The sequence below is a fragment of the Pseudomonas sp. ADAK13 genome, from assembly GCF_012935715.1.
Taxonomy (GTDB): Bacteria; Pseudomonadota; Gammaproteobacteria; order Pseudomonadales; family Pseudomonadaceae; genus Aquipseudomonas.
Genome location: NZ_CP052860.1, coordinates 511,420 through 566,253 on the forward strand (window position 1 = coordinate 511,420; position 54,834 = coordinate 566,253).

Here is a 54,834-nt window from a genome sequence, read left to right on the forward strand (position 1 = left end):
GGCGTACTGTTCGCCCTCCATGACAACAACCTGCAACGCACCACCGACGTCGCCACCAAGTTCCCCGAGCGCAAAGACAGCCCGGCCAACGAATTCACCTGGGCCGAGCTTAAAACCCTGGACGCCGGCAGCTGGTTCAACGCCGCCTACCCGGACCGCGCCCGCCCTGGCTTCGTCGGCCTGAAAATCCTGAGCCTGGACGAAATCATCAAGATCGCCGAAGGCAACCCGCAGCACAAACCCGGCCTGTACATCGAAACCAAAGAGCCGAAGCAATTCCCGGGTATCGAAGCCGACCTGAAGAACAAGCTGCTGGATAAAGGCTGGCTGAGCTCCACCGGCTCCAATCAGGCCCAGAAAAACATCGGCGTCGGCCAGGGCAAGGGCCGCGTAGTGCTGCAAACCTTTGAGAAGGACAGCCTGAAAGAGCTGCAAAAAGAGATGCCCAACACCCCGAAAATCCTGCTGCTGTGGGTGGGTGAAGGCAGCATCGAACCGAAATCCAAGGTGACCTTCGCCGAGTCCGGCGAGCCGACCAAAGCTGCCTACTACGCCAAGCAGGAGCCCAAGGACGCCGCCGAGTTCGAAAAATGGATCGACGAGGCCAAGAGCCTGGGCGCCATCGGTACCGGCCCTTCGGCACAGCTGACCAACCTGGGCGACCAGAGCTACTCCGACCTGGTCAAACCCGAGATGAACCAGTTGACCCACGACAAGGGCCTGCTGGTGCACGTGTACACCGTGGATGAGCCGGTGGACTTCGACAAGGTGATGAAGGCCGGCGTCGATGGCATCTTCACCAACCGCGCCGCCGAACTGCTGAAGTACTACAAGCGCTGGCCGTCCTCGAGCGTGGCCGACCTGCTGCAGGACAACGGTTACTGAGTGAGTTCCGAATGGTCAGGTCGCCTGTGGCTGGGGCCTGACTACGGGCTGATCCAGGGCATACCGGGGCGCACCGCGCCCCATGCGCACTATGCCCATCAGTTGATGTTCTCCCCGGGCGGGCCGATCACGGCCAGCCTCGATGGCCGTGTCACCACGGCCCATCGCCTGTTTATCCTTTCAAGAATGCCCCACGCCATCCTCCGCACCGAGGGTGAGGTGTTGATGGTGTATGCCGAGCCCGGCGCGTTTGATCTCGACCTTTTGCAGGCCGCCCTCGCCGATAGCCAACTGTCCCTTGAGGCACTCGACCGCACGCTGCGGCAGTTGCCGCGACGCGCACTGGAAGACACCCGTGTGGAGCGCGCGCTGCTGGCGCTGGATCAGCAACTGAGCGGCAAGGTCTCGGCCCAGGCTCTCGCGCAGGCAGCGCACGTTTCGTTGAGCCAGTTGGAGCGCTTGTTCACCCATCAGTTGGGATTGCCGGTGCGCCGCCTGGTGCTGTGGCGGCGCTTGCGGGTGGCGCTGGGGCTGGCGCTCGGCGGCAACACCTTGACCGAGGCGGCCCATGGCGCCGGGTTCGCCGATTCGGCGCATTTTTCCCGGACCATGAAGCAGCTATTTGGCGTCACGGCCGGGGCGTCGTTGCGTAACCTGCACGTGCGAATCCTGGAATAGACCGGCCGGAACCGGCGGCTCCTTGCTCAATCGCACGGCCCTGAACGGATCGCGCAACTGCGCCACATAATCCCGAGGAAAGTCCGGCCGGCTGCCAATCCCCAAATCGCCCTGCCCCATTCGATAGTCCTGGCGGTAAAACGCCGTCCCCAACAGCCAGTCCCACAGATTGAAAAACAGCCCGAAATTTACATCCCCCGCCCGGCCATATTTCATGTGGTGAAACCGATGCACCGGCGCCCAGGCGAACACCCAGCGCAGCGGCCCCAGGCGCATGTCGACGTTGGAATGCTGCAACAACAGCTGAATGGCAATCGCCAGCGCCAGCAGCAGCGCCACATCCGTGGGAATGCCCAGCAGGATCAACGGCAGCAGCCCGGCCGTGGCTTCCAGCATCTGGTGCAGCGGGTGCTTCATCAAGCCATTGAAACCGTACAGCCGCTGCACGCTGTGATGCACCGCATGCAGGCGCCACAACGCCCCGACCCGGTGACTGGCGTAATGCATCAGGGTGATGCCTGCATCGGCGATGAAAATCGCCAGCAGCAATTGCTCCCACAGCGGCCATGCCCGCGGCCATAGACCGTCGATGGCCAACAGTGCGGTCAACCCCGGCAGGATCAACAAGCCCAATGCATTGAGGCCTTCATTGACCAATGCATGAAGAATGTCCCGCCTGCGATCGCCCTGGTTTCGATTCCATTGGGGCTCGTAAGGCAACCACGCCTCAGCGATAAACGACACCGCCACCGCCGTTACAAACACCAGCCCCAGCCAGTGCAGCGCACCCACCTCTACCAGCCACAACGCCCAACCGATAAATCCCGCCCAGAACACGGGCGCATAGACCCAGGTCATCAACCGTTTCATCTGTGTCTCCCATAAGTGAGACGCCAGCATGAAACCCCGCACTCCTCGCCGATTGAACAAACGGCGCAATTTTAAGGGTGAGTTAAGTTGCGCTGGTTAACCTGATCCCACTTAAACAGCTCACCCCAAAGGATCACACCATGAAAAACCTGACCGCTCTGTTCGCTGCCGCCGCCCTGACCATGACCGCCGGTTTCGCCCAGGCCGATGTTCGCCCGGACCACATTCCGAGCCTGCTCAAGTCCGGTGCCGTGATGGATTTTGAAAAACTCAACGCCAAGGCCCTGGCCCAGCACAAAGGCGCCACCATCGCTGACACCGAGTTGGAAAACGAAGCCGGTCGCCTGGTCTACGAGACCGAACTGCGTGACACCAGCAATGTGAAGTGGGACGTGAAGCTGGACGCCAAGACCGGCGAAGTCCTGGAAAACAAACAAGACACCTGAGTTGAACCACAAAAACGCCGCGCCGCCTTCGGGCCGCGCGGCTTTTTTATGCGCGCTCGTCGCCCAGAAGAGTAAATAGTCTAATTCCCTTGCACGAAGTTGTACCTTCAACCTTCAAGGCCGCTAGAATCCCAGTTATCAGCCAAGGCACAACGCCAGCAGCATCAGGATCGAGACCGTTCGCCATGGGGCAAAGAGCCGCAGACATTGCCACCATTGGCCGAATCAGTGCTGTCCCCGCCATTCTCCAGGTGGTCAGCGAAATGACCGGCCTGCGGTTTGCCGCCGTGGCCCGGGTGACCGATGATTCATGGACGGCCTGCGCCGTGCTCGACCGCCTGGACTTCGGCCTGCCCGTCGGCGGCGAACTGGACCTGACCACCACCCTGTGCCACGAAATCCGGGGCTCCCATGTCTCGATCGTGATCGACAAAGCCAGCGAAGACCCGCTGTACCGCGACCACCACACACCGCGCATCTACCACTTTGAAAGCTACATCTCGGTGCCGGTGTTCCGCACCGACGGGCGTTTTTTCGGCACCATCTGCGCCCTGGACCCGAACCCGGCACAGCTGCGCAGCAGCACCATCCAGTCGACCATGGAGTCGTTTGCCCGGGTGCTGTCGCTGCAAATCGAAGCCGAAGAAAGCCTGCAGCAAACCGAGGCCGACTTGCAGCAAGAACGGGAAACCGCCGAACTGCGGGAACAGTTCATCGCCGTGCTCGGCCATGACCTGCGCAACCCGCTGTTCGCAATCAACGTGGGCGCCGAGCGCCTGTTGCGCAAACACCCGGACCCGGCCACCGACACCCTCGTGCGGCACATGCTCGCCAGCGGCCGCCGCGCTTCGCAGTTGGTGGAAGATGTACTGGATTTTGCCCGAGGGCGCATGGGCAGCGGCATCCCGGTGCACATCGGTGAATGCTCCGGGCTGGAAGACACCTTGCAGCACGTGGTGGACGAGGTGCAGCACGTTCACCCGACACGCCAGATTCACGCGCGCATCGGCAACCTCAAGGGAGTGCAAGGCGACCGCGAACGGCTGGCGCAATTGCTCTCCAACCTGGTGGGCAATGCCATCAGCCACGGCAACCCCGAAGGGCCGGTTGAGGTCAGTGCGCAAGTCAACGACGGTACGTTCGAGCTGACGGTGAAAAACCGCGGGGTGATCAGCGATCAAGCCATGCCGCTGCTGTTCCAGCCCTACTCCCGACCGACCGGCGCCCTACCCCAGGCCGGGCTGGGCCTGGGCTTGTACATCGTCAAACAGATTGCCGACGCCCATGGCGGGCGGCTGGAGGTGTCGTCCCACGAACAGGACGGCACGGTGTTCAGCTTCAGTTTGCCCACAGGCAATTGACGCCCACCTCAAATTGTCACAAAACCGTCAAATCCAGTTGCCATGATGCGCTCAAGTGAACCTGTGAAATCTCCTACAGGCACTTTCCCTGCGAGCGTCCATGAACCACAGCATCGACCACAGCCACCAGGACTCCGACCTGTTTGGCTTGCTTTACGGTTTTCGTTTTCGCCCCGGTGAAAAGGGCGAACAGATCGACTCAGCCACCGCCCTGGCGGCCTTGCAGCAACCCGGTGACCCGGAAGAATTCCTCTGGCTGCACCTGAACCTGGCCCACGCTGCCTGCGAGCGCTGGATGCAGGGGCACCTGAACCTGCCAGAAGAATTCTTCGAAGCCTTGCACGAAGGCTCACGCTCCACCCGCATCGAACACGTGGACTCGGCCTTGCTGGCGGTGGTCAACGACGTGGTGTTCAACTTCAGCAGCATGGTGTCTTCAGACATTTCCACGTTGTGGGTCTGCGCCCGCAGCCGGCTGCTGGTCAGTGCGCGTCTGCAACCGCTGCACTCGGTGGACAAGCTGCGGTCGTCGGTGAAGGCCGGTGAGCACTTTCGCTCGCCGCTGGAACTGCTGGTGCATTTGCTGCGGGACCAGGGCGAGGTGCTGACGCAGATCGTGCGCAAGACCAGCCTCAGCGTCGACCAGATCGAAGACCAGTTGCTGTCGTCACGCCTGTCCACCAACCGGGCCGAACTGGGCGCCGCACGCCGGGTGCTGGTGCGCCTGCAACGGCTGCTGGCGCTGGAGCCCGGCTCGTTGCTGCGGTTGCTCAATCGCCCGCCGCAATGGTTGCAGAAGGAAGACGTGAAGGAGTTGCGCAAATCCACCGAGGAATTTGCGCTGATCATCAACGACCTGATGGCCCTGGGTGAACGGATCAAGCTGCTGCAGGAAGAGATCGCCGCCAACCTCAACGAGCAGAGCAACCGCACGCTGTTCACCCTGACCGTGGTCACGGTGCTGGCGCTGCCGATCAATATCATTGCCGGTTTTTTTGGCATGAACGTCGGGGGCGTACCGCTTTCTACGGACCCCGAGGGCTTCTGGATCCTGGTGGCGCTGGTGGCCACGTTCACCCTGATTGCCGGGCGTTGGGCGTTCCGCAAGCGCAAGGATTATTGAAATTCAGGGGGGCTGCAGACCAGTGGCAGCCCCTTTCACTTAAACACTGACTTACCGCAGCATCTCTGTAACATTTTGCAATGATCATGACCCACATCCTCCCCACACTGGATGCTCCGGCATGGCCACCCCTTCCCTGACCGCCTCCGCACACGCTTCCACCACCGACCCCAAACCGCGCCTGGACAAAAAACCGGGCCTGGTGACGGTGATTATTTTCTTCGCCGTGCTCGCCATGGGCCTGTTGTTCACCGCCTACAGCCTGATGCACGACATGCACGAACTGGGCACGGTGGTCACCACCTGGACGCCGTTCCTGCTGTTGGGTGTGGCGCTGTTGATCGCCCTGGGCTTTGAGTTCGTCAACGGCTTCCACGACACCGCCAACGCCGTGGCCACGGTGATCTACACCAACTCGCTGCCGCCGCATTTCGCGGTGGTGTGGTCGGGCTTTTTCAACTTCCTCGGTGTGCTGCTGTCCAGCGGCGCGGTGGCGTTCGGCATCATCGCCCTGCTGCCGGTTGAGCTGATTTTGCAGGTCGGCTCCTCCGCCGGCTTTGCGATGATCTTCGCGCTATTGATCGCCGCGATCCTGTGGAACCTCGGCACCTGGTGGCTGGGCTTGCCGGCGTCGTCGTCCCACACGCTGATCGGCTCGATCATCGGCGTGGGCGTGGCCAACGCGCTGATGCACGGCCGCGACGGTACCAGCGGTGTGGATTGGGGCCAGGCGATCAAGATCGGTTATGCGCTGCTGCTGTCGCCGCTGATCGGCTTCGCCTTCGCCGCGCTGCTGTTGCTGGCGCTGCGGGCCTTCGTGAAAAACCGTTCGCTGTACAAGGCACCCAAAGGCGACACCCCGCCGCCATGGTGGATTCGCGGCATGCTGATCGCCACCTGCACCGGCGTGTCGTTTGCCCACGGTTCCAACGACGGCCAGAAAGGCATGGGCCTGATCATGTTGATCCTGGTGGGCACCCTGCCGATGGCCTACGCGTTGAACCGCACCATGCCGGCGGGTGAGTCGTTGCAGTTCGCTGCCGTGGCCGAAGTGACCCAGGCCGCCCTGGTGAAAAGTGCCCCGCAACTGGCACCTGCCGACTCCCGCGCCACCTTGTCGACCTATGTGCGCACCAAGGAAGCCACGCCGGAACTGGTGCCCGCCCTCGCCGCCATCACTGGGCATATCGGTGAAGAAGTGAAGGGCTACGGCTCCCTCGCGGCCGTACCGGTGGAAGCCGTGGGCAACGTGCGTAACGACATGTACCTGACCAGCGAAACCATCCGCCTGATGGACAAGGGCAAGGTCGGCAACTTCGACGCCGACACCCAGAACAAGCTGCAACTGTTCAAGCAACAGATCGACAGCGCCACGCGGTTTATTCCGCTGTGGGTCAAGATCGCGGTGGCCATCGCCCTGGGGCTGGGGACCATGGTCGGCTGGAAGCGCATCGTGGTGACGGTGGGCGAGAAGATCGGCAAGACCCACCTGACCTACGCCCAGGGCGCCTCGGCCGAGATGGTGACGATGCTGACCATCGGCGCGGCGGACATCTACGGCTTGCCGGTGTCCACCACCCATGTGCTGTCCTCGGGTGTGGCCGGGACCATGGTGGCGAATGGGGGTGGCTTGCAGATGAAGACCATCCGCAACTTGCTGATGGCCTGGGTGCTGACCTTGCCGGCGGCGATTCTGTTGTCGGGCAGCCTGTATTGGCTGTTTACCCAGTTGTTCTAGTGCCCTGTAGGAGCCGGCTTGCCGGCGATGGCGGTCTTGAGTGCTATACAAGACTCAAGGGCCTCATCGCCGGCAAGCCGGCTCCTACAATTAATCAGCGAACAACCCGCCCATCACCTTCAACCGCTTCTTGTACACCCGCCGCGCCTCCAGCGCTTCCTCCAGCGTCACCGCCACGAACCCCGCCCGCTGGTTCGGCTGCATCTGCCCGATCAGATCCAGGTCGGCACTGATCACCGTGCCAATCATCGCGTAGCCGCCACCCGACACCGCATCCCGATGCAGCACGATCGGCTCCAGCCCGGCCGGTACCTGGATCGAGCCGATGGGGTAGCAACTGTCGACGATGTTCGATGGGTCAGAGCCGGCACCAAACGGCTGTTCCCGTGGCTGAAAGCTCAAGGCGCTGCCGCCCTTGAAGCGATAGCCGATGCGGTCCGCTTCCGAACCGACCGTCCAGGGTTCGGCAAAAAAGCTGCTTTTTGCGCCGGGTGTCAGTCGCTCGTAATACAGCCCCGGTACCACCCGCAGGGTCACGTCGCCGCCTACCGATTGGCGCAACGCCATGGGCAAACTGTTCCCCGCCCGGCCTTTGCCACTGGCCTCGCCGACCGGCAGTTCATCACCTTCTACCAGTCGCCGCCCCTGAAACCCGCCCAAGGCGCCGAGGGTGTAAGTGGAACGACTGCCGAGTACCAGCGGCACATCGATGCCACCGGCCACCGCCAGGTAAGTCCGCGCACCGGCCTTGGGGAATTCGAAGCGCAGCACTTGCCCGGCACGCACTTGAAACGCGGTGTCCTGATGCACCACCACACCGTCCAGGCGCGGCGACATCAGCGCCCCGCACAGCGCCACCAATGCATCCTGTTGAAACTCCAGCTCCGGCCCGATCAACGTGCATTCCAACCCGGCAGCACCGGCCGGGTTGCCCACCAGATGGTTGGCCGCGCTCAAGGCGTATTGGTCCAGCGCGCCGGACGGCGGGATGCCCAGGTGGTAATAACCTTCGCGGCCAAGGTCCTGCACCGAGGTGGCGAGGCCGGGTTTGAGTACCTTGATCATGCCAGCGCCTCCTGCAGGGTTTTCGGGTAGCCAATAGGGTCGGCAAGAAAGGCATCGAGGGAAAATTCCACCGGGCGGATGCGCAGGTCAAAACGCCCAGCGTCCACTTCAGCCACGGCCAGGTCATAGGCGTCGCGGTCCATGGGTTTGAACTGCACGATGTCGCCGGGGCGGAAGAACACCATGTGCTCTTTCAGGTAAGCCAGTTGCTGTTGCGGGTCGTAGATCGGTGCCGGGGTGACGCCGAACATCTGGTAACCGCCGGCGCCGCGTACCGAGTAGATACAGCCGAAGCAGCCGCCGTGGCCGAGGGTCAATTTTGGCGTATCGGTGCGCGGGCGCAGGTACTTGGGCACCTGCAACTGCCGCTCGCGCTCGACCATCTGGAACATGAACGGCAGGCCCGCCACAAACCCCACCATCGAGACAAACCACGGCGCGCCACTGTGGGCGGCGATAAACGCCTCCACATCCGCCAGGCCATTGATCCGTGCGGCGTACTCCAGGTCGGTGCCGGTCGGGTCCTGATGGCGGTCGCGAAAACGCATCAGGGTTTCATGGGTCCAGGGGTCGTTGTACAGCACCGGGATTTCGATGATGCGGGTGTGCAAGGTGCGTTCGGCCACCGCCAGCGCTTCGGCGCTTTGCACGGCGTCGAGCAGCACGTGAGGCGCGATGCGGTCCGGGTCGAAGCGAATCTGGAACGAGGCATTCGCCAGGCAAACGTCCAGTACACCGTCCAGGGCCAGGCGCTCCACGGCGCGGGTGACGGCCATGCCCTTGAAGAAGGCCTCCAGGGACATGCTCTCGCTGACCTCGGCAAACAGGTGTTCATCACCGCCAAAGCTGTAGCGGATCGGGGAAGATTCGGCCATGTCTGTTCCTCTTGGAATCATTGTAGAAAGGCAGGCAAAAAATCATGAGTGTTGGCAGAAGTAGTCATTGTGGCGAGGGGGCTTGTCCCCCGTTGGGCTGCGTAGCAGCCCCAAAACCTGACCTTGAATGCTGCCTGGGGAAACTCCGTGGGCTTATAGGGGCTGCTGCGCAGCCCAACGCGGGGCAAGCCCGCTCACCACAACAATCCCCGCCTTATCCAAGGCTTCACGGGTGGCTTCCACCAGTTCAAGGGCGCCGGGGGTGTCGCTGTGCAGGCAGATGGAATCGAATTCGATAAACAGGTCTTCCCCTTCGACGGTACGCACCAGCCCGGTCTGACACGCCCGCAGCACCCGCGCCGCCACCGTCGCCGGATCCAGCGCGCGCACATTGCGGGTAAACACGATGGAGCCCGTGAGATCGTACTCACGGTCGGCGTAAAACTCCCGCACCACCGGCTGGCCCAGTTCCTTGGCAATACGCCAGATCACCGAGTTGGGCATGCAATACAGCAACAAGGTGGGCTCCAGCCGTTGCAGGTTTTCCACCAGCAAGCGTGCCGCTTCTTCGTCCCGGGCCAGGTGCATGTAGAGCGCGCCGTGGGGTTTGATGTGTTGCAGCGTCAGGCCCTGCGCCCGGGCGATTTCCCGCAAGGCGCCAAGCTGATAGAGCATGTCGTCCACCAGTTCCTGGGCCGGGGCGTTGATGTGGCGACGGCCGAAACCCACCAGGTCACGAAAGCCCGGGTGCGCCCCAATCGCCACGCCCAGTTGCTTGGCGCGCTCGACCGTGCGACGCATGGTGCCCGGGTCGCCGGCGTGGAAGCCGGTGGCGATGTTGGCCGAGCTGATGTACGCCATCAGTTCACTGTCGACGCCGTCGCCGATGGTCCAGGGGCCAAAGCCTTCGCCCATGTCCGAATTGAAATCCACTGCCTGCATCGGGGTCGCTCCGTTGAAGTTCATGCCATGGAAATTAGGCCGCGGCTTGACCCCTTGGGAAGATCTATTATCAGATGGCCCATCTTCTGAAAATCAGATACCCGCCATGTCCCTGACCCTGCGCCAAATCCGCTACTTCGTCGCCACCGCCGAAATCGGCCAGATCTCCCAGGCGGCGATTCACCTGAACATCTCGCAGTCCGCGGTGACCACTGCGATCAAGGAGCTGGAAGCGATGCTCGGCGCCCAGCTGTTTGTGCGCTCGGCCCAAGGCATGAGCCTGACCGACGCCGGGCGGCATTTTCTCAACCGGGCCTACGTGATTGTGCGCAGCGTCGACGATGCCCTGAACAGCCCGCTGCCGGACTACCGCGCCAGCGGCGTGTTGCGGGTGGCGGCCAGCTACACCGTGCTCGGCTACTTCCTGCCGCACCATTTGCAGCGCATGGAACACTGGCACCCGGACGTGACCATCGAGGTGTTCGAACAGGAACGCCAGGCGATCGAACACGGCCTGCTCAACGGCCAGTTCGACATGGCCGTGGTGCTCACCGCCAACCTCACCCACCCGGATATCGTCTCGGAAATCCTCTTCAACTCCGAACGCCGCCTGTGGCTGCCCAGCCATCACCCGTTGTGCGAGCGCCCCGCCGTCAGCCTCGCGGACGTGGCCAGGGAGCCGTACATTTTCCTCACCGTCGACGAAGCCGAACAAAGCGCCATGCGCTATTGGGAGCAGGCCGGGCAAACACCCAAGGTGCGGTTGCGCACCAGCTCGGTGGAGGCGGTGCGCAGCATGGTTGCCAATGGCAGCGGCGTGGCGATTTTGTCGGACCTGGTGCATCGCCCGTGGTCACTGGAAGGCAAGCGCATCGAAACCGTGAGCGTAACGGACAAGGTCACCCCCATGAGCGTCGGCCTGGCCTGGCACCGCGAGCGTGACTTCACTCCGGCGATGCAGGCATTCCGTGATTACTTCCACGATGCGTTCCTTGCGCCGCAGCAGTTGTCAGCCCGGCGTTAAACGCGCACTGCAAGGTGGCAGCCAGCCAGTCCATGAACACCCGCACCCGCAGCGGCAAATGCCGTTGGCCGGCGTACAGCAGGGACACGTCCAGCGCGGGGGCCGGATAGTCCGGCAGCACCGAAACCAACTCGCCGCTGGCCAATAGATCGAGAATGCCCAGGGCTGGCACTTGGGTCAGGCCGAAACCACCCATGCACGCCGCCCTGTAAGCGTCGGTGCTGTTGACCGTGACGCGCCCGGCCATGGGGACCCGGTGCACCTTGTTGCCTTGCACGTACTCAAACCCTGGCGAACGCGAGCCCAGCGGGCGTACGTAATGCACCAGATGATGGTCGGCCAAATCGTCCAGCGTCTGAGGGACGCCGTAGCGTTCCAGGTAGGTGCGACTCGCGCAGTTGATCATCGGCATGCTGAACAGCAACCGGGCCACCACCGACTGGTCCGGCTGCGCCCCCACCCGCAATACGCAGTCAAAGCCCTCGGCCAACAGGTCAACCTGGCGGTCGGTGCTGCTGATCTCCATCTCGATCAGCGGGTGCTGGTCCATGAATTCCGGCAGGCGCGGCAGGATCAATTCGCGGGCCATCACGTTGGGCATGTCCACCCGGATTCGCCCCGCCAACTGCGCTTCATCCTGGCGAAACAAGCCTTCCAGTTCCTCCATGTGGGACAGCAAGTCTTTGCTGCGCTCGTACAACACGCGGCCGTCCTGGGTGGCCTGCACCTTGCGCGTGGTGCGCTGCAACAGGCGCGCGCCCAACAGTTCTTCCAGCGCCTGCACATGCTCGGAAACCGTAGAGCGCGGCAGGCCCAGGCTCTCGCCCGCCCGGGTGAAACTCGACAGTTCGGTGACGCGCACGAAGGTGCGCAGCAGCTCAAGTTTGTTCATGGATTGTTCGCCTTATCCGGCCAGTGATTCCGGTATAGCGCTGTTTATCACGTTATGGGCGGACAAATACACTCAATCCCACGAACATTCACACGCTCCGAGGACTACACCATGACCCGTAAAATTGCATTGATCACCGGCGCCAGCCGCGGCCTGGGCAAAAGCGCTGCGCTGCACCTGGCGGCACAGGGCGTCGACATCATCGGCACCTACAACCGCGCGGCGGACGAAGCCCAAGCCGTGGTCGCCCAAGTCGAAGCACTGGGCGGCAAGGCGGCCATGCTGCAACTGGACGTCAGCCAGAGTTCTACCTTTGAGGCGTTCACAGCCCAGGTCGGCGCGGTATTGAACGACGTGTTCGGTCAGGCGCACTTCAACTTCCTGATCAACAATGCAGGGATCGGCGCCCACGCCAGCTTCGCTGAAACCACCGAAGCGCAGTTCGACCAACTGGTGGCGATCCACTTCAAGGGTCCGTTTTTCCTGACCCAGAAACTGCTGCCGCTGATCAGCGACGGTGGCCGCATCATCAACATCTCCAGTGGCCTGGCGCGCTTCAGCCTGCCGGGTTACTCGGCCTACGCCTCGATGAAAGGCGCGGTGGAAGTACTGACCCGCTACCAGGCCAAGGAACTGGGCGCCCGCGGGATTACCGTCAACACCCTGGCCCCCGGCGCGATTGCCACTGATTTCAGCGGCGGCGTGGTGCGGGACAACCCGGACGTGAACGCCATGGTCGCCAACAACACCGCCCTGGGTCGCGCGGGCTTGCCGGATGACATTGGCGGGGCGATCTCCACCCTGCTGGCCGACGGCAGCAACTGGATCACCGGGCAACGGGTCGAAGCCTCCGGCGGGATGTTTCTGTAACCCGGTCTGATTCTCCGCTAGCATCAATGCTTTCGGATACCTGACAGGCAATCACCCATGAGTTTTGATCCAGGACTGGCCGGCGGCATGGGCGTACTGGCCGCGGTGGTCGACAGCGGCAGTTTTGCCCGCGCCGCCGACAGCCTGGAGATGACGCCTTCGGGGGTCAGCCGGGCGATTTCCCGGTTGGAAAAACGCTTGGGCATCCGCCTGTTCGACCGCACGACCCGCTCGGTGCAATTGACCGACGAGGGCCGGCGCTTCTACCAGGAAATCGCCCCGCTGCTGGCCGGCCTGGAAGAGGCCGCCAGCTCGGCGGCCGACAGCGCCCTGACGGTACGCGGACGGCTGCGGGTGAATATCGACCCGTACTTCTCGCGGCTGGTGCTGGGGCCGGTGCTCGGTGAATTCATGGGCCAATACCCGCAGCTGCAGTTGGACCTGCACACGCGGGATCAGCTCGGGGACCTGGTGGCGGATGGCTTTGACCTGGCCATCCGTTTTGGCATTCCGCAATCCTCCTCGTTGATCGCCCGCAAGCTGATGGAGGTGCGGGTGCTGACGTTGGCCTCGCCGGCTTATCTTCAGCGCCATGGTCGCCCGGCCCATCCACTGGACCTGGAAGACGGCCAGCACGTGTGCATCGACTTTCGCGACTCCCAGACCGGCCGGCCATTTGGCTGGGAATTCCACCGCCCCGGCGAGCAAGTCAACGTCGCCACTCGCGGGCGGCTGGTGGTCAACGATGCCGGGACCTTATACAGCGTGTGCGAACACGGGCATGCGGTGGCGCAGATGCTCGACCTTGGGCTGACGCCGGCGCTGGAGTCCGGCGCGCTGGTGGAGCTGTTTCCCGACTGGCCCGACGAGCGCTTCCCGTTGTATGCCTTCTACCCGTCGCGGCATTTGCCGGCGGCCAAGGTGCGGGCATTCCTCGATTTTGTGGCCTCGCTACACCCCCTGTAGGAGCTGGCTTGCCGGCGATGACGTATCCAAAATCGCCATCGCTGGCAAGCCAGACTCCTACGCGGTGCGCATCCGTTTCTGCAGGATCCGCTCCCTCACCGCGTCATACGCCCAGTGATACACATAGGTGTACGGCAGGAAAAACAGCAACACGCCGATGTCGAGGATAAACGCCTGCATCAGGCTGATGTTCAGCCACCAGGCAATCAACGGTACGCAGATCGCCACCAGGCCGCCTTCAAACATCAACGCATGCAGCACGCGGGTCCAGGCCCCGCCGGACAGTTGCAGGCGCGCCTTGAGACGGTCGAACAGACCATTGAAAATCACGTTCCAGGCCAGCGCCATAAGGCTGATGGCCAAGGTCACCATGCCCATCTCCAGGGCTGGTTTATCCATGATCCACGCCAGCAATGGCGTACAGATCATTAAGGCCAGGCCTTCAAAACCAATGGCTTGCCAAACGCGTTCAGTAATCGACTTGGTGGGTGTCATGACCCGTTCTCCGTGAGTGACGATGGTTGCCATCATTACCCTTTAATCCGATACTTCATAACCAATAACCATCGATCAAGGCGATAGTCATGGCATCCCATGAAGTGCTTCAGGCGTTTGTGCAGGCGGCGACCCAGGGTTCGTTTTCCGCAGCGGCGCGCAAGCTGGGCAAGAGCCAGTCCACCGTCAGCGCGGCAGTGGCGAGCCTGGAGATTGACCTGGACGTGGTGCTGTTTGATCGCAGCAGCCGCAAGCCGACGCTGACCCCGGCCGGGCATGTACTGCTGCAACGTGCCGAGCAGGTGCTGGAAGCCAGTAGCCGCCTGGAGTTGGCGGCCAGCCAGTTGTCCCAGGGGCTGGAGCCCAAATTGAGTATCGCGATGTCCGATACCTATCAATCGGACCGTTTCGAAACCGCCCTCAGCGCCTTCGAGCAGCGCTACCCGGACCTGGAACTGGAATGCCTGATCGCCGAATGCGAAGACTTGATCGCGCTGGTGCAAAGCGGCCGGGCGCAGATTGCGTTTATCGAAATGCAGGAGGTCTACCCGCCGGACCTCACCAGCACCGCCGTGGAAGAGCGCACGGAAATCGCCCTGTTTGTCGCGCCCAAACATCCGCTGGCGAACCTTGCGGACATCGACCAGCAAACCCTGGAACAACACCGCGAACTGCGCCTGGCGAGCATCATCAACCCGAATGAAACCCGTGGCCTGGGCCGTGTGTGGTCGGCGCCCAGTTACCTGATGCTGATGGAAATGGCGCAGCTGGGTTTCGGCTGGGCGCCTCTGCCGCGCTGGCTGGTAGAGCGGTTTGGCGGTGACCACCTGTGTGAAATCAAGGCCCGGGGTTGGCCGCGTTCGGTGGCCGTGGATGCGTTGTGGTCACGCCAGCATCCGCCCGGCCCGGCAGGCAGTTGGCTGCTGGGCAAGATGCTGGAATAACGGCTCAGGCCGCTTCAATCTGCGGCGGGCGGTTGTTCTGGAAGTATTCATGCAGCGCCCGCAACGCCGGCAACTCCAGGGCCTGGGCGGCAAAGCACAACCCCACCCGGCGTGTCGGTGCCGGCAGGTGCCACGGGCGAATCACTACCCCGGCGCGCTCCGCCGCCAGCGACTGCGGCAACATCGCTACACCCACTCCCGCCGCCACCATGTGCAAGGCCTGGGTCAACGAACCGGCGTGCCCGGCCACCGCCTGGGGCGAACGCCCGTACAGGGCCATCAGCCGTTGATGGGAATCATGCTGCGGGCAGGTGATCCAGTCTTCGATGGGCGCCCAGGCCTGTTCTTTTCCACCCGCCGCCATCGGGTGCGCAGCCGGCAGCGCCATGACGTAAGACTCTTCCCAAAGCGGCAGGAACAATTCGTCCTCACAGCACATTTCCTCCACGGCCAGGCGACCTTCTCCTTCGCAGCCTTCCTGCAAGGTCAGCAGCAAACCCGGCAAGCCCTGGTGCGCCATGCGCAGGAAGGTTTCGACCTGGCTGTCGGCAATGTCGCCCTCCACCCCCAGTTCCAGGGCGATGCGGTTTTCGCGCCCGCGAAACAGCCGGCTCAACGCATCGGCCTCGGCCACCATGCGCCGCGCCTGCGGGTACAGCACCCGCGCTTCATCACTGACCTCGACCCCACGGGGCTGGCGCAGGAACAGCGCCACGCCCAACTCTTCTTCCAGTTGCTTGATGGTCACCGACAACGTCGGCTGGCTGATGAACAGGCGCTGGGCGGCGGCGGTGATATTGCGCTCTTCGAACACCGCGAGAAACGCCTTGAGATGACGCACATCCATAGTTATTACCGATGACAGACAGAGGAATAAGGCATTTTTCAGCCACCCAAGGGCTAAATATACTGCGCCCCAAGTTCAGTTATTTGTTTTTCTTATCTCAGGAGTTCCACCATGAGCAAGCCCTTGATCATCATCACCGGCGCCAGTTCGGGCATTGGCGAAGCGACTGCGCGCTTGCTGTCGGCCGCCGGCTACCCGCTGCTGCTGCTGGCACGCCGCATCGACCGGCTGAATGCCCTGGACCTGCCGAACACCCTGAGTCGCGGTATCGACATCACCGACCGCGCCGCGCTGGTGGCGGCGGTGAAAGAAGCCGAAGCCCAGTTCGGCCCGGCCGACGCGCTGATCAACAATGCCGGCGTGATGCTGCTGGGCGCCGTCAGCGAACAGGACCCGGCGCAGTGGGAGCAGATGCTCGACGTCAACGTGAAAGGCCTGCTGAACGGTATTCATGCGGTGGCCGGCAGCATGGTCGAGCGCAAGGGTGGCACTATCATCAACGTCAGCTCGGTGGCCGGGCGCAAGACCTTCCCGAACCACGTTGCGTATGTCGGCACCAAGTTTGCCGTGCACGGAATTTCGGAAAACCTGCGGGAAGAATTGTCGCCGCACAATGTGCGCGTGATCACCATTGCGCCGGGCGCGGTGGAAACCGAACTGCTGAGCCACACCACCGATGAAGCTATCAAGACCGGCTACCAGGCGTGGAAACAGGACATGGGCGGCACCGTGCTGAGCGCCGACGACGTGGCCTCGGCGATTGCCTACGCATACCAGCAGCCGCAGCATGTGTGCATTCGCGAAATCGTGTTGGCGGCGACGCGTCAGCAGCCGTAAGAAGCCAAGGCAGACAACACACATCCACTGTGGGAGCTGGCTTGCCTGCGATAGCGGTGTATCAGCAACAGATGTATGACTGACCCACCGCTATCGCAGGCAAGCCAGCTCCTACAGTGGATCGCATTTCAGTCTCACAGGCTATTTGAATTCGGCCAGGCGCCGCTCGATAAACCGTTGTTCGGGCGCTTGCTGGGTCAATGCCAGCGCCCGTTCAAACGCCCGCTGCGCGTCCTCCATCCGCCCCAGCCGCCGACAAAATTCGCCCCGCGCCGAGTGCGCCAGGTGATAGTCGACCAACTCCCCCCGCGCCAGAATCCCGTCCACCAACTCCAGTCCCGCCAACGCCCCATCGCGCATCGCAACGGCCACCGCGCGATTCAGCTCGATCACCGGCGACGGCACCGCCCTTAGCAGCACGTCATAAAGCCCGACGATCTGCGGCCAGTCGGTCTCATCAGCGCTCGCCGCTTCAGCATGCACCGCCGCAATCGCCGCCTGCAGGCTGTAGGGCCCGAAGCGTCGTGTGGTCAGGGATTTCTCCACCAGAGCGCATCCTTCAGCGATCAGCGAAGCGTCCCACAGCGAACGGTCCTGCTCATCCAGCAACACCAACTCACCACCCGCCGAGGTGCGTGCCGGGCGCCGGGATTCGTGGAGCAGCATCAGCGCCAGCAAGCCCATCACTTCCGGCTCCGGCAACAATTCCATCAGCAAGCGGCCCAGTCGAATCGCTTCGCGGGTCAGGTCTTCCCGGGTCAAATCGGCGCCCATGGACGCCGAATACCCTTCGTTGAACACCAGGTAAATCACCCGCAGCACACTCTCCAGGCGCTCGGGTAATTCCGCCAGGGATGGCACTTGATAGGGGATTTTCGCCTCGCGAATCTTGCCCTTGGCCCGCACGATGCGCTGGGCGATGGTGGCCGGTGTGGCGAGAAACGCCCGGGCGATTTCCTCGGTGGTGAGGTCGCAGATCTCACGCATGGTCAGCGCCGCCTGGGCATCGGCCGCCAGCGCCGGGTGGCAGCAGGTGAAGATCAGGCGCAGGCGGTCATCTTCCACGTCTTCGGCGCTCCAGTCAGCGTCTTCCAGTTCATCGGCCTGAGCCAGCAACTGGTTCTGGTGCGCGGCAAAACGGGCCTGGCGGCGCAGTCGGTCGATGGCCTTGAAGCGTCCGGTCGAGACCAGCCAGGCCCGAGGATTGTCGGGCACACCGTCCTGCTCCCAGCGTTCCACCGCGACGAAAAACGCCTCGTGCAAGGCTTCCTCAGCCAGGTCGAAATCGCCGAGCAGGCGAATCAGGGTCGCCAGGATGCGCCGCGATTCGCTGCGATAAACCGCTTCGACCCGGGCCTGCACCGTCAATCGCGCATGCCTTCGGTCACAAGCGTCACCAGGCGGTCCAGGCTCTGGCCCCAGCCTTCGTGAAAGCCCATGGCTTCGTGAGCCTGCCTGGTTTCAGCGCTCCAGTGCATGGCGCGGGCGGTGTAGAGGGTTTTCCCGTCGACGTCTTCAAAGGTGACTTCGGCGGTCATGAACGGCTGGCCCGAAGGGATCCAGCCGGGGGTGAAGGCATCGGTAAACACCAGCCGACTGGGGGCGGTAATTTCGAGGAATACGCCTTGGGTCGGGTACTCGCTGCCGTCGGGCGCGCGCATCAGCGTGCGAAATTGCCCACCGACCCACAGGTCCATTTCGCACTCGGGGGTGGTCATGCCGTGTGGGCCCCACCACTGTTGCAACAAGGCGGGTTCGGTCCAGGCGCGGAACACCCGGCTGCGCGGGGCATCGATCAAGCGACTGATGGACAGTTCAAATTCGGCGGGTTTGGGTTGATGAGTCATGGGTAAACCTCCTGAGTTTTATTGTTGTGATCAGAGATTCAATTCACGCACCGGGCGTACTTCCACACTGCCGACCCGGGCCGCCGGAATGCCGCCGGCCACCTGGATCGCTTCATTCAGGTCCTTGGCTTCGATCAGGTAAAACCCGGCGAGCTGCTCCTTGGTTTCGGCAAACGGCCCGTCGGTGATCGACAGCTTGCCATTGCGCATGCGCACGGTGGTGGCGGTGGTTACGGACTCCAGCGGTTCGGCGGCCAGCAACCGCCCGCTGGCCTGCACGGCGGCACCATAGGCAAAACATTCCGGGTCCTTGGGGCTGTCGGGCGAATCATGCAGCACCTGCTCGTTGCTATAGATCAGGCAGAGGTATTTCATGGGATTCTCCGTTTTCGGACAACTGACTATAGTTCGCGGCGTTCAAGGTTTCAGGTCGAACAGACCGGCGCCGGTTTCCATGTCGAAGGGTGCCGACCAATGTTCATGCACCACTTTCCACTCGCTCCCAATGCGCTGGTAACCAGCGCTGACGCGCATCCAGCAGGTCTTGAGCACACCGTCGGGCCCGGTGCCGCCACAGTGCGCCAGCCAGTGGGCAAAGGCGCTGTTATCGGCGGCGACGATATGCAGCTCGTGGAAGTCAAAGACCCCGGGGCCCGGGCAGAACTCCATGCACGCCTTCCAGTGCGCCTGGTAGGCGGCCTTACCCTTGAACTGCAGGGCGTTAACGGCGTCGAACGCGACGATATCGTCGGCGTAAAAGCTGACAATCTTCTCGACGTCCTTGGCGATGACCGCCTGTTTCCATTGTTCGATCAAGCTGATGATTGCAGTGCTCATGGCGATACTCCTTGCGGGAAAAATCACTGAAGACACCCTTAGTCGACTGGGCCATCGGCCAATCGACAGTCCCGCGAAAAATAATTGCGAATACCGCAAACCCGCTAGAATCCGCGCTTCTTTGTAGGATTTCGGATGCTACGCCGATGGAAACCCGCCTCGTTCCCTATGAGACGTTGACTGCCCTGCAACAACAGCAACTCAACGCCCTGGAAGTGCATCCCGAACAACTGGCGTTTTCCGGCGATATCTACTGTGCGCTGAACACCCTGCTGGCCAATCCGAGCCCCGGCGTGGCGGGCTTTGCGCTGCTGGCAGACGAGATCACCGTGGCGTTCCTGCTGCTCAAACGCCCGCCCTGCCTGCCCCATTGGGCGGATGAACACAGCGCCACGCTGCATGCACTGCAAGTCGACCGCCATCAACAGGGCCGGGGGTTTGGCAAAGCCTGCCTGCAGGCCCTGCCAGCGGCTGCGCGCCTGGTCTGGCCGCAGATCAAGGCCCTGGAGCTGTCGGTGGACACGGACAATGTGGCGGCGATGGGGCTGTATTTGCAGCAAGGGTGGGTGGACAGCGGTGAGGCGTACAAGGGGCGGATTGGGTATGAGCGCCGGTTGGCGTGGGTGTTTGATGCCGAGGCACCTTGACAATGCCACAATGTAACGTATACATAACTTATCAATATAAATGTAATGGTTACGCGACATGGACTCTTCTGTCATCACCCAGAGAATCGGCAGCCAAGTGCGCACCATGCGGCTCAACCGAGGCTATAAACAAGCAGAATTGGCGCGTTTGGCGGGCGTAACTCGGCAAAAAATGATTGAAATCGAGCAAGGCAGCCCAACGGTCTCCATGAATGCCTACGCTCGAGTGATTGCCGCCTTGGGCAGTGAAATAAAATTGGTACCTGCCACCATGCCAACGCTGGAAGAAGTGGAGGACTTGTTCAATGAATAGCCCGAAGCTTCATGTTCATACGCCTCAAGGCGCCAGCGGCAGCGTATTCACCAGTGCAGGCGACTATCTTTTCCGCTACGGCGATAACGCACTACCCCCCAGCGCACTCAGCCTGGTAATGCCTGTTCGCGCAGATGAATACCGCCGACGAGAGCTACATCCGATATTCCAGATGAACCTGCCAGAAGGGTTTGTGCTGGAGCAGCTTCGCAATCGCCTTGCCAAGACAGTGAAGGTAGACCCGATGTTGCTGCTGGCATTGTCTGGTAGCAGTGCGCCTATCGGTCGCGTCTTCATTTCCTCGGACCAAGTCAATGAGCTGATTCAGCGCAACGGCGCTCCGTCGACGGGAGAAAACCTGGACGAAATTCTCGCCTGGGACGGGGCGGAAGATCTTTTTGCTGAGCTGGTAGATCGCTACATCCTGCGAGCAGGAATTTCCGGTGTTCAGCCCAAGGTGCTGGTGCCGGAAAAGCCACAAACCCCAGAGCAGAAATTCACTTCAAAAACCAATGATCTGATCATCAAAAGTGGGCGCGACGAATTTCCGGGATTGGCCATCAACGAATACCTGTGCATGTCCATTGCCAGAGATGCAGGCATACCCGTGCCGCCGTTTTACCTGTCGCAGAATCATAAGCTTTTCATCATGCGGCGCTTTGATCGGGATGAGCAGGCCAACCCCTTGGGCTTCGAAGACATGACCACGCTGATGGGCCTGTCTGCAGAACAGAAATACGGCAAGAGCTACAACATGATCGCCAAAGCCGTACGCGTTTACTGTTCGATTGAGCATGAACGCAGTTCTCTCGACCAACTGTTCGACAGCGTGGCCTTGAGTTGCATGGTGGGCAATGGCGATGCCCATCTGAAGAATTTCGGCCTGCTGTATAGCGACCCGATCAAGAGCGATGCCAGGCTTGCACCGGCTTACGACATTGCCAATACCACCGCCTACATTCCCGAGGACGCTCTGGCTCTCGACCTGGCCGGCAATAAATCTTTCTTTGCCTCACGTCTGGGTATTCTGGAGTTTGCTGGAGTCTGTGAGGTGGAGAAACCCGAGGAGCGAATCCGGGCACTGCTCCAAACCCTTGACGTTGTTCTCAAGCGTGAAGACGATTACTGCCGACAAGCCCCTAATGTTGCACAAGCTATACGGCGATCAGCGCAAGGCTATCAGCGCAGCTTCGGTGGCTGACACATCACCTGACCGATCGATAAGGAGTCCCAATGCTCACCACGCTGGAACAACTCGAATCCCTCTATGGCCTCCCCCACGAGCGGGCCGTGCGCAAGGAAATTCCGTTTCTCAACGAGGATTACCAGGCGATGGTCCGCGCGTCACCCTTAGTGGTGGTGAGTTCGTCCGGCCCGGACGGCATCGATGGTTCGCCCCGTGGCGATGTACCGGGGTTTGTGCGAATCATCGACGAGCGCACGTTGGCGATTCCGGATCGGCCAGGGAATAACCGCCTCGATACCTTACGCAATCTGGTGGTGGATCCGCGTATTGCGCTGCTGTTCATCATTCCGGGGATTGGCGAGACATTGCGGGTCAATGGTCGCGCGCAGATTTCCATCGAGCCCGAGTTGCTGGAGAGCTTTGCGGTGAATGGCAAAGCGGCCCGCTCGGTGATTCTGGTGCAGGTGGAAGCAGCGTATTTCCATTGTTCCAAAGCCTTCGTGCGCTCCGATTGCTGGAACCCGGAAAAGCATCTGGATCGCTCGGCACTGCCCAGCGCCGGGGCGTTTCACAAGCGGCTGAACGACGGGGCATTTGACGCAGAGGCCTATGACCGGGAAATGCCGGAGCGGGTCAAGGCCACGTTGTATTGAGAGGCAGTGACAGGAGCGAATAGGCTCGCTCCTGTCAGGGGTGCGGTCAGGCGGATTCGGCTTTGATCGGAATCCAGATTTCCACGGAGCCCGTGCCCTTGCCCACATCGAAGTCGGCGCTGTAACGCTCAAAATCAGCCCCGATCACCTTGTAGCCGGAACCCGGCAGCCACTCGAACATGATGCGTTCATAGGTCTGCGCCAGCGCCTGCACCGGACCAAAGTGCGGGAACACTGCATAGCGATGGGCAGGAATTTCAATCGACTCGAAGTTGCTCGGCACATCGCCCTTGGTCGGTACTTCAACGCCCGCCAGATAGTCGAATTCATCGTGTTTGGCGTTGTAGCACACGCCGTAAGTCACGCCGCCCACGCGCTGCTTGATCTCTTTGAAGCAGCTGTCGAACAGTTCCCACAACTTGGGAATATCTCCCAGCGTGGCCTTTGAATAACGCCCTTGCACACCCGCGATCACCAGGGCCTTGCCCTCTTCCATGTGTGGCTGTAACGGCAGTTTTGTCTGTTGGTCCATCTGAACAGTCTCCTTCTTATGAGGGAACAAACCCGCGTCGAGTATAGGGGCATATCCCCGCCGTACTCCAAGCAGAAATTTTTGCCTCAGCATCTGGACAATTGGCCATCATCGACCGTATTGTCTGCCCCGCAGGCCACCGCAGTGGCCGACGTCGCTCGGACGGTTCCGGGCGCTTACGTATTTCGAGGCAACAATGGCCGACCAAGGTTCGCCGCGCCGCTTTGCGCGCATAGATCGACTCCCCCCTTACGTTTTCAATATCACTGCCGAGCTGAAGATGGCTGCGCGTCGGCGCGGCGAAGACATCATCGACTTGAGCATGGGTAACCCTGACGGCGCCACTCCACCGCACATCGTGGAAAAAATGGTCACCGTCGCCCAGCGTGAAGACACCCACGGTTACTCCACCTCCAAAGGCATTCCGCGGCTGCGCCGGGCGATTTCGCGCTGGTACAAAGACCGCTATGAAGTGGACATCGACCCGGAAACCGAAGCCATCGTGACCATCGGCTCCAAGGAAGGCCTGGCGCACTTGATGCTGGCTACCCTGGACCAGGGCGACACCGTGCTGGTGCCCAACCCCAGCTACCCGATTCACATCTACGGTGCCGTGATTGCCGGCGCCCAGGTGCGCTCGGTGCCGCTGATTCCGGGGGTGGACTTCTTCGCTGAGCTGGAACGTGCGATTCGTGGCTCGATCCCCAAGCCGAAGATGATGATCCTCGGCTTCCCGTCCAACCCCACCGCGCAGTGCGTGGAGCTGGACTTCTTCGAACGGGTGATCGCCCTGGCCAAACAGTACGACGTGCTGGTGGTGCATGACCTGGCCTACGCCGACATCGTCTACGACGGCTGGAAAGCCCCCTCGATCATGCAAGTGCCGGGCGCCAAGGACATTGCGGTGGAATTTTTCACCCTGTCCAAGAGCTACAACATGGCCGGCTGGCGCATTGGTTTCATGGTGGGTAACCCGGAACTGGTCAACGCCCTGGCGCGGATCAAGAGCTACCACGACTACGGCACCTTCACCCCGCTGCAAGTGGCGGCGATTGCGGCGCTGGAAGGCGATCAGCAGTGCGTGAAAGACATTGCCGAGCAGTACCGCCAGCGTCGCAACGTGCTGGTTAAAGGCCTGCATGAGCTGGGCTGGATGGTCGAGAACCCGAAGGCATCGATGTACGTCTGGGCGAAAATCCCCGAGGCGTATGCCGCGATGGGTTCGCTGGAGTTTGCCAAGAAGCTGCTGCTTGAGGCCAAGGTGTGTGTGTCGCCGGGGATTGGCTTTGGTGAGTATGGCGACGATCACGTGCGCTTTGCGCTGATCGAAAACCAGGATCGGATTCGCCAGGCGGTGCGGGGCATCCGGGCGATGTTCCGGGCGGATGGGCTGGTCAAGAAAGCTGACGCCTGACCCGATCCAACTGCCGGAACCCAATCAATGTGGGAGCTGGCTTGCCTGCGATAGCGGTGTTGAATTCACCATCGCCATCGCAGGCAAGCCAGCTCCCACATTTGTTTTGCGGTGCGCCTGTCAGACCACCAGCGACAGCAACAGGATAAAGCCCAACGCCACCACCGACAGGATGGTCTCCATCGCCGTCCAGGTCTTGAATGTCTCGGCCACGGTCATGTTGAAGTACTGTTTCACCAGCCAGAACCCCGCGTCGTTGACGTGAGACAACACCAGCGAACCCGCCCCCGTCGCCAATACCAGCAACTCGCGGTTCACCCCCGGGATCATCCCCACCACCGGCACCACAATGCCTGCGCCGGTAATGGTCGCCACGGTGGCAGAACCGGTGGCCACACGAATCACCGCCGCCACCAGCCAGGCCAGCAGGATCGGGTTGATCTGCGCGGTCACCGCCATATGGCCGATCACATCACCCACGCCGCTGGTCACCAGCATCTGCTTGAAACCACCACCGGCACCGATGATCAGGATGATCGCTGCGGTCGGCGCAAGGCTGGCGTCGAGCAGCTTGAGGATTTGCTTGGAACCGATGCCCTGGCGATGGCCAAAGGTGTACAGCGACAGCAGCAAGGCCAGCAGCAAGGCGGTGATCGGGTGACCGATCATGTCCATCCAGTTGCGGATCACGTGGCCGTCCGGCAGTGCAACGTCCGCGAAGGTTTTCAGCAGCATCAGGAACACCGGCAACAGCACGGTGATCAGGGTGATGCTGAAGCTCGGCAGGGTCTTGGATTCCGGTTGCTCACTGGCCAGTTGGTCCACCAGTTCCTGGGACGGGTTGCCCGGGATGTACTTGGCGATGAACGAACCGTAGAGCGGGCCGGCGATGATGGCCGTAGGCAGCGCGACGATCAGGCCGTAGAGAATGGTCTTGCCGATGTCGGCACCGAACACGCCGATCGCCAGCAACGGGCCCGGGTGCGGTGGCACCAGGCCGTGCACTGCCGACAGGCCCGCCAGCAGCGGGATGCCGATCTTGATCAGCGACACGCCAGTGCGGCGCGCGACGATAAACACCAGCGGAATCAGCAGTACAAAACCGATCTCGAAGAACAGCGGAATGCCCACCAGGAACGCGGCGAACATCATGGCCCACTGCACCTTCTCCTTGCCGAAGGCCCGCACCAGGGTTTGGGCGATCTGATCGGCACCGCCGGAATCGGCCATCATCTTGCCGAGCATCGTACCCAGTGCCAGGATAATCCCGACAAAGCCGAGCACCCCGCCGAAGCCGTCCTGGAACGCCTTGATGATCTTGTCCACGGGCATGCCCGACGTCAGGCCGAGAAAGCCTGCGGCGATGATCAGCGCAATGAACGGGTGGACTTTGAACCGGGTGATCAACACGATCAGGCCGATGATGGTCACCACTGCATCGAGCAGCAGATAGGTATCGTGGGACAAGCCAAACATGGGGGTCTCTCCTGTTTGTTGTTGTTATTAAAGCCGGTAAAAAATTCAGTGCAGGCGGACAGCGCTATCTTGTCCGGCAAAAAATTATTTGTTTGGTTCAAAGCCGTGTTCGAGCCACCAGGCATTGGTTTGCTCGGCCAGTTCTTCGACACTGTCTACGCTGGCGTTGAGGGCCAGGGTCAATGGCTCGCCCACTGGCGATTCAAGGGTGGCGAACTGGCTGTCTATGAGGCTGGCCGGCATGAAATGGCCGGGGCGATGGGACACACGGTCGGCGGCGACTTCGCGGGTCAGCTCCAGAAACACAAAGCCCAGGCCCGGCGCGGCTTCGCGCAGGTGGTCGCGGTATTTCTTTTTCAGGGCCGAACAGGTGAGCACCGGATGCTCGCCGGCTTTGAGCGAGCGGCGCAGTTCATCGCACAGGATGTCGAGCCAGCCGGCGCGGTCGTCGTCGTTAAGGGGATGGCCTGCGCTCATCTTCTCGATGTTCGCGGCGGGGTGAAAGCTGTCGCCTTCGATGGCCGTGGCGCCGTTCAGCAGGCACAGGGCCTCGCTGACGCTGGACTTGCCACAGCCGGAAACACCCATGATCACGAGGGCAGTAACAGGTTGACTCATGAAACACCTCAAGACGCAGATAGCGCTACCTTTGCACGCTGTAAGGCTAGTGCAAAAACAGGCTTTTCCCGCGCCGTCTTGTCATTTTTATGGAGTGACGCGTGCATCTGCTCCAAAGGTTTGAACGGGAACAGGCATCCCGACGTTCAAGAATTTGCAGGGTCTTGGAGACAGCGCTACCTTAGTGCCTCGATTTTTGTTTGGCAAGCCGCCTGATGACTCCCAAGAACGATAAAAATACCCGCACCACGGGCCGCCCTACCCTGAATGAAGTAGCCCGCCTGGCCGGCGTAAGCCCGATTACCGCCTCCCGGGCCTTGCGCGGCATCAGCACCGTGGCCACCGAACTGGTGGAAAAAGTGCAAAAAGCCGCTGCCGAACTGAGCTACGTGGTCAACCCGGCCGCCCGTGCCCTGGCATCTGCCCAGAGCCAGTCGGTGGTGGTGTTGGTACCCTCTCTGTCCAACCTGCTGTTTATCGAAACCCTGGAAGCCATCCACCAGGTACTGCGGCCCAAAGGCTTTGAAGTGCTGATCGGCAACACCCACTATTCCCGCGACGAAGAAGAAGACCTGCTGCGCAACTACATGGCCTACCAGCCACGGGGGTTGCTGCTGACCGGGTTTGACCGTACGGAAAGTGCCCGGCGCATGGTGGAATCGAGCAACGTGCCGTGTGTGTACATGATGGACCTGGACCCGGGCGCCGGATTGAACTGCGTAGGATTTTCGCAGTTGAACGCCGGGGAAACGGCGGCCGCGCATCTCATCTCACGGGGTCGCAAGCGCCTGGCCTACATTGGTGCGCAACTGGACCAACGCACGTTGTTGCGCGGTGAAGGCTTTCGCCGGGCGTTGCAGCAGGCAGGGTTGTACGACCCGGCGCTTGAAGTGCTGACGCCACGGCCATCGTCGCTGGGCCTGGGCGGCGAGTTGTTCCTGCAACTGCTGGCCAGCCATCCGGATGTGGACGCGATCTTCTTTGGTAACGACGACCTGGCTCAGGGCGCGTTGCTGGAAGCGCTGCGCCATGGCATCAAAATACCGCAGCAGATCTCGGTGCTGGGCTTCAACGACCTGCCCTCCTCCTCGTTCATGGTGCCGCGTTTGAGCAGCATCAGTACGCCCCGCGAAGCCATTGGCCGGCGCGCGGCAGAGCATTTGCTGACGGTGATGGCCGGTAACAAGATCGCCCGGCCGGTGGTGGACATGGGGTTTGAGTTGAAGGTGCGCGAGAGTACCTAGGCGGTAGCTGTAGGAAGCGACTGATGTTGATGGCAGCGCCTTGCTCCGTTGCCTACAGGTACGTCAGAATCCGCCGGCTTGTGCGCCTGGATAGGGCTCTCTAAGGTTGCCCGGTCGCTGAATTTCTCGGTGATCGGGTTTAGTAGCCTGAGCAGCCCCATACAAATGTGCATGAGCTTCATCTTTCGGACTTACCTGTCTGTGCTTGATGGTGGCTGTGCGCAGGGCGCCCTCGTGGCGCGCCGGGTTTTTGTATGGGTCTACCGGTCTACTAACCTGCGTGCAGCCGCCACCCTTTCGTTTAGTAGCGATCAGGTGGTGGCCTTGTTAGAGATCCTACCTATGTTCAAAGCAACTCCAAATCCCCCTACCTTATTCACCGTCAGCCCCGACGTCAGCAGCGAAAGCCTGATCGCCAACAGCTACGAGACGTTTTCCTCGGTCAGCACGTTATTGCTCGACCTGTCTGATGAACTCACCGGCAAAGACCGCGACACGGCATTGGCGATTCATCAGTTGAGTGAGTTGGGCGTATTGCTGATGGGCAAGTTGATGGACCAGGAATCACCGCTCTGCTAAGGGCCCAGACGCGGTCAATGTGGGAGCTGGCTTGCCTGCGATAGCATCACCTCGGTATGCCTGATACACCGAGGTGCCTGCATCGCAGGCAAGCCAGCGCCCACATTTTTAGTCGTCGTTGGCCCATGCCCCTGCTAAATTGCCTCCCTGCCTTCTCACCGTCGCCAGGAAAGCACCATGGGCCATTCGCTGAAAATCTTGGGTCGCACCTCCTCTATCAACGTGCGAAAAGTCCTGTGGACCTGCCAGGAGCTGGCTATTCCCTACGACCGCGAAGACTGGGGCATCGGCTTCGCCTCCACCCAGTCCCCCGAATTCCTGGCCCTGAACCCTAACGCCCAAGTTCCGGTACTCATCGACGACAACGGCGTGCTGTGGGAATCCAACACCATCTGCCGCTACCTCGTGGGCCTGCACCAACGCCACGACCTGCTGCCCGCCGAGCCGGCAGCCCGTGCCAAAGTGGAGCAATGGATGGACTGGCAAGCCACCGAACTCAACCCGTCCTGGGGCTACGCCTTCCACGCCCTGGTGCGCAAAAACCCGGACTTCCAGGACCCGCAACGCCTCGCTGCCGGTGTGCGCGGCTGGAACGACAAGATGGGCCTGCTGGAACAGCAACTGATCAAAACCAATGCCTACGTGGCCGGTAATGCGTTCACACTGGCCGACATCCTCATCGGCCTGTCCGTACACCGCTGGCGGATGACGCCTATGGAGCATCCCTCCTACCCGGCTGTCAGCGCCTACTACGCAACCCTCAGCCAGCGCCCTGGCTTCAAGGCCTTCGCCCTCGACGGCCACAACTAAAAACAAGGACGACACCATGAAAGGACTCAACGTACTGCTCACTGGCGCTTGCGGCCGCATCGGCAAGACGTTTTTCGAAGCCTCGAAAGACCGCTACCGCTTCACCCTCACCGACCGCATCGAGCCGGATTTCGCCCTCGGCGAACACCGCTTCGTGCACGCCGACCTGAGCGACAAAACCAGCCTCGCAGCGCTGCTCGACGGGATTGACGTGATCGTGCACCTGTCGGGCATCCCCCACGCCAGCGCCACCTTCGACGAGTTGCTGCCCAACAACATCCTGGCCACCACGTACCTGTTCGAAGCCGCGGTGGCTGCGGGTGTGAAGCGCCTGGTGTTCGCCAGCAGCGCCCAGACCATCGAAGGCTACCCGGTCGACCGCCAGATCACCCCCGGCATGCCCGTATTGCCCGCCAACCTGTACGGCGTGAGCAAATGCTACGGCGAGGCCTTGTGCGGTTTTTACGCCGCCAAAACCCCGCTCTCCACCATCGCCCTGCGCATCGGTGCGTTTGAATTCCCCGAAACCCACGACCTGAACAACGCCCGCGACCTCAGCGCCTGGCTCAGCCCGCGGGACGCCGTGCAGTTGCTGCAACGTTCGGTGGAAACCATCGGGGTGAAACACCTGATCGCCCACGGCATTTCCAATAACCGCTTCAAACGCCTGGACCTCAGCGAAACAACCCGTGTGCTGGGTTACCAACCGGTGGATGATGCGTTTCAGGCATTCGAGATCCCGATCACTTACTGAGTCTTCTGCCCATGTCTTCACCCTCTACCGCAGACGGCATCGACCCGATCCGCGCCGCCCACATCAGCGCACGCATCGACCGGTTGCCCGCCGTCGCCACCGTCTGGCGCCTGGTGGCGCTGCTGTCGGTTGGCGGTTTTTTCGAGCTGTACGACCTGTTCCAGACCGCCTACATCAGCCCGGGCTTGATCAGTGACGGGATTTTCCACACCGGCAGCCAGGGCGTATTCGGCTTCTCCGACCAGGCGGCCTTTGCCTCGGCCACCTTCCTCGGCCTGTTCCTCGGTGCCAGCCTGCTCAGCCCGATTGCCGACCGCTACGGGCGCCGGGCGATCTTCACCTTTGCGCTGATCTGGTACACCGTCGCCACTGTGCTGATGGGTATTCAGACCTCTGCCTTGGGGATTATCTGCATGCGCTTCCTGGTGGGCATCGGCCTGGGAATCGAGCTGGTGACCATCGATGCCTATCTTTCGGAACTGGTGCCCAAGCGCATGCGCAGCTCGGCGTTTGCCTTTGCGTTTTTCATCCAGTTTCTGTCGGTGCCGGCGGTGGCCTTGATGTCGTGGTGGCTGGTGCCCCAGGCGCCGTTCGGGTTCTCTGGCTGGCGCTGGGTGGTGCTGAGCAGTGCGGTGTTTGCGCTGTTTATCTGGCAACTGCGCAAACGCCTGCCGGAGTCACCGCGCTGGCTCGCGCAAAAAGGCCGCTTCGACGAGGCCGGGCAGATCATGGACAACCTTGAGGCACGTTGCCAGAAGGACCACGGCAAGCCTCTGGATGAACCGGAGCCGGAAGCCGTCAGCGTGCAGGGCCAAGGGCGGTTTGCCGATATCTGGCAACCGCCCTACCGACGCCGGGCGTTGATGCTGATTGTGTTTCATGTGTTCCAGGCCATCGGCTTTTTCGGCTTTGGCAATTGGTTGCCGGCGCTGCTGTCGGGCCAGGGCGTGAGCGTGACCCACAGTTTGGGTTATGCCTTCATCATCACCCTCGCCTACCCGCTGGGACCGCTGCTGTTTGTGAAGGTGGCCAACCGGTTTGAAAACAAATGGCAGATTGTCGGCTCGGCCCTGGGCGCGGTGATCTTCGGCAGTTTGTTCGCGCTGCAAACCACCGCCGTGGGGCTGGTGATCTGCGGGGTGATGATCACCTTCTGCAACGCCTGGCTGAGCTTCAGTTATCACTCCTACCAGAGCGAACTGTTCCCCACCAACATCCGCGCCCGGGCGGTGGGCTTTTGCTATTCGTTCAGCCGGTTGTCGACCGTGTTCAGCAGCTTGCTGATCGGTGTGATCCTCGAACACCTCGGCACACCGGGCGTGTTGGCGTTTATCGCCAGCAGCATGTTGATCGTGATGATCACCATCAGCTGGTTCGGCCCGCGCACCCGCAACCTGGCGCTGGAGAACATTGCCCACTAGCGGCAAACAATGGCCGTCGGCACGCCAACGTTTGCCGACGGTGGCGGCCAAAATCCCCGTAAACACGGGCCCATATCACTGGGCACGCTAATTGCTCCACCTGTGGGACCGCTCACATCCACAGGTGTCCTGATCATGCTGATCAACAACAATCCCCAGGCTCAGTCAACGATCCAACGCATCAAACGCGCCGACATGGACCCGGCCAACGCCGCGGCCAGCGCGCTGTACAGCGGCGCCGCACAAAACGTGCAACAGGGCACCACCACTGTATCGACCACACAGGCAGCGGCCGACGCCACTGCCGATAACATCAATGCCGCCTTCGCCAAGACCCGTGTGCAGTTGCAAGCCACCACCGCAACCACCTCGACCACCGATACGGCCAAGACTGACTCCACCACTTCGGCCCGCAGTGACTTCACCGACTACATGAAGAAAAGCCCGGCCGAGCGCATCCGCGAGCAACTGCTCAAGGAACAGGGTTTGACCGAGGATGATGTGAAGAACATGCCTCAGGAACAGCAGGACGCTATTTCCAAAGAAGTGGCAGAACGCCTGAAAGAGCAGCAGACGCAGCAGGTAGCGGCGAAAACGGCCGACCCGCAGGCGCAGAACGTGAAAGAAACCCTGGCTGCGATCTAAGCCCTGACAATACAAACCCTGTGGTGAAGGGCTTTCCTGTGGTGAGGGGGCTTGTCCCCTCACCACAAAAGCTCCCTCGCCACAGGTTATTGCTCGGCCATAACGGTGTGTTACTGCAGTTGTAGCGTGGAGTTGAACTGACTGATCGCATCCACCACATGCCGTGACCCTTCCTGAATCTCCAGGATCACCTGCCCCGCCTCATTCGCCAGCTCCACCCCAAGCCCCGTACGGCTCAAGCTCGACTGCATGCTCGACACCGCGCTGATCGACAGGTCGTGGTTCTTGCGCACCACGTCCACAATCTCGATCGTCGCCTGGCTGGTGCGCGCCGCCAGACTGCGCACCTCATCCGCCACCACCGCAAACCCGCGCCCATGCTCACCGGCCCGGGCCGCTTCGATCGCAGCGTTCAGCGCCAGCAGGTTGGTCTGGTCGGCGATGCCACGAATGGTCTGGACGATGGTGCCGATAATGTCCGACTGTTTGCTCACCGCATCAATGCTCACAGCCGCTTCGTTCAGGTCGCGGGAAATTTCTTCGATGATCTGCACGGTCTGCTGCACCACTTCCGACCCCTTGCGGGCACAGGCGTCGTTCTGCACCGAGGTGGCGTGGGCCGAGTCGGCGGCGGTGCGCAAGGTGGTGACCTGGTCAGTGATGTCGCTGGCGAACTTCACCACTTTGTACAGGCGGCCGTTGGCATCGAAGATCGGGTTGTAGGAGGCTTCCAGGAACAGCGTCTGACCGTATTTGTTTTTGCGCTCGAAACGATGGGAGTGGTACTCGCCACGATTGAGGGAAGCCCAGAACGCCTTGTAAGTCGGCGACTCGGTTTCGTGACGATGGCAGAACATGCTGTGGTGCTGGCCGACGATTTCGTTGAGGGAATAGCCGACTGTCTTCAGGAAGTTGTCGTTGGCATTCAGGATCTGGCCTTGCGGGGTGAATTCGATCACCGCCATGGAGCGGCCGATGGCGTCGATCAGGCTCTGGTTTTCATGCTCGCGGTGAATCCGCGCCGAGATGTCCGAGGCCACCTTGATCACGCTCTGCACCTGGTTGTCGGCACCGAGCACCGGCATGTAGCTGGCTTCCAGCCACACTTCCTGGCCATGCTTGTTCAAGCGCATGAAGGTGCCGCTGAGGGCCTCGCCCCGCGCCAGGTCGCGCCAGAGCTTGGCGTAGGCATCGGTGTGGGTGTAGGCCTCTTCGCAGAAAATCCGGTGATGTTTGCCCCGGATTTCTTCAGCGCTGTAGCCCATGGTCTTGCAGAAGTTTTCATTGGCATCCAGCACGATGCCGTTGCGATCAAACTCGATCATCGCCATGGAGCGGCTGATGGCGGCCAATTTAGCCTTGGCTTCGGAGAGGGCACAGGAGAAGCGTTCGATTTCCAGCAGGTCGGATTTGTGTTGGCGGTTGAACATGTCAGATCACCCTTTATTTTCCCGACGCCCAAGCGGGCGCATTCCATTCACGGTTTGAATCTTGATCGCAGACCTTTATGGGGAAACCTATCCGAAACGCTTTATATGCCGAGCGTCATCAACGGTTCTGGGTGAGCATAGACAGGCGTTGGCGCTATGCAAGGCCACTAGTCAGCCAGCATTTGCAACAAAGCATTTACCGCTGCGGAGGGCGATTGGTGGCGTGAAGTCACCAACGCAAACTCGCGGTGCACCGGCTCCGCCAGCGGCATGATGCGCAAGCCGTGGCGCTGGGCCGGAAGGGTCATCTCGGGCACCAGCGTCACACCCACGCCTTCGCGCACCAGGCTGAAAGCACTGTTCCACTCCCGCACTTCCACCCGCACCTCGCGCAACACCAGCCCGGCCTCCTGCGCCAGGCTGCGAGCGTTGACAGTGCAGCCGCCGGTGGCGAGCACGAACGGTTGCTCCACCAGTTCCTCCAGCGTGACCGTTGCCTGCGCCGGACGCCGGGATAACACGTGCGCCATCGGCAACACAGCCACCCAGTTATCGCGCCCCAGCACTGCGGCATTGCGCTCCGACGGCGGGTTGAGCACCACGCCCAGGTCGATCAGGTTCGCGTCGAGCAAGGTGTTCACTTCATCGTCGGTGACTTCCAGGGCCGTGACCTCGATGCCCGGGTAAAGCTGGTTGAACCGCCGCAACAGCGGCGGCAGGAACACCGCCAGCACCATGGGGAAACTCGCGATGCGAATCGTCCCACGCAGCATGGGCCGCGCTTCGTCCACTGTGGTGCGAATCGCCTGCAAGGCCCCGAGCATCACCCGCGCCTGCTCGATCACTTGCAGGCCCAGGGCGGTGGGCACAGTCTGGCGGGCCTCGCGCACAAACAGTTGCGCACCCAGGTTGGCCTCCATGGCCGCCATCGCCTGGCTGGCCGCAGACTGGGTCATGCCGACGCGTTCGGAGGCGGCGGTGATACTGCCGTTGTCCGCCACAGCCACCAACAGGCGCCAGTGCATCAGGTTCATCATGGCAGTAGCTGTCCTTATGGCAGGATTCTGAAAGATTAATTTTACGCAAGGTGCCATGCCCAGGAGACTGAAGGCAACTGTCCTGCGGAGTTGCCCCGATGAAGCTGTATTTTTCCCCGAATGCCTGTTCCCTCGCCTCCCATATCGTGCTGCGGGAATTGGCCCTGCCGTTTGAATTGATTCGCGTCGACAACCAGAAAAAGCTCACGGCTGACGGTGATGATTTCTTGCAGATCAACCCCAAGGGCTACGTGGCAGCGCTGCAACTGGACAACGGCGAGGTGCTGACCGAAGGCGCCGCCATCCTGCAGTACCTGGCCGACCAAGTGCCGGCGGCGGGCCTGGCACCGGTCAATGGCAGTTGGGAGCGGGTGCGTTTGCAGGAGTGGCTGAACTTTGTCTCCAGCGAGATTCATGGCGGGCTGGGGGTGCTGTTCAAGGACGCGATTCCAGATGACGTGAAGGCGCTGTTCAAGGCCACGCTGTTCAAGCGGTTTGCGATTCTGGTGCAGACCCTGGAGCGTCAGGATTACCTGCTGGGCGCGCACTACTCGGTGGCGGATGCATACCTGTTTGTGGTGCTGCGCTGGGCGGGGTTCTTTGATATCGACTTGCAGCAGTGGCCGGCGCTGGCGAGATTTCAACAGCGGATCGGTGAACGCCCGGCAGTGATTGCCGCCCTGGCCGCTGAAAATCCATGACCTGAAATGCAGTCAAAAATGTGGGAGCTGGCTTGCCTGCGATAGCGATGGTGAATCCAACACCGCTATCGCAGGCAAGCCAGCTCCCACAGTTGATCTTCATTGTTTTAGAGAATGGGTTTCAAGCCATCGTTTTCGATGAATGCACTTAAGGCCAACACATCCACCGACCCCGATCGATCCTGATCCAGGTGCGCCACCTGGCGGCGTACCGCCTGATGAATACGCCGGGTGCCCTGCCCGAGTTGAACCGTGCCGCGCAGGTCTACCGCCTGCGCGGCCACGATCAGTTCAATACTGCCCAGCCACACCACCCGCTGCACCATCTGCCGGGTTTTCTCAATCACTGCCAGCGCCTGGCCCGCGTAATCTTCCACGCGATCTGCCACCGGCACGCTTACCGCCGGGATTGGATTGGCCAAATGCCCGATCTCCGCCACCAACGCCGAACTGGTGCGCTGCAACGCGGCCATGCCCACCTGCCCCGGCTGATTGATCAGAAAGCGCGGCAGCTCACTGGACGCCGGCGACAACAGTTTGGCTATCCGCTCGGCGCTGCACGCTGCCACACGGCTCAATGCCAGGCCCAATCCTTCTGCCGCCAGCGCCAGGTGCGTGCTGTCGAAATTCGCCGTGGCCAGCACCAAGGCCTCTTCGCTGATCAACGCCGGATTGTCCGCACCGCTGGCCAGTTCCAGCTCAACCAGCTCACGCAGTTGCTGCACTGCTTGATGCGCCGCGCCCTGAACCACCGTGGCACAGCGAAAGCTCAACGGGTCTTGCAGACGGCGTGGGTTGTCGGCCAATTCGCCGCCGTCCACCCACTGCAGCAACGCCGCTGACTGCTCACTCTGACCCGGCGCCGGACGCAACCGCGAAGCCCATGGCTGGAACGGACTGAGGTTGGCCCGATAACCCTCACACGACAACGCCAGCGCCGCCAACAGCGCCTGCAAGGCTCCCTCAGCCTCGGCCACCAGCAAGGCGCCAAGGCCGATACTCGCGGAGTTGGCCGACACCAGCGCCAGGCCATCCTTACCGGTCAGCGGCACATTCAGCGCCAGGCTCAAATGCGCCAACGGCGCCAGGTCGCTCTCGCCCAACGACCCGAGCAACGGCACCTCGGGCTCGACGCCGCTATTGAGCAAGTCCAGCAGCGCCTGCGCCGCCCCCGGCGAAATACCCGAGCGCCCCTGGGCCAACCCGGCCAGGCGAGCAGCGGTAATCGCCCGTAGTTCCTGCCGATTGGCCAGGCGCCCCACGCCCACCGCACGCCCCAGTGGAATGCTGGCCTGCACCGGCGCCACGGGCGTATCCACCGCTGCACCGAGGCCGGTGGTCACGCCGTAAATCGGCGTACCTTCAGCCACCAGGCGCTGCAACAGTTGATGCCCTTCGTCGATACGCTGGCGGCCGGCACTACTGAAATCAGCCGGTGCGTCTTGCCGGGCAATCGACAGCAAATCCTCAATTGCCAGGCCATCGGGATCGAAGTGAATCATGCCCAGCGCAGCCGCTGGCCGATCCCGAGGCGTCTGGATTTTTCCAGCAGCGCATGGCCCAAGGCGATATCGCTGAGGCTCAACCCACGGTGCCAGAACAAGATGGTTTCCTCAGGTGATTCCCGACCGGTTTTCAAGCCGGCCACGATCTGCCCCAACTCGGCATGCAAGGTCTCGGCGCTGAGTTTTCCGGCGTCGACATGGGCGCGCAATGCGCCAAACATGCCGCCTTTGCACTGGCCCCAATCGTCCACCACCAGCTTGTGCATGATGTCGGTCAACGACAGTTCCACCGCGCTCATGGTGCCGTAGGGCGCAACGAACGCACCGGGTTTGATCCACTCGGTATGCAGCAAGGGTTGGGGCTGATCCAGGCGTGACGCCTCGACCACGATGTCGGCGCCGCGCACCGTGGACTCCCAATCGTCGGTGACAATCACCGGCTTGCCGAGGTCGCGGCGCAGGCGTTCGGCGAAGGCTTCGCGGCTTTCGCTGCGGCGTGAATGCACGCGGATCTCGTCGAAGTCGAACAGGTGATCCAGCAAGCGCACGTTCCAATAGGCGGTGCCACGGGCGCCGATGTGCGCGAGGATTTTACTGTCAGGCCGGGCCAGGTATTTGGCGCCGATGGCGGTGACGGCGCCGGTGCGCATGTCGGTGATCGCCGAGGCGTCGAGGATGGCTTTGGGGATGCCGGTGGCCGGGTCCAGCAGGTTGAGAATCGCCAGTTCCGAGGACAGGCCCTTGCGGTAGTTATCGACAAAGTCCCCCACCACCTTGACCCCGGCGTAACCGATCGCGCCGCCCAATACGCCGCGCAGCACGTTGAAGTGGCCGTTGATGTCGCCGCCGGGAATCAGGTGCATGCGCGGCTCGATCACCGCCTCACGGCGACCCTGGATGGCGAGGCTGGATTCGATGGCGTTGAGGATTTCGTCGTTGGTCAGGGCCAGTTCGTCGATGTCCAGGCCGTTGAGAAAGTCGATGTAGATCGGTTGCATGGTCTGCTCACTGATGGGTTACGAAGGGACTTTGAGAGTTTTTTTGTGGCCGGAAGGCTCATTGTGGCGAGGGGGCTTGTCCCCCGTTGGGCCGCGAAGCGGCCCCAATAAGATCGCCGAACTTTTTCAGACAGAGCGGGTTGGCAGCTTTCAGGGCTGCTTCGCAGCCCAACGGGGGACAAGCCCCCTCGCCACAGAAGCTCCCTCGCCACAGGGGTACTCGCATACCGGAAACGTTATGGGGCCTTGAACACGACTTGCTGCACATCGACCTTTTTCGGGATCAGGCCGTTGGCAAAAAACGCGTCGGCCGTGCGTTGCTGGTTGGCAATGTCCACGGCTTCCAGTGGCCGGCTCGGCGTCGGCGACCGATGCTGGAAGTAGCTTTCCACCACCGCCGGCTGCAGGCCCAGGGTCTTGGCCATCAGCGCGACGCTCTCGTCATGCTGGTCCAGCGACAACCGCTGTGCCTGGGCAAACACCTTGAGAATCGCAGCAATCGCCTGCGGGTGCTGCTTGGCAAACGGCCCGCTGGCGATGAAGAAACTGCCCGCCGGGTTCAACCCCTGGCCATCCCCCAATACTTTTGCCGAGCCGTCCACCACGGCCGCCGAGTAGTACGGGTCCCACACCACCCAGGCGTCGACCTTGCCTTGTTCAAACGCGGCGCGGCCGTCGGAGGGCGACAGGTACACCACGTTCACGTCCTTCCACTGCAAGCCGGCCCGCAGCAGGCTTTTGAGGAACAGGTTGTGGGCGCTGGAGCCCTTGAGCAGCGCCACGCGTTTGCCCTTGAGTTCGGCCACGCTTTGCACGGTGCTGTCTTTGGGCAGCAGGATGGCTTCGGTGCGCCCGTCATTGGGTTCGACGCCGATATAGCGAATGTCGATGCCGGCGGCCTGGGCGAAGATCGGCGGGATGTCACCGATGTTGCCGATGTCAATGCTCCCGCCGTTCAAGGCTTCGATCAGCGGCGGGCCGCCGAGGAATTCGATCCACTCGACCTTGGTGCCCGGCAGCCCTTCTTCGAACAGGTGATGCTCACGGGCGAGCACCATGCTCACCGAGCTTTTCTGGTAGCCGACGCGCAGGGTGGCCGGCTCTGCCGCCAGCAGGGGCCCGGCGCACAGCGCCAACAGTGTGGCTGCGATGAGCTTGCGCATCAGAGACTCTCCTTGACCTTGGCCGCGACGTCCGCCGGCACCCATTGCTGCCAGACCTGCGGTTGTTCTTTCAGGAACGCTTCAGCCACCAGGCGCGGCGCGGTGCGTTTCTCGGCCATTTGCGCGAGGATGCCGTTGAGCAGGTCAATCGGCAGGTCGACCTTTTCAAAGAACGTCACCAGTTGCGGGTACTGCGCCTTGAACGGCGCCGACACGCCAATCGCCAGGTGCGCCGGCATCGAACGGGTACCGATGGGGTGCGGGTTGTTGGCGTCGGCCAGGGTCTTCCAGGCTTCGGCGTTGAACGGTGGTTCTTCCAGTTTGATCAACTTGAAGCGACCCAGCAGGGGCGTCGGCGACCAGTAGTAGAACAGCACCGGTTTGCCGCGACGGATCGACGAAGCCACCTCCGCATCCAGCGCCGCGCCGGAGCCGGTGCGGAAGTTGACGAAGCTGTCGGTCAGGCCGTAGGCCTTGATCTTCTGGCTGTTGACGATTTCCGAGGTCCAGCCGGTGGGGCTGTTGAGGAAGCGCCCACGGGTCGGGTCTTCGGGGTCGCGGAACACGTCTTTGTAGCGGGCCAGGTCGGCGACGGATTTAAGCTCCGGGGCCAGGGGTTTGATGCCGCGTTCGGCGTCGCCCTTGATCACGTATTCCGGCACCCACCAACCTTCGGTGGCGCCTTTGACGGTGTCGCCCAGGCCGAACACCTTGCCTTCGCTTTCGGCCTTGACCCACGCCGGACTGCGCCCGGCCCATTCTTCGCCGATCACCTGGATATCGTCCTTGGCCAGGGCGGCTTCCAGGCTCACGGTGCTGCCGGGCAACGTGTCGGTGGGCAGGCCGTAGCCTTTCTCGACAATCAGGCGCAGCACTTCGGTAATCAGGCTGCCGCTTTCCCAGGTGATGTCACCGAAGTGGATCGGTTTGACGGGTTCGGCCGCCGGGGTGTGTTGGGCCAACAAGCTCAGTGCCAGGAGGCTGCTGCTCAGTATTTTTTTCAAGTGGTTCATCGTCAACCTCGTAGTTGTTCGGTGAAAGAAGGTGATTCCAATGGGGTGAACGGGCCTCATGTGGTGAGCGGGCTTGCCCCGCGCCGGGCTGCGGAGCAGCCCCCATCAAGTCACCGTGTGACTGCAGACAGAACTCGGCAGCCGGTTTTAGGGCTGCTTCGCAGCCCGGCGCGGGGCAAGCCCGCTCACCACAAAAAAAAGCTTTTCCACCTAAGTTTGGTGTCGGTTAAAAGTCATAACTGAGCCGCGTGTAGTAAAACGCCCCTTCCGGCGCCGTCGGCGACAGGTAGCTGTATTGCTGGCCCGGGGTCTGGCGCAAACGGGTGTTGTAGTCGTCAGGCTTGCTGTCGAACAGGTTGTTGACGCCCACCGACACCCGCAGTTGTTTGGTGAAGGCGTAGTTCACGTCCAGGTCGGTGGTCCATTGCGCGCTGAAGGTCTGGTCGTATTGGGCGTTGGCTTCGCTGGACGCATATTTGCGGTACTTGCCGTAACGGGTTTCGTTGAGGGCGATGGTCCATTGGTTGAGTTTGTGGATCGCGCCAAACACCAGCTTGTCTTCCGGGTAACCGTGCTCCAGGAAGCCTCGGGATTCACGGGTCAGCACTTCGAAACCGTTGGGGTTTTCGTGGACTTTTTCGATGGTGGTGCGGGCCTTGGTGTAGCCCGCCGACAGGTTCAGGTTGCCGAACTGCTCAAGGTCCAGGTTGTACTTGCCCACGACGTCGACGCCACGGGTGCGGGTGTCGGCGGCGTTGGTCATGAACTGCGCCCAGGAGTACTGGCCGTAGCCGGCATCCTTGAGGATCTGCTCGGCCAGCGGCCCGGAAATGCCGCCGCTGAACAGCAGGCGGTCACGAATCGAAATCTGATAGGCGTCGATGGTCAGCGAGGCCTGCTCGGTGGGGCGCAGCACCAGGCCCAGGGAGTAGTTGGTGGACTTCTCGGGCTTCAGCGGCTGGGCACCCAGGGCGCGGGCGGCCGGGTTGTCGGCCGGCAGCATGCGGGTCAGCACCGGGTTGCCGTTGGCGTCGAGGTTGGTGGTGGTGGTCCAGGAGGTGCCGATCTGGCCCAGGCTGGGGGCGTGGTAGGCGTTGTTGACCGTGGCCCGCAGGCCGACTTTCGGGGTGAAGTCGTAGCGTGCCGAGAGCTTGCCGGTGGTGGCCGACCCGAAGTCCGAGTAGTGCTCGGTACGCCCGGCAATACCGACCTGGAGCTTGTCGGTCACCTGGTTTTCCAGGCCGAAGTACACGCCGCCCACGTCACGCTTGAAGGTGCCGGCGTCGTCCGGTGTCAAGCCCGAAGCCTGCACGGCGCCCACCTGCACACCATCGATGCCGCCATAGGAGTAGGAATCGTAGTCGCCCGCCTCCAGCCGATATTGTTCATGCCGGTAGGCCACGCCCGCCGACACGGTGAGCGGATGGCTCGACCAGTCGACGTCCAGATCCTTGGCGTAATCCAGGGTGATGTTGGTCTGGTCGTTGACCAGGGTGGCGACGTTGAACTTGGTCGGGCTGTTCAGGCCATAGCTCGGGTTGACGGTGTTGAAGGCCAGTTCATCGTGCTCGTCGCGGCCATAGGTGGCGCTCAAATCGAAGCGGCCGATGCTCTCGTCTTCGTAGCGGGTGCCGACGGTGATTGCGCCGTCCTCATAGCGATAGCGGTATTTCGGGATGGTGCCGTTGGGGTAAATCCCGGCAACGTTGTTCGGACTGCTGGCCAGCAGTGGCGGCGTGTTGTTCACCGAAGTGTCCTGGCCGAACGTGGCGAAACTGTAGAGGCGCCACTGGTCGTTCAGGCCGATTTCGGCGTTGGCCGCCAGGTTGTATTTGTCACGCCCGGCACCGCCCCAGCGCGGGTCTTGTACCTGGCCGTCGGCGACGTATTTGTCGCCGATGTCATCGGGTTTGTTGTTCAGGGTGTTGAAGCTCAGGGTCAGGAAACCGTCCCCCGGCAAGCCGATGCCGTACCAGCCGTCGGTGGTTTTGCTGAAACCGTCGCCCTGGGCGTACTTGCCCAGTTGAGTGTTGATGCCGCCACCGCTGTCGCGCTCCTTGAGCACGATGTTGACCACACCGGCCACCGCGTCAGACCCGTACTGCGCCGAGGCACCATCGCGCAGCACTTCGACATGGTCGATGGCGCTGATGGGGATCATGTCCAGGTCCACCGGCTGCGCGCCAATGAACGGCACGCCGCCGGAAATATTCACCACCGCCGAGGTATGCCGGCGCTTGCCGTTGATCAGCACCAGGGTCTGGTCAGGCGACAGGCCGCGCAGGGAGGCGCCTTTGGGGTCTTGCCCGCGGGTCGCACTGTTGTTCTGTGGAAAGTTGAATGAAGGCAGCAGTTGGAACAGCGCCTGGTTAAGGCTGGTGGCGCCGGTTTGCTTGAGTTCTTCGGCGTTGATCACATCTACCGGGGCGCTGCTGGTCAGGGCCGTGGCGTCGCTGCGACGGGTACCGATGGCGACCACGCGGTCGAGGGTCGGCGCCTGGGCTTCGGCGGTTTGCGCCTTGATGCTGTTGCTGGCAGGCGCGACTTTGGCGCCTTCCTTGATGATGAACGCACCGTCCGGACTGACCTGGACTTGCAGGCCGGTGCCCTTGAGCGCGGCGTCTACCGCCTGTTGCGCCGACAGCGAACCGTCGACACGGGCCGAGGAATAGTTACCCAACTGCGGCGTGAACGAAATCACCTGGCCGCTCTGGCGGCTGATGTTCAGCAGCACCTCATCCAGCGGGCCAGGCGCGATGTGGTAGACCTGCCGCGCGTCTTCGGCGCTGGCTGCGAACGACAGGAACAGACTGGCCAGCGGCACCAGGGCAAAGGTTCGAAGCGGTGTACGGTTGAATGGGCTCATGTTGGCTCCCCCCAAGGAAACTCCTGAGCGCTGCTCCCCGCAGCGCTTACGGGAGTGATGTGGGATGGCCGGGGCAAAACTTGCAGATCGTTTGGTTATGTCGTTAGAACCGACCTTGGGACGCGACTCGATCAAATGTAGGAGCTGTCGAGCTTTAGCGAGGCTGCGATGGGATCGACTCGGTGCAACTGCGGCACCGAGGTGGCTACATCGCAGGCAAGCCAGCTCCCACATTGACCGGGGCGAACCGTTTTTATGTGGCACTGACGGTCACCCACAAGCCGGTCCGGCGGGTGATATGGATCGGCAGCGTGCGGGCCAGGGTGTCGAGAATCTGGTCGGGATTGTCGAGACGGTACAAGCCGCTGACCCGCAAACCCGCCACCGCCGGATCAAGGCGCAGTACACCGTTGTGGTACGGCCGCAGGGCATCGATCACCTCCACCAGCGGGCGGTCGCGCACTTGCAGGAAGCCGTCGACCCACGCGGTCGCCCCTGAAGAACTGGCCAGCACCGGGCCGAAGCCGAAGCGGTCGTAAGTGACCTCGTGCCCGGCCTCCAGTTGCAGGCGCTCACCGTTCTGGCCGTCGATCTCCAGCGCGCCGTTGAGCGCCACCACGTGGCCCTGCCCTTCACGCTCGCGCAGCAACAGGCGGTTGCCATAGGCTCGCAGCCGGGCCTGGTCGGTCTGGATGAAAAACGGTCGGTTGCTGTCCTTGGCAATCTTCGCCAGCAGCTCGCCGTCGCGCAGGCGCACCACGCGGCGTTGCGGGTCGAATTGGATGTCGGCGGCACTGCGAGCGTTGAGCAGTAACTCGCTGCCATCGGCCAGCTCCACAGTGCGCCGCTCGCCGGTGCCGGTGCGAATGTCGGCGGTCAAATCCTCCACCATCGGCCGGGCCAGCCAACCGGCGCCCAGCATCAGGCCTGCGCCGACCAGGGCACCGCGCAACACGGTGCGGCGGCTGGAGGGCGCGTCCAGTGCCTGCTGCAATACCTTGCCGCTGACGCCTTGGGCCTGCGGAATTTGAAACACGCCGAGGCGGGTTTCCAGTTGTTGGCACAACGCCTCGTGGCGCGGGTCTTCGGCGCGCCATTGGTGGTAGCGATGCCAGTCGGCGGCACTCGCCTCGCCGGAGCGCAGCAACACTACCCAGCGGGTGGCGCTGTCGATCAGTTCGTCGGTCATTCCAGGCACAGCCGCAGGCAGCGGTTGACGGCGCGGGTCATGTAGTCGCTGACCGAGCGTTGGGAGATGCCCAGCTCCGCCGCGATTTCCGGGTAGGTCAGGCCATTGAGTTGCGACAGCAGAAAGGTCGCCTTGACCTTGGCCGGCAAGCCGTCGAGCAACTCGTCGATGGCCTGCAGGGCTTCGAGCATTTGCGCCAGGTCCTCAGGGGATGGCGCGGGCGAGGTTTCGTCCTGGTCGAGGGTGTCGAGGTAAGCGCGCTCCAGGTCACGGCGGCGCCACAGCTGGTACATCAGGCGCTGGGCGATGGTGGTGAGCAAGGCGCGAGGCTGGCGAATCGGCGCCACGCCCGGGGAACTCAACAGCTGGACGAAGGTGTCGGCGGCGATGTCTTCGGCGTGGGCACGGGAATCGAGATGACGGTGCAAACGGCTGCACAGCCAGTCGTAATGACTGCGGAATAATCCGCCCACGTAGTCGCTGTGAGAAGTGTCGGCGCCGGACATAGTGGCTCCATCTGAGTAGGTTGCGCGTTATGTCCGGTGTTCCGGTGGAGCGATCCTAGCAAGGCTGCTTATTCTTTAATAATATTTAAAAGGTATTTTTATATAACCTATAGTTCCTATCCTCTACGTAACAGATCGTTCCCACGCTCAGCGTGGGAACGATCATTGGAGCTTTGGATAACCCAAGGCTTCGGCCTGTTGCCGGTAATCCAGCAACACCTGGTAATCGGCTTCAGTGGCGGGCAGCACTTCGTGTACGCCGAGGGTTTGCACCACCTCGGGCAGATCCTGCAAGGCCAGGTTCATGGCTTCACGCAGGGCTTCACTGGCGCCCAACGCGCTGACGTAAGGCAACGTCGGGCTGGGCGCACTGCGGCTGACGATTCGCAGCCCGGCCACTTCATCCGGCGCAAAGCGTGCAAGGTAGTCGAAGGTCACGCTGTCGATGGCGGCCAGGTCCGCCCGGTCTTCCCGCAGCCAGCGCAGGCTTTCGCGATGGGCGCCACTGATGCCGACGTCGGCAAAGAACCGACCGCCCTGCTGCAACGGCGCCAGGCGTTCGCGCAGCAGGTTCATGCCGCTGTTGGAGTCGTGGCCGTTGATCACGCCGCGACTGTCATAAAAGTCGGCCAAGGCAACGCGTGGATTGTCGTCGCGGGTCAGCAGCAGGCTGCAATGGACGCCGCCGCTGCTGTGGGCCAGCTCGTAGCGCGGGCGGCCGATCACCTGGACTTGCCCGCGCAACTCGGTCATCAACGGGTAGCCGCAGGTTTGCGTCAGCAGCAATTCGGGGGCGCGCCACAGGCTGCGCAGGTCGAGGTGGTCGGCGTTGCGGCGAGTCGCGCCCAGGTGCTCCAGGATGCGCGACAGCCAACACTCGTTGGCCTGTTGTACGGGCTGCGGCGCCACGTACATCTGCAATTCGGCGTAGCGATCACTCATGGTTGTCTCTCAAGCAAAGGGGTGCCGTGGGCTGTCGATGGCCTTGAGCCCGTGACGGCCGATCAACTGGCCGTAACCCTGCACCAGGAACCCGCCGCTGCGCGCCACCCATTGTTCGCGGCGCGCGCGGTAGACAGTGGGCAGCAGGTACCACGGCAGCTTCGGCAAATCGTGGTGCACCAGGTGCAGGTTGTTGTTGAGGAACAGCCAGGTCCACGGCCAGGCGGCTTCGTTAAGCACCGTGCGCTGTTCCGGTTTCGGGTGCGGGCGATGCTCATAGTAGGAACGGATCGCCGCCACCGACAAGGCCGGCACGCTGACCAGCACCACGTAGTGCCACACCGGCAGTGCGCTGTAGTGGGCGATGAAGGTCAGCATCAGCACGGTCACGGTGCCATGGCTCAGCCACATCAACCATGCCTGGCGCTGGCCCTGGCGCAGGCGCCTGAACTCGTTGCGCGCCAGCTTCCACAGCGCCAGGGGCGAACCCAGCAGGAAGCGCCCGAGGACGGTTTTGGTCAGCCAATGCAGGGTGCGCTCGAACAGTGAACTGGCGTCCCACTGCCGCTGATTCAGGTAGCGGCTTTCCGGGTCGACGCCGGGAACCGTCAGGTCTTCATCGTTGTGGTGCACAAGGTGGCAGTTGCGGTACAGGGTGTAGGGATACCAGACGGCAAAAGGGGCGTAGCCGAGGACTTTGTTCAGGGCCGTGAAACGGGTGGGATGGCCGTGCAGGAGTTCGTGTTGCAGGGACATCCACAACGTCACGATCGGGATCAGCAGCGCAGTACTCAGCCACAGGCCGAGCCAATAGCTGCCGAGGGTCACGGCAAACCAGCCGGCGTACACGCCCATCAGCAGCAGCCAGGTCGGCCACTCGGTGCGGGCGGTAAAGGAATTCGCCAGGGCTTCGATTTCCCGGCGCTGGGTTTCATCAAGGTAGTTGGACATCGGCAGCTCAGGGCAGGCGTGGCCGACGAAAAAGTCGGCTTCATCCTGCTCTGTGCAATGAGGCGGGAAAATCTTGCAGATCGTTTGGTGCTTAGCTTAGAACTTAATGACCGAACAGATTGCTGTCGGTTTTCTTGGCCTTTTTGTCGGCGCGTTTTTCATCGGCGGTCTTTGCCGGTTTCTTCTTGTCAGCTTTCTTGGAATTCAGACCTTTGGCCATGATGCGTGCTCCACTTACAGGGGATGTAACACTGGGTATAACACCTATTGCCCAGCAGAAGGCGCTTTGCCCGACTTATAATCCGCAGCCCCGGAACCTGTGTGTTTGAAAACCATGCCCGAGTTGCACATCGATCGACTGGCAGAGCCTTTGTGGCCGCTGCTGAACAAGTTTTACCGCAGCCACCACTCACCGATGAAAGCCTTCAAGGGCGGCCAGTTGTGGGTGGCCAAGGGCAGCGAGATTGTCGCGGGCCTGTGCCTGACGCCGGTGGTGGGCGGGCAATGGCTGACCGGGCTGTTTGTGGACCCGGCGTTGCGTGGCCAGGGGCTGGCGGCGCGGCTGATTCGGGCATCGGTCAGCCGCGTCGACGGCACGGTGTGGCTGCTGTGCCATCCGGAGCTGGAAGGCTTTTACCAGCGCCTCGGTTTTACCCAGGACACGTTGCTGCCGCAGTCCCTGTCCGAACGCCTGGTGCGCTACAAACGCAACAAGCCCATGATCGCCATGGGCTTAGAACCGTTGGTGAGGTCGACCTTCAATAAAGTGTGATCAGCGGTCTTGGGCCCCATGCTAGCCTCGGCTGCACTAGCGGCCCATTACCAGGATGATCATGAAAGCGACCCTTGCAGCTTTATCCCTTGCAGCCCTCCTCGCCCCGGCCTTGAGCCAGGCAGCCGAAGCCCCGGTTTCCGCCGAGCAATATGCAACCGTGCTTGCCGGCAGTTGGCGGGTACCGGCCAACAGCGCACGGGATGTGTATCGTCACCCGCAACAGACCCTCGAATTCTTTGGCCTGCGGGCCAACCAGACCCTGATCGAAATCACCCCGGGTGGCGGCTGGTACAGCGAAGTGCTGGCGCCGCTGCTCAAGGACAACGGCCATTACATCGCTGCGGTGCAGGCGCCAAGCAGCAGTGCTTATGCGCGTACCTCAGAAGAAAACCTGAAAAAGAAATTCGCCGCAGACCCGGTGCATTACTCAAAGGCCGGCTTCGCCGAGTTCGACCCCAAGGCACCAGTGCTGGGCAACCCAGGCTCGGCGGACACGGTGCTGACCTTTCGCAACGTGCATAACTGGGTGATGGCGGATACCGCGCCGGCGATGTTCGACGCATTCTTCAAGGTGTTGAAACCGGGCGGCGTGCTGGGTGTGGTGGATCACCGGGCCAAGGACGGGGCGTCGCTGGAAGACATCAAGCACAGCGGTTACCTGACCACCGCCTATGTGGTGAAACTGGCGACCGACGCGGGGTTCAAGCTTGAGGGGCAGAGCGAGGTGAATGCCAACCCGAAAGACACCAAGGACTATCCGGACGGGGTCTGGACGTTGCCGCCGGCGTTGACGTTGGGGGAGAAGGACAAGGCGAAGTATGTGGCGATTGGTGAGTCGGACCGGATGACGTTGCGGTTTGTCAAACCCGCAAAATAAGCTGAATGAACATGGCCTAAATGTGGGAGCTGGCTTGCCTGCGATGCAGGCACCTCGGTGTCTCAGTTACATCGCGGTGATGCTATCGCAGGCAAGCCAGCTCCCACATTTTGATTTGTGTTTTACCTGAAGGTCACTCGTCTGCTGTGGGATCCATGTCCGGGAACATCACTTCGATAAACCCGAACTTGCTGAAGTCAGTAATCCGCGACGGGTACAGCCGGCCGATCAGGTGATCGCATTCGTGCTGTACCACCCGCGCGTGGAAGCCTTCGGCAATCCGCACAATCGGCTCGCCCTTGGGGTCAAACCCTTCGTAGCGAATCTGCTGATAACGGTCCACCGCTCCGCGCAAACCAGGCACCGACAGGCAACCTTCATAGCCCTCTTCCAGCACCGGGCTGAGGGGCGTGATCAACGGGTTGATCAGGATGGTCTGGGGCACGGCGGGCGCGTCCGGGTAGCGTTCGCTGCTCTCGAAACCGAAGATCACCAGTTGCAGGTCCACTCCAATCTGCGGCGCGGCCAGGCCGACGCCGCCGACGTGTTCCATGGTCTGGAACATGTCATCAATCAACTGCCACAACTCGGGGCTGTCGAACATCTCCGGCGGAACCGGCGGGGCAATACGCAGCAGGCGCTCATCGCCCATTTTCAGGATTTCACGGATCATCGATCAGACTTCGTCGGTAGTGGGCTTGAGTGAGTGGTCCCGGCCAAGGCCTGAGACATGTTGTTTGTCGTCGTGCTCGCCAAAGTCCTTTTCACCAGGGTCCTTGCCTTCGGCCGACATGTGCTCGATCACCGCGTTCATCTCCGCCCCCAGCAACAGCACAGCAGCGGAAATGTAGAAGTACAGCAGCAACACAATGATCGCGCCGATACTGCCATACATGGCGTTGTAGTCGGCAAAGGTTTTGACGTAGTAGCCAAAACCCAGGGAAGCGATGATCCACACCACCACCGCCAGGACCGAACCCGGGGTGATAAAGCGAAATTTCTGCTTCACGTCAGGCATCAAGTAGTACATCAAGGCCACGGCGAACATCAGCAGGATCACGATCAGTGGCCAACGCAGGATGGTCCACAGCGTGACCACGAATTCCTGCATGCCGATCTGGCCCGCCAGCCATTCCATCACCTGCGGCCCGAGCACCATCAACGCTGCGGCGGCCAACAACATGCCGGCGATGCCAACGGTGTAGAAAATCGACAGCGGGAAACGTTTCCAGATCGGCCGGCCTTCCACCACGTCGTAGGCGGCGTTCATCGCGCTCATCATCAGACGCACACCCGCCGAGGCGGTGTACAGCGCAATCACGATACCCACCGACAACAGGCCGCCTTTGGATTGCTGCAACTGGTCGATTACCGGGTTGACCTGCTCCAGGGCCTGGGGCGGCAACACCAGTTCCGACTGCATGCGCAGCCAGGTGAAGAAGTCCGGCAGGTGCAGGAAACCGATCAGGGCAATCAGGAACAGCAGGAAGGGAAACAGTGAGAACAGCATCTGGTAGGCCAGTGCCGAGGCGTACGTAGGCATTTCGTCATCGAGGAACTCTGTGACGGTGCGCACCAGCACTTTGTGCAAGGGCAAGCCTTGTAATACCGGAAAAATCATAGCGTCTCCTTTCGCCGCAAAAAGGTTGAGTTCGTGGGCGACTCAGGGGCCGTTTTCTACATCAAGGTAGCCCATTTGGCGACCTTGAAACAATTTCCAAACTTTAATCACTGCAGGTGACACAAAAACGGCCATCCGTGGATGGCCGTCGGGCTGCTGGAATGCACGCAGCCAGGTCAGGACTATTTGACCGCTTTCTTTACCGCGTCCTTGGTGTCGCCGACTGCTTTTTGCACTTCGCCTTTCTTTTCCTGAACCACGCCTTCAGCCCGCAACTTGTCGTTGCCGGTGACTTTGCCAACACCTTGCTTGATGTTGCCGACGGCTTCGTTCGCCAAACCTTTTGCCTTATCCGATGTGCTACTCATGGTATTTCTCCTGGGAACAATCAAGGATTTTGGTCACTACGTAATCGTTGACCCTTGGCCTTTCCAGAGAGTTTCAATTATTTTTTGCGGGCATTTCATCGCGCATTTGCTCATCGGCAGCAGGTTGGGCTTTATGTTTTGCGGCCAACCCACGAGAATGCCGGGCACATCCGGGCGCAAGCGCTGGATAACAGATCCCGTAGGAAGGTTATGAAACTCAATAAAGCACAGGCCATTGCCCGCAGAAACCAGGAACTGGGCGGTGCCGTACTCGGCGTCAACAACTGCCACTTCACCGACCTGGACCGCAAACGCAACATCTGGTGGTTCGACCTGCCGGTGGGCCGGATTGCCGTAGGCCAGTACGAGTGGATTCACTTGTTGATGCACAACGCCGAAAGCGACCAGTTGCTGCACTTGAAGGTGCCGACCGTGTTTTTGCGCGAGAAGCTTGAAGGCCTGGTGGTGCGCAATGCCGGCAAGCGCAAGCCGGAGATTACCCTGGAGCTGAGTGCCGACAAGGATTCGTTCCTCAAGGATGTACGCCCGGCGGGTGCTGGTGTGAGCTTTGCGCAGTTCGCACTGTAACCTGTGGGAGCTATAGCGGTGGGTCAGCTAACACTGCTTTGACTGGCCCGCCGCTATCGCAGGCAAGCCAGCTCCCACATTTGGATTGCATTTCAAGTGGCGGGATCAGCGCTCAACAAAAAGCCCCGCATCTGCGGGGCTTTTTGTTTTAGACCGGTTACTTCTTCAAACCGGCCTTCTTCAGCTCTTCATCCCGCAGTTCACGGCGCAAGATCTTGCCCACGTTGGTGGTCGGCAGCGCATCACGGAATTCCACGGCCTTGGGCACCTTGTAGCCGGTGACGTTGGCGCGCATGTGCTCCATCACCTGGTCTTTGGTCAGGGTGGCACCCGGCTTGACCACGATGAAGATCTTGATGTGTTCCCCGGATTTCTCGTCCGGTACGCCAATGGCTGCGCATTGCAGCACGCCCGGCAAGGCTGCCAGCACGTCCTCCAGCTCGTTGGGGTACACGTTGAAACCGGAGACCAGAATCATGTCCTTCTTGCGGTCGACAATGCGCATGTAGCCATCCGGCTGGATGATCGCGATGTCACCGGTCTTCAGCCAGCCTTCGCTGTCGAGGATCTCGGCGGTGGCTTCTTCGCGCTGCCAGTAGCCCTTCATCACTTGCGGGCCCTTGACGCACAGCTCGCCCACCTCACCCAGCGCAAGTTCCACGCCGTCATCGGTGATGACCTTGCACAGGGTCGACGGCACCGGAATGCCGATGGTGCCGATCTGGATGTGCTGGATCGGGTTCACGGTGGCCACCGGGCTGGTCTCGGTCATGCCGTAACCTTCGCAGATGGAACAACCGGTGACCGCTTTCCAACGCTCGGCCGCCGCCAATTGCAGGGCCATGCCGCCGGACAGGGTGACTTTCAGCGCCGAAAAATCCAGCTTGCGGAAGGCGTCGTTGTTGCACAGGGCAACAAACAGGGTGTTCAGGCCGACAAAGCCGCTGAACTTCCACTTCGACAGTTCCTTGACCATCGCCGACAGGTCGCGCGGGTTGCTGATCAGGATGTTGTGGTTGCCGATCAGCATCATCGCCATGCAATGAAAGGTGAAGGCATAGATGTGGTACAGCGGCAGCGGGGTGATGAGGATCTCGCAGCCTTCATTGAGGTTGGAGCCCATCAGCGCCTTGCACTGCAGCATGTTGGCGACGAGGTTGCGGTGGGTCAGCATCGCGCCCTTGGCCACGCCGGTGGTGCCACCGGTGTATTGCAACACGGCGACTTCGTCACTGGCGGGGCTGACTTCGTTGATCGGCTGGCCGTGGCCCTTGGCCAATACGTCGTTGAACTTGATCGCCTTGGGCAAGTGGTACGCCGGGACCATCTTCTTCACGTACTTGATGACGCTGTTGATCAGCAGGCGCTTGAGCGGCGGCAACAGGTCGGCGACTTCGGTGACGATCACGTGCTTGACGGAGGTCTTGGGCACGACTTTTTCAGCCAGGTGCGCCATGTTGGCCAGGCAGACCAGGGCCTTGGCACCGGAGTCGTTGAATTGGTGTTCCATTTCCCGCGCGGTGTACAGCGGGTTGGTGTTGACCACGATCAGGCCAGCACGGATGGCGCCAAACACGGCGACCGGGTATTGCAGGACGTTGGGCAGTTGCACGGCGATTCGATCACCGGGCTGCAAGTCGGTATGCTGTTGCAGGTACGCGGCAAAGGCGCCGGACAGTTCGTACAGTTCACCGTAGGTGATTGTCTTGCCCAGGTTGCTGAAAGCCGGTTTGTTGGCGAAGCGTTGGCAGGACTGCTTCAGTACCGCCTGAATATTCGGATACTCGTCTGGATTGATTTCTGCAGCAATCCCGGCGGGGTACTTATCCTTCCAAAAGTCTTCGATCATGGAAGCCCACTCCTCAGCGACGCGAATTCATTCATCGCATTTGATGCGATTATTATTTGTTTGTTTTTGGGTGAGTCTGGCGGTTAAAAGCAGGCCAAGAGGTCACAAAGCGCGCCGAGAGTAGCAGCTTTGCCAAGGGCCGCCTAGAGCCAAAAGAGGCCCCTACGGTCATAAACATGACTCAAGAATATCTAATAGTCATTTTTAGAGCAAAGATTCTATAAGCCGAGAAAAGGCTCTGGCATGGGCTTTAGCACGATTAAACTGAATGAATAAAACCAGATGTGGGAGCGGGCTTGCTGTGGTGAGGGGGCTTGCCCCCCCATCGGGTTCACTACAGATTGATGGGGCTGCTTCGCAGCCCAGCGCGGGGCAAGCCCGCTCACCACAGCAAGCCCGCCCGCTCCCACATTTTTGACCTTATTTCAAATCAGGCTATGTCGCGCAATTCCCTGCGCAGGATCTTGCCCACCGGCGTCATCGGCAACGACTCACGCAACACAATGTGCTTGGGCACCTTGTAGCCGGTGAAGTTGGCCTTGCAGTAGGTCTTCAGCTCTTCAAGGCTCACGCCCTGCGCACGGGCCACCACAAACAGCTTCACCGCCTCGCCGGTACGCTCGTCCGGCACGCCGATCACCGCGCAACTGGCCACTGCCGGGTGCGCCATCACCACGTCTTCGATCTCGTTGGGGTACACGTTGAAGCCCGAGACGATGATCAGATCCTTCTTGCGGTCCACGATGCGCACAAAGCCGTCCGGGTCGATCACGGCGATATCGCCGGTCTTGAGCCAGCCTTCGGCGTCCAGGGTCTCGGCGGTCGCCACCGGTTGCTGCCAGTAGCCCTTCATCACTTGCGGGCCCTTGATGCACAGCTCGCCCCGCTCGCCCAGCGGCAACTCCACGCCGCTGTCGTCGACGACCTTCATTGCCGTGCCCGGCACCGGAATGCCCACGGTGCCCAGCTTCGATTTGCCGCCATACGGGTTGGTGCTGGCCACCGGTGAGGTTTCGGTCAGGCCGTAGCCTTCGCCAATCGCGCAGCCGGTCAGTTGCTGCCAGCGCTCGGCCGTCGCCTTGACCAGCGCAGTGCCGCCGGAATTGGTGAGCTTGAGGTGGGAGAAATCCAGGGTCTTGAAATCCGGGTGGTCCATCAACGCCACAAACAGCGTGTTGAGCCCCAGCAGCCCGGTAAAGCGCCACTTTTTCAGCTCCTTGATAAAGCCGCCAATGTCCCGGGGATTGGTGATCAGCACGTTGTGGTTGCCCGACACCATCATGCACATGCAATTCGCGGTGAAGGCATAGATGTGGTACAGCGGCAGCGGCGCGACCATCACCTCCTGCCCTTCCTTGATCAGCGGATGGCCGTCGTCGCCCAGTTGCGACATGCACGCGCGCACCTGCTGCATGTTGGCCACCAGGTTGCCATGGGTGAGCATGGCGCCCTTGGCCAGGCCGGTGGTGCCGCCGGTGTATTGCAGCACCGCGATGTCGTCGAGGGTCACCGGGTGGCGGTTGAGCGCCTGGCCCGCGCCCATGCTCAGGGCGCGCTTGAAGGAAATGGCCTGCGGCAGGTTGTACGCCGGGACCATCTTCTTGACCTTGTCGACTACGGTGTTGATCAGCCAGCCCTTGGCGGCGGGCATGAAGTCGCCCATCTTCGCTTCGATCAGGTATTCGATCTCGGTGTCTTTACTGACTTCTTCTACCCGCGAACCAAACAGGTTCAGGTACACCAGCGCTCGAATGCCGGCGTCCTTGAACTGGTGACGCATTTCCCGCGGGGTGTACAGCGGGTTGGTGTTGACCACGATCAGCCCCGCGCGCAGGGCGCCGAACACGGCAATCGGATAATGCAGGACGTTGGGCATCTGCACGGCAATGCGGTCACCCGGCTTGAGGTCGGTGTGCCATTGCAGGTAACCGGCGAACGCTGCACTGCGGCGATCCAGTTCGGCGTAGGTCAGGGTGATCCCCATGTTGCTGAACGCCGGACGATCGGCAAAGGTCTTGCAGGACCGCTCGAAGACTTCGATCACCGACTTGTAGGCCGTGAGGTCGATCTCGTTGGGAACCCCGGCCGCGCGTTTGTCATTCCAGAAATCAGGTTGCATTATTCTTGTCCTCTTACCTGAGTGGTCCGGCCGCTTTTGATGCTGCGATGAAAGCGGAGCTTTGGGGACGTTAGCAGCTATGGTCAATCAGGCAAATACAACAAGATGCGTCATTGATTGTGTGAATCTCCCTGCCAAGGCCAGCGCTGATCCAGCAGCCGCGGGCAGATGAGCTATACACTGCAACGACCCTGAGCAAAGGAAGCGCCATGAACCACACCACTTTCTGGCTGACCGCGAATGACCGCAGTCGGGTGTACGTCAACCAATGGCTGCCGGACGGGCCGCCCAAGGCGTTGATCATGCTGGCCCACGGCATGGCCGAGCACAGTGGCCGCTATGGGCGCCTGGCCCAGGCGTTGTGTGACGCCGGTTACGGCCTCTACGCCCCCGACCAGCGCGGCCACGGGCGCACCGCCGACGAAGGCACCCTGGGGCTGTTTGCCGAGAAAGATGGCTGGAACAAAGTGGTGGGCGACCTGGCGAGCCTCAACCAGCACAT

General features: G+C 61.5%; 57 protein-coding genes and 1 pseudogene (2 of these 58 cut by a window edge). 27 read left to right on the forward strand and 31 right to left on the reverse strand.

The window, feature by feature from the left end:
* Together HKK54_RS02445 and HKK54_RS02450 are read left to right on the forward strand one after the other, a co-directional pair.
* Positions 1–885 carry the 3' portion of a glycerophosphodiester phosphodiesterase gene (locus HKK54_RS02445; protein WP_010169802.1) on the forward strand. 243 nt of this gene lie to the left of the window's left edge, so 885 of the gene's 1,128 nt are visible here — the last part of the coding sequence; its start codon lies off the left edge, out of view; it ends in the stop codon at positions 883–885.
* Positions 886–1,563 (forward strand): helix-turn-helix domain-containing protein, encoded by a 678-nt coding sequence (locus tag HKK54_RS02450; RefSeq protein WP_169386068.1) that lies wholly within the window; start codon positions 886–888, stop codon positions 1,561–1,563.
* On the opposite strand, the gene HKK54_RS02455 is transcribed toward HKK54_RS02450, so the two are convergent.
* The gene (locus HKK54_RS02455) at positions 1,504–2,433 is read right to left on the reverse strand and encodes a sterol desaturase family protein (protein WP_169386069.1); all 930 of its coding nucleotides are present in this window, start codon (positions 2,431–2,433) and stop codon (positions 1,504–1,506) included. The two genes, HKK54_RS02450 and HKK54_RS02455, sit on opposite strands and share 60 nt — an antisense overlap.
* A 140-nt stretch (positions 2,434–2,573) precedes the next feature.
* Here HKK54_RS02455 and HKK54_RS02460 point away from each other — a divergent pair, with 140 nt between their 5' ends.
* The 4 genes from HKK54_RS02460 (at position 2,574) to HKK54_RS02475 (ending at position 7,101) form a co-directional block, all read left to right on the forward strand.
* Entirely contained in the window at positions 2,574–2,879 is a 306-nt protein-coding gene (locus HKK54_RS02460) for a PepSY domain-containing protein (protein WP_010169805.1), read from the forward strand.
* 185 nt (positions 2,880–3,064) lie between these two features.
* A complete protein-coding gene (locus HKK54_RS02465) occupies positions 3,065–4,240 on the forward strand; it encodes a GAF domain-containing sensor histidine kinase (RefSeq protein WP_029615853.1) in 1,176 nt (391 codons plus the stop codon).
* A 100-nt stretch (positions 4,241–4,340) separates the two neighbouring features.
* The gene (locus tag HKK54_RS02470; protein WP_010169807.1) at positions 4,341–5,363 is read left to right on the forward strand and encodes a transporter; all 1,023 of its coding nucleotides are present in this window, start codon (positions 4,341–4,343) and stop codon (positions 5,361–5,363) included.
* 121 nt (positions 5,364–5,484) lie between these two features.
* Complete coding sequence (locus HKK54_RS02475) at positions 5,485–7,101, forward strand: inorganic phosphate transporter (RefSeq protein ID WP_169386070.1); 1,617 nt, start codon at positions 5,485–5,487, stop codon at positions 7,099–7,101.
* Positions 7,102–7,191: 90 nt separating this feature from the next.
* On the opposite strand, the gene HKK54_RS02480 is transcribed toward HKK54_RS02475, so the two are convergent.
* The 3 genes from HKK54_RS02480 to HKK54_RS02490 all read right to left on the reverse strand — a co-directional run bounded on the left by HKK54_RS02480 (position 7,192) and on the right by HKK54_RS02490 (position 9,983).
* Positions 7,192–8,166 (reverse strand): biotin-dependent carboxyltransferase family protein, encoded by a 975-nt coding sequence (locus HKK54_RS02480; RefSeq protein WP_169386071.1) that lies wholly within the window; start codon positions 8,164–8,166, stop codon positions 7,192–7,194.
* Positions 8,163–9,041: a 5-oxoprolinase subunit B family protein gene (locus tag HKK54_RS02485; protein ID WP_010169810.1), complete on the reverse strand. Its 879-nt coding sequence runs from the start codon at positions 9,039–9,041 to the stop codon at positions 8,163–8,165. The genes HKK54_RS02480 and HKK54_RS02485 overlap by 4 nt, the downstream gene beginning before the upstream one ends.
* Positions 9,042–9,194: 153 nt before the next feature.
* On the reverse strand, positions 9,195–9,983 hold the full coding sequence (locus tag HKK54_RS02490; RefSeq protein WP_010169811.1) for a 5-oxoprolinase subunit PxpA: 789 nt from the start codon (positions 9,981–9,983) through the stop codon (positions 9,195–9,197).
* A 106-nt stretch (positions 9,984–10,089) separates the two neighbouring features.
* On the opposite strand from HKK54_RS02490, the gene HKK54_RS02495 reads away from it, so the two are divergent.
* On the forward strand, positions 10,090–11,007 hold the full coding sequence (locus tag HKK54_RS02495; RefSeq protein ID WP_017475938.1) for a LysR family transcriptional regulator: 918 nt from the start codon (positions 10,090–10,092) through the stop codon (positions 11,005–11,007).
* Here HKK54_RS02495 and HKK54_RS02500 read toward each other — a convergent pair.
* Positions 10,928–11,899 (reverse strand): LysR family transcriptional regulator, encoded by a 972-nt coding sequence (locus tag HKK54_RS02500; RefSeq protein WP_169386072.1) that lies wholly within the window; start codon positions 11,897–11,899, stop codon positions 10,928–10,930. The genes HKK54_RS02495 and HKK54_RS02500 overlap by 80 nt on opposite strands.
* Before the next feature lie 111 nt (positions 11,900–12,010).
* Between HKK54_RS02500 and HKK54_RS02505 the strand changes: the two genes are divergently transcribed.
* A complete protein-coding gene (locus HKK54_RS02505; protein WP_169386073.1) occupies positions 12,011–12,769 on the forward strand; it encodes an SDR family NAD(P)-dependent oxidoreductase in 759 nt (252 codons plus the stop codon).
* Between the two features lie 57 nt (positions 12,770–12,826).
* Positions 12,827–13,735 carry a LysR family transcriptional regulator gene (locus HKK54_RS02510; protein WP_169386074.1) on the forward strand — a complete coding sequence of 303 codons (909 nt, stop codon included), beginning with the start codon at positions 12,827–12,829 and terminating at the stop codon, positions 13,733–13,735.
* 57 nt (positions 13,736–13,792) lie between these two features.
* On the opposite strand, the gene HKK54_RS02515 is transcribed toward HKK54_RS02510, so the two are convergent.
* Positions 13,793–14,230 carry a multidrug/biocide efflux PACE transporter gene (locus HKK54_RS02515; RefSeq protein WP_010169816.1) on the reverse strand — a complete coding sequence of 146 codons (438 nt, stop codon included), beginning with the start codon at positions 14,228–14,230 and terminating at the stop codon, positions 13,793–13,795.
* Between the two features lie 89 nt (positions 14,231–14,319).
* Between HKK54_RS02515 and HKK54_RS02520 the strand changes: the two genes are divergently transcribed.
* Entirely contained in the window at positions 14,320–15,174 is an 855-nt protein-coding gene (locus HKK54_RS02520; RefSeq protein ID WP_010169817.1) for a LysR family transcriptional regulator, read from the forward strand.
* Between the two features lie 4 nt (positions 15,175–15,178).
* On the opposite strand, the gene HKK54_RS02525 is transcribed toward HKK54_RS02520, so the two are convergent.
* Positions 15,179–16,021 carry a LysR family transcriptional regulator gene (locus HKK54_RS02525; RefSeq protein WP_169386075.1) on the reverse strand — a complete coding sequence of 281 codons (843 nt, stop codon included), beginning with the start codon at positions 16,019–16,021 and terminating at the stop codon, positions 15,179–15,181.
* Positions 16,022–16,132: 111 nt separating this feature from the next.
* On the opposite strand from HKK54_RS02525, the gene HKK54_RS02530 reads away from it, so the two are divergent.
* Positions 16,133–16,858 carry an SDR family oxidoreductase gene (locus HKK54_RS02530; RefSeq protein ID WP_169386076.1) on the forward strand — a complete coding sequence of 242 codons (726 nt, stop codon included), beginning with the start codon at positions 16,133–16,135 and terminating at the stop codon, positions 16,856–16,858.
* A 141-nt stretch (positions 16,859–16,999) separates the two neighbouring features.
* On the opposite strand, the gene HKK54_RS02535 is transcribed toward HKK54_RS02530, so the two are convergent.
* Genes HKK54_RS02535 through HKK54_RS02550 form a run of 4 tightly spaced genes read right to left on the reverse strand, consistent with a single transcriptional unit; the run spans position 17,000 to position 19,542 of the window.
* On the reverse strand, positions 17,000–18,226 hold the full coding sequence (locus tag HKK54_RS02535) for an RNA polymerase sigma factor (RefSeq protein WP_169386077.1): 1,227 nt from the start codon (positions 18,224–18,226) through the stop codon (positions 17,000–17,002).
* A complete protein-coding gene (locus HKK54_RS02540) occupies positions 18,223–18,705 on the reverse strand; it encodes an SRPBCC family protein (RefSeq protein WP_010169821.1) in 483 nt (160 codons plus the stop codon). The genes HKK54_RS02535 and HKK54_RS02540 overlap by 4 nt, the downstream gene beginning before the upstream one ends.
* A 30-nt stretch (positions 18,706–18,735) precedes the next feature.
* Complete coding sequence (locus HKK54_RS02545; RefSeq protein ID WP_169386078.1) at positions 18,736–19,080, reverse strand: YciI family protein; 345 nt, start codon at positions 19,078–19,080, stop codon at positions 18,736–18,738.
* 42 nt (positions 19,081–19,122) lie between these two features.
* Positions 19,123–19,542 carry a YybH family protein gene (locus tag HKK54_RS02550; protein ID WP_169386079.1) on the reverse strand — a complete coding sequence of 140 codons (420 nt, stop codon included), beginning with the start codon at positions 19,540–19,542 and terminating at the stop codon, positions 19,123–19,125.
* A 146-nt stretch (positions 19,543–19,688) separates the two neighbouring features.
* Here HKK54_RS02550 and HKK54_RS02555 point away from each other — a divergent pair, with 146 nt between their 5' ends.
* The 4 genes from HKK54_RS02555 to HKK54_RS02570 are packed head-to-tail and all read left to right on the forward strand — an operon-like array spanning position 19,689 to position 22,341.
* A complete protein-coding gene (locus HKK54_RS02555; protein WP_169386080.1) occupies positions 19,689–20,189 on the forward strand; it encodes a GNAT family N-acetyltransferase in 501 nt (166 codons plus the stop codon).
* A gap of 58 nt (positions 20,190–20,247) precedes the next feature.
* Entirely contained in the window at positions 20,248–20,502 is a 255-nt protein-coding gene (locus tag HKK54_RS02560; protein ID WP_169386081.1) for a helix-turn-helix domain-containing protein, read from the forward strand.
* The gene (locus HKK54_RS02565; RefSeq protein WP_169386082.1) at positions 20,495–21,703 is read left to right on the forward strand and encodes a type II toxin-antitoxin system HipA family toxin; all 1,209 of its coding nucleotides are present in this window, start codon (positions 20,495–20,497) and stop codon (positions 21,701–21,703) included. Before HKK54_RS02560 ends, HKK54_RS02565 begins: the two co-directional genes overlap by 8 nt.
* Before the next feature lie 32 nt (positions 21,704–21,735).
* Complete coding sequence (locus HKK54_RS02570; RefSeq protein WP_063027754.1) at positions 21,736–22,341, forward strand: pyridoxamine 5'-phosphate oxidase family protein; 606 nt, start codon at positions 21,736–21,738, stop codon at positions 22,339–22,341.
* Positions 22,342–22,387: 46 nt separating this feature from the next.
* Here the strand turns inward: HKK54_RS02570 and HKK54_RS02575 are convergent, their stop codons facing one another.
* Positions 22,388–22,873 carry a GyrI-like domain-containing protein gene (locus HKK54_RS02575; RefSeq protein WP_169386083.1) on the reverse strand — a complete coding sequence of 162 codons (486 nt, stop codon included), beginning with the start codon at positions 22,871–22,873 and terminating at the stop codon, positions 22,388–22,390.
* Positions 22,874–23,069: 196 nt separating this feature from the next.
* On the opposite strand from HKK54_RS02575, the gene alaC reads away from it, so the two are divergent.
* Complete coding sequence (gene alaC / locus HKK54_RS02580) at positions 23,070–24,287, forward strand: alanine transaminase (protein WP_076015830.1); 1,218 nt, start codon at positions 23,070–23,072, stop codon at positions 24,285–24,287.
* Positions 24,288–24,407: 120 nt separating this feature from the next.
* Here the strand turns inward: alaC and HKK54_RS02585 are convergent, their stop codons facing one another.
* Positions 24,408–25,763 (reverse strand): GntP family permease, encoded by a 1,356-nt coding sequence (locus HKK54_RS02585; protein ID WP_010169829.1) that lies wholly within the window; start codon positions 25,761–25,763, stop codon positions 24,408–24,410.
* An 84-nt stretch (positions 25,764–25,847) separates the two neighbouring features.
* Positions 25,848–26,381 (reverse strand): gluconokinase, encoded by a 534-nt coding sequence (locus tag HKK54_RS02590; RefSeq protein WP_169386084.1) that lies wholly within the window; start codon positions 26,379–26,381, stop codon positions 25,848–25,850.
* Between the two features lie 212 nt (positions 26,382–26,593).
* Here HKK54_RS02590 and HKK54_RS02595 point away from each other — a divergent pair, with 212 nt between their 5' ends.
* The 6 genes from HKK54_RS02595 (at position 26,594) to HKK54_RS02620 (ending at position 31,834) form a co-directional block, all read left to right on the forward strand.
* A complete protein-coding gene (locus HKK54_RS02595) occupies positions 26,594–27,625 on the forward strand; it encodes a LacI family DNA-binding transcriptional regulator (protein ID WP_169389235.1) in 1,032 nt (343 codons plus the stop codon).
* Between the two features lie 342 nt (positions 27,626–27,967).
* Positions 27,968–28,204, forward strand: coding sequence for a DUF6124 family protein (locus HKK54_RS02600; protein ID WP_010169832.1), 237 nt, complete (start codon positions 27,968–27,970; stop codon positions 28,202–28,204).
* Between the two features lie 177 nt (positions 28,205–28,381).
* A complete protein-coding gene (locus HKK54_RS02605) occupies positions 28,382–29,014 on the forward strand; it encodes a glutathione S-transferase family protein (RefSeq protein WP_169386085.1) in 633 nt (210 codons plus the stop codon).
* Between the two features lie 16 nt (positions 29,015–29,030).
* Positions 29,031–29,768: an NAD-dependent epimerase/dehydratase family protein gene (locus HKK54_RS02610; protein ID WP_169386086.1), complete on the forward strand. Its 738-nt coding sequence runs from the start codon at positions 29,031–29,033 to the stop codon at positions 29,766–29,768.
* Positions 29,769–29,779: 11 nt separating this feature from the next.
* The gene (locus HKK54_RS02615; protein WP_169386087.1) at positions 29,780–31,189 is read left to right on the forward strand and encodes an MFS transporter; all 1,410 of its coding nucleotides are present in this window, start codon (positions 29,780–29,782) and stop codon (positions 31,187–31,189) included.
* A 135-nt stretch (positions 31,190–31,324) separates the two neighbouring features.
* Positions 31,325–31,834 (forward strand): hypothetical protein, encoded by a 510-nt coding sequence (locus HKK54_RS02620; protein ID WP_010169836.1) that lies wholly within the window; start codon positions 31,325–31,327, stop codon positions 31,832–31,834.
* Between the two features lie 110 nt (positions 31,835–31,944).
* Here HKK54_RS02620 and HKK54_RS33890 read toward each other — a convergent pair whose 3' ends face one another.
* The 3 genes and pseudogenes from HKK54_RS33890 to HKK54_RS02630 form a co-directional block, all read right to left on the reverse strand.
* Positions 31,945–32,517, reverse strand: coding sequence for a methyl-accepting chemotaxis protein (locus HKK54_RS33890; RefSeq protein WP_371132976.1), 573 nt, complete (start codon positions 32,515–32,517; stop codon positions 31,945–31,947).
* 18 nt (positions 32,518–32,535) lie between these two features.
* Positions 32,536–33,264 (reverse strand): annotated as a pseudogene (locus tag HKK54_RS33895) (PAS domain-containing protein); the annotation flags it as partial.
* A 167-nt stretch (positions 33,265–33,431) separates the two neighbouring features.
* Positions 33,432–34,301 carry a LysR family transcriptional regulator gene (locus tag HKK54_RS02630; RefSeq protein WP_169386089.1) on the reverse strand — a complete coding sequence of 290 codons (870 nt, stop codon included), beginning with the start codon at positions 34,299–34,301 and terminating at the stop codon, positions 33,432–33,434.
* Positions 34,302–34,399: 98 nt separating this feature from the next.
* On the opposite strand from HKK54_RS02630, the gene gstA reads away from it, so the two are divergent.
* Entirely contained in the window at positions 34,400–35,002 is a 603-nt protein-coding gene (gene gstA / locus HKK54_RS02635) for a glutathione transferase GstA (RefSeq protein WP_169386090.1), read from the forward strand.
* 107 nt (positions 35,003–35,109) lie between these two features.
* Here the strand turns inward: gstA and HKK54_RS02640 are convergent, their stop codons facing one another.
* The 9 genes from HKK54_RS02640 to HKK54_RS02680 form a co-directional block, all read right to left on the reverse strand.
* On the reverse strand, positions 35,110–36,504 hold the full coding sequence (locus HKK54_RS02640; RefSeq protein WP_169386091.1) for an HAL/PAL/TAL family ammonia-lyase: 1,395 nt from the start codon (positions 36,502–36,504) through the stop codon (positions 35,110–35,112).
* The gene (locus HKK54_RS02645; protein WP_169386092.1) at positions 36,501–37,505 is read right to left on the reverse strand and encodes an ornithine cyclodeaminase family protein; all 1,005 of its coding nucleotides are present in this window, start codon (positions 37,503–37,505) and stop codon (positions 36,501–36,503) included. The genes HKK54_RS02640 and HKK54_RS02645 overlap by 4 nt, the downstream gene beginning before the upstream one ends.
* A 236-nt stretch (positions 37,506–37,741) precedes the next feature.
* Positions 37,742–38,668, reverse strand: coding sequence for an aliphatic sulfonate ABC transporter substrate-binding protein (locus HKK54_RS02650; RefSeq protein WP_169386093.1), 927 nt, complete (start codon positions 38,666–38,668; stop codon positions 37,742–37,744).
* Positions 38,668–39,681: an ABC transporter substrate-binding protein gene (locus HKK54_RS02655; RefSeq protein ID WP_169386094.1), complete on the reverse strand. Its 1,014-nt coding sequence runs from the start codon at positions 39,679–39,681 to the stop codon at positions 38,668–38,670. The genes HKK54_RS02650 and HKK54_RS02655 overlap by 1 nt, the downstream gene beginning before the upstream one ends.
* A gap of 226 nt (positions 39,682–39,907) precedes the next feature.
* Positions 39,908–42,547 (reverse strand): TonB-dependent receptor, encoded by a 2,640-nt coding sequence (locus tag HKK54_RS02660; RefSeq protein ID WP_169386095.1) that lies wholly within the window; start codon positions 42,545–42,547, stop codon positions 39,908–39,910.
* Between the two features lie 253 nt (positions 42,548–42,800).
* Positions 42,801–43,736, reverse strand: coding sequence for a FecR domain-containing protein (locus HKK54_RS02665; RefSeq protein WP_169386096.1), 936 nt, complete (start codon positions 43,734–43,736; stop codon positions 42,801–42,803).
* Complete coding sequence (locus tag HKK54_RS02670; RefSeq protein ID WP_169386097.1) at positions 43,733–44,242, reverse strand: sigma-70 family RNA polymerase sigma factor; 510 nt, start codon at positions 44,240–44,242, stop codon at positions 43,733–43,735. The genes HKK54_RS02665 and HKK54_RS02670 overlap by 4 nt, the downstream gene beginning before the upstream one ends.
* 162 nt (positions 44,243–44,404) lie before the next feature.
* Positions 44,405–45,184 carry a phosphate/phosphite/phosphonate ABC transporter substrate-binding protein gene (locus tag HKK54_RS02675; RefSeq protein ID WP_169386098.1) on the reverse strand — a complete coding sequence of 260 codons (780 nt, stop codon included), beginning with the start codon at positions 45,182–45,184 and terminating at the stop codon, positions 44,405–44,407.
* A gap of 9 nt (positions 45,185–45,193) precedes the next feature.
* Complete coding sequence (locus HKK54_RS02680; protein ID WP_169386099.1) at positions 45,194–46,135, reverse strand: fatty acid desaturase; 942 nt, start codon at positions 46,133–46,135, stop codon at positions 45,194–45,196.
* A 334-nt stretch (positions 46,136–46,469) separates the two neighbouring features.
* Between HKK54_RS02680 and HKK54_RS02685 the strand changes: the two genes are divergently transcribed.
* Together HKK54_RS02685 and HKK54_RS02690 are read left to right on the forward strand one after the other, a co-directional pair.
* Complete coding sequence (locus HKK54_RS02685; RefSeq protein WP_169389236.1) at positions 46,470–46,907, forward strand: GNAT family N-acetyltransferase; 438 nt, start codon at positions 46,470–46,472, stop codon at positions 46,905–46,907.
* Between the two features lie 61 nt (positions 46,908–46,968).
* Positions 46,969–47,787: a class I SAM-dependent methyltransferase gene (locus HKK54_RS02690; RefSeq protein ID WP_169386100.1), complete on the forward strand. Its 819-nt coding sequence runs from the start codon at positions 46,969–46,971 to the stop codon at positions 47,785–47,787.
* A gap of 133 nt (positions 47,788–47,920) precedes the next feature.
* Here the strand turns inward: HKK54_RS02690 and def are convergent, their stop codons facing one another.
* The 3 genes from def to HKK54_RS02705 all read right to left on the reverse strand — a co-directional run bounded on the left by def (position 47,921) and on the right by HKK54_RS02705 (position 49,776).
* Positions 47,921–48,460, reverse strand: coding sequence for a peptide deformylase (def, locus tag HKK54_RS02695; protein ID WP_003213049.1), 540 nt, complete (start codon positions 48,458–48,460; stop codon positions 47,921–47,923).
* Between the two features lie 3 nt (positions 48,461–48,463).
* Complete coding sequence (locus HKK54_RS02700; RefSeq protein ID WP_010169851.1) at positions 48,464–49,408, reverse strand: YihY/virulence factor BrkB family protein; 945 nt, start codon at positions 49,406–49,408, stop codon at positions 48,464–48,466.
* 182 nt (positions 49,409–49,590) lie between these two features.
* A complete protein-coding gene (locus tag HKK54_RS02705) occupies positions 49,591–49,776 on the reverse strand; it encodes a CsbD family protein (RefSeq protein WP_003213044.1) in 186 nt (61 codons plus the stop codon).
* Between the two features lie 210 nt (positions 49,777–49,986).
* On the opposite strand from HKK54_RS02705, the gene HKK54_RS02710 reads away from it, so the two are divergent.
* Positions 49,987–50,364, forward strand: a complete 378-nt coding sequence (locus HKK54_RS02710) for a hypothetical protein (RefSeq protein WP_003213043.1) — start codon at positions 49,987–49,989, stop codon at positions 50,362–50,364.
* 157 nt (positions 50,365–50,521) lie between these two features.
* Here HKK54_RS02710 and fadD1 read toward each other — a convergent pair whose 3' ends face one another.
* Together fadD1 and fadD2 are read right to left on the reverse strand one after the other, a co-directional pair.
* Positions 50,522–52,213, reverse strand: a complete 1,692-nt coding sequence (fadD1, locus tag HKK54_RS02715) for a long-chain-fatty-acid--CoA ligase FadD1 (RefSeq protein ID WP_169386101.1) — start codon at positions 52,211–52,213, stop codon at positions 50,522–50,524.
* Positions 52,214–52,643: 430 nt separating this feature from the next.
* Positions 52,644–54,332, reverse strand: a complete 1,689-nt coding sequence (fadD2, locus tag HKK54_RS02720) for a long-chain-fatty-acid--CoA ligase FadD2 (RefSeq protein WP_010169853.1) — start codon at positions 54,330–54,332, stop codon at positions 52,644–52,646.
* Positions 54,333–54,541: 209 nt separating this feature from the next.
* On the opposite strand from fadD2, the gene HKK54_RS02725 reads away from it, so the two are divergent.
* A protein-coding gene (locus tag HKK54_RS02725) for an alpha/beta hydrolase (protein ID WP_010169854.1) crosses the window boundary here: on the forward strand, positions 54,542–54,834 show its start. The gene runs 652 nt beyond the window's last position; only the first 293 of its 945 coding nucleotides appear in the window; its start codon is at positions 54,542–54,544; the stop codon falls past the right edge of the window.

What these genes read in the sequence shown, in the direction of transcription:
- HKK54_RS02455 (WP_169386069.1), bottom strand. Translation starts at nt 2,433, where the DNA reads ATGAAACGGTTGATGACCTGGGTCTATGCGCCCGTGTTCTGGGCGGGA.
- HKK54_RS02460 (WP_010169805.1), top strand. Translation starts at nt 2,574, where the DNA reads ATGAAAAACCTGACCGCTCTGTTCGCTGCCGCCGCCCTGACCATGACC.
- HKK54_RS02465 (WP_029615853.1), top strand. Translation starts at nt 3,065, where the DNA reads ATGGGGCAAAGAGCCGCAGACATTGCCACCATTGGCCGAATCAGTGCT.
- HKK54_RS02470 (WP_010169807.1), top strand. Translation starts at nt 4,341, where the DNA reads ATGAACCACAGCATCGACCACAGCCACCAGGACTCCGACCTGTTTGGC.
- HKK54_RS02475 (WP_169386070.1), top strand. Translation starts at nt 5,485, where the DNA reads ATGGCCACCCCTTCCCTGACCGCCTCCGCACACGCTTCCACCACCGAC.
- HKK54_RS02480 (WP_169386071.1), bottom strand. Translation starts at nt 8,166, where the DNA reads ATGATCAAGGTACTCAAACCCGGCCTCGCCACCTCGGTGCAGGACCTT.
- HKK54_RS02485 (WP_010169810.1), bottom strand. Translation starts at nt 9,041, where the DNA reads ATGGCCGAATCTTCCCCGATCCGCTACAGCTTTGGCGGTGATGAACAC.
- HKK54_RS02490 (WP_010169811.1), bottom strand. Translation starts at nt 9,983, where the DNA reads ATGCAGGCAGTGGATTTCAATTCGGACATGGGCGAAGGCTTTGGCCCC.
- HKK54_RS02495 (WP_017475938.1), top strand. Translation starts at nt 10,090, where the DNA reads ATGTCCCTGACCCTGCGCCAAATCCGCTACTTCGTCGCCACCGCCGAA.
- HKK54_RS02500 (WP_169386072.1), bottom strand. Translation starts at nt 11,899, where the DNA reads ATGAACAAACTTGAGCTGCTGCGCACCTTCGTGCGCGTCACCGAACTG.
- HKK54_RS02505 (WP_169386073.1), top strand. Translation starts at nt 12,011, where the DNA reads ATGACCCGTAAAATTGCATTGATCACCGGCGCCAGCCGCGGCCTGGGC.
- HKK54_RS02510 (WP_169386074.1), top strand. Translation starts at nt 12,827, where the DNA reads ATGAGTTTTGATCCAGGACTGGCCGGCGGCATGGGCGTACTGGCCGCG.
- HKK54_RS02515 (WP_010169816.1), bottom strand. Translation starts at nt 14,230, where the DNA reads ATGACACCCACCAAGTCGATTACTGAACGCGTTTGGCAAGCCATTGGT.
- HKK54_RS02520 (WP_010169817.1), top strand. Translation starts at nt 14,320, where the DNA reads ATGGCATCCCATGAAGTGCTTCAGGCGTTTGTGCAGGCGGCGACCCAG.
- HKK54_RS02525 (WP_169386075.1), bottom strand. Translation starts at nt 16,021, where the DNA reads ATGGATGTGCGTCATCTCAAGGCGTTTCTCGCGGTGTTCGAAGAGCGC.
- HKK54_RS02530 (WP_169386076.1), top strand. Translation starts at nt 16,133, where the DNA reads ATGAGCAAGCCCTTGATCATCATCACCGGCGCCAGTTCGGGCATTGGC.
- HKK54_RS02540 (WP_010169821.1), bottom strand. Translation starts at nt 18,705, where the DNA reads ATGACTCATCAACCCAAACCCGCCGAATTTGAACTGTCCATCAGTCGC.
- HKK54_RS02545 (WP_169386078.1), bottom strand. Translation starts at nt 19,080, where the DNA reads ATGAAATACCTCTGCCTGATCTATAGCAACGAGCAGGTGCTGCATGAT.
- HKK54_RS02550 (WP_169386079.1), bottom strand. Translation starts at nt 19,542, where the DNA reads ATGAGCACTGCAATCATCAGCTTGATCGAACAATGGAAACAGGCGGTC.
- HKK54_RS02555 (WP_169386080.1), top strand. Translation starts at nt 19,689, where the DNA reads ATGGAAACCCGCCTCGTTCCCTATGAGACGTTGACTGCCCTGCAACAA.
- HKK54_RS02560 (WP_169386081.1), top strand. Translation starts at nt 20,248, where the DNA reads ATGGACTCTTCTGTCATCACCCAGAGAATCGGCAGCCAAGTGCGCACC.
- HKK54_RS02565 (WP_169386082.1), top strand. Translation starts at nt 20,495, where the DNA reads ATGAATAGCCCGAAGCTTCATGTTCATACGCCTCAAGGCGCCAGCGGC.
- HKK54_RS02570 (WP_063027754.1), top strand. Translation starts at nt 21,736, where the DNA reads ATGCTCACCACGCTGGAACAACTCGAATCCCTCTATGGCCTCCCCCAC.
- HKK54_RS02575 (WP_169386083.1), bottom strand. Translation starts at nt 22,873, where the DNA reads ATGGACCAACAGACAAAACTGCCGTTACAGCCACACATGGAAGAGGGC.
- alaC (WP_076015830.1), top strand. Translation starts at nt 23,070, where the DNA reads ATGGCCGACCAAGGTTCGCCGCGCCGCTTTGCGCGCATAGATCGACTC.
- HKK54_RS02585 (WP_010169829.1), bottom strand. Translation starts at nt 25,763, where the DNA reads ATGTTTGGCTTGTCCCACGATACCTATCTGCTGCTCGATGCAGTGGTG.
- HKK54_RS02590 (WP_169386084.1), bottom strand. Translation starts at nt 26,381, where the DNA reads ATGAGTCAACCTGTTACTGCCCTCGTGATCATGGGTGTTTCCGGCTGT.
- HKK54_RS02600 (WP_010169832.1), top strand. Translation starts at nt 27,968, where the DNA reads ATGTTCAAAGCAACTCCAAATCCCCCTACCTTATTCACCGTCAGCCCC.
- HKK54_RS02605 (WP_169386085.1), top strand. Translation starts at nt 28,382, where the DNA reads ATGGGCCATTCGCTGAAAATCTTGGGTCGCACCTCCTCTATCAACGTG.
- HKK54_RS02610 (WP_169386086.1), top strand. Translation starts at nt 29,031, where the DNA reads ATGAAAGGACTCAACGTACTGCTCACTGGCGCTTGCGGCCGCATCGGC.
- HKK54_RS02615 (WP_169386087.1), top strand. Translation starts at nt 29,780, where the DNA reads ATGTCTTCACCCTCTACCGCAGACGGCATCGACCCGATCCGCGCCGCC.
- HKK54_RS02620 (WP_010169836.1), top strand. Translation starts at nt 31,325, where the DNA reads ATGCTGATCAACAACAATCCCCAGGCTCAGTCAACGATCCAACGCATC.
- HKK54_RS02630 (WP_169386089.1), bottom strand. Translation starts at nt 34,301, where the DNA reads ATGATGAACCTGATGCACTGGCGCCTGTTGGTGGCTGTGGCGGACAAC.
- gstA (WP_169386090.1), top strand. Translation starts at nt 34,400, where the DNA reads ATGAAGCTGTATTTTTCCCCGAATGCCTGTTCCCTCGCCTCCCATATC.
- HKK54_RS02640 (WP_169386091.1), bottom strand. Translation starts at nt 36,504, where the DNA reads ATGATTCACTTCGATCCCGATGGCCTGGCAATTGAGGATTTGCTGTCG.
- HKK54_RS02645 (WP_169386092.1), bottom strand. Translation starts at nt 37,505, where the DNA reads ATGCAACCGATCTACATCGACTTTCTCAACGGCCTGGACATCGACGAA.
- HKK54_RS02650 (WP_169386093.1), bottom strand. Translation starts at nt 38,668, where the DNA reads ATGCGCAAGCTCATCGCAGCCACACTGTTGGCGCTGTGCGCCGGGCCC.
- HKK54_RS02655 (WP_169386094.1), bottom strand. Translation starts at nt 39,681, where the DNA reads ATGAACCACTTGAAAAAAATACTGAGCAGCAGCCTCCTGGCACTGAGC.
- HKK54_RS02660 (WP_169386095.1), bottom strand. Translation starts at nt 42,547, where the DNA reads ATGAGCCCATTCAACCGTACACCGCTTCGAACCTTTGCCCTGGTGCCG.
- HKK54_RS02665 (WP_169386096.1), bottom strand. Translation starts at nt 43,736, where the DNA reads ATGACCGACGAACTGATCGACAGCGCCACCCGCTGGGTAGTGTTGCTG.
- HKK54_RS02670 (WP_169386097.1), bottom strand. Translation starts at nt 44,242, where the DNA reads ATGTCCGGCGCCGACACTTCTCACAGCGACTACGTGGGCGGATTATTC.
- HKK54_RS02675 (WP_169386098.1), bottom strand. Translation starts at nt 45,184, where the DNA reads ATGAGTGATCGCTACGCCGAATTGCAGATGTACGTGGCGCCGCAGCCC.
- HKK54_RS02680 (WP_169386099.1), bottom strand. Translation starts at nt 46,135, where the DNA reads ATGTCCAACTACCTTGATGAAACCCAGCGCCGGGAAATCGAAGCCCTG.
- HKK54_RS02685 (WP_169389236.1), top strand. Translation starts at nt 46,470, where the DNA reads ATGCCCGAGTTGCACATCGATCGACTGGCAGAGCCTTTGTGGCCGCTG.
- HKK54_RS02690 (WP_169386100.1), top strand. Translation starts at nt 46,969, where the DNA reads ATGAAAGCGACCCTTGCAGCTTTATCCCTTGCAGCCCTCCTCGCCCCG.
- def (WP_003213049.1), bottom strand. Translation starts at nt 48,460, where the DNA reads ATGATCCGTGAAATCCTGAAAATGGGCGATGAGCGCCTGCTGCGTATT.
- HKK54_RS02700 (WP_010169851.1), bottom strand. Translation starts at nt 49,408, where the DNA reads ATGATTTTTCCGGTATTACAAGGCTTGCCCTTGCACAAAGTGCTGGTG.
- HKK54_RS02705 (WP_003213044.1), bottom strand. Translation starts at nt 49,776, where the DNA reads ATGAGTAGCACATCGGATAAGGCAAAAGGTTTGGCGAACGAAGCCGTC.
- HKK54_RS02710 (WP_003213043.1), top strand. Translation starts at nt 49,987, where the DNA reads ATGAAACTCAATAAAGCACAGGCCATTGCCCGCAGAAACCAGGAACTG.
- fadD1 (WP_169386101.1), bottom strand. Translation starts at nt 52,213, where the DNA reads ATGATCGAAGACTTTTGGAAGGATAAGTACCCCGCCGGGATTGCTGCA.
- fadD2 (WP_010169853.1), bottom strand. Translation starts at nt 54,332, where the DNA reads ATGCAACCTGATTTCTGGAATGACAAACGCGCGGCCGGGGTTCCCAAC.